General features: G+C 69.7%; 51 protein-coding genes and 2 tRNA genes (1 of these 53 running past the window's edge). 34 read left to right on the top strand and 19 right to left on the bottom strand.

All coding sequences use genetic code 11. The features are described from left to right. The 3 genes from LXT21_RS13990 to LXT21_RS14000 all read right to left on the bottom strand — a co-directional run bounded on the left by LXT21_RS13990 (position 1) and on the right by LXT21_RS14000 (position 1111). A complete protein-coding gene (locus LXT21_RS13990; RefSeq protein ID WP_254038647.1) occupies positions 1 to 867 on the bottom strand; it encodes an ATP-grasp domain-containing protein in 867 nt (288 codons plus the stop codon). Positions 868 to 953: 86 nt separating this feature from the next. Continuing rightward, a tRNA-Glu gene (locus tag LXT21_RS13995) sits at positions 954 to 1026 on the bottom strand. A 12-nt stretch (positions 1027 to 1038) separates the two neighbouring features. After that, positions 1039 to 1111 (bottom strand) — tRNA-Lys (locus LXT21_RS14000). 193 nt (positions 1112 to 1304) lie between these two features. On the opposite strand from LXT21_RS14000, the gene greB reads away from it, so the two are divergent. The 5 genes from greB (at position 1305) to LXT21_RS14025 (ending at position 5537) form a co-directional block, all read left to right on the top strand. Next, positions 1305 to 1844, top strand: a complete 540-nt coding sequence (gene greB / locus LXT21_RS14005) for a transcription elongation factor GreB (RefSeq protein ID WP_046714399.1) — start codon at positions 1305 to 1307, stop codon at positions 1842 to 1844. 12 nt (positions 1845 to 1856) lie between these two features. Then, positions 1857 to 2804 carry a deacetylase gene (locus LXT21_RS14010; protein ID WP_254038648.1) on the top strand — a complete coding sequence of 316 codons (948 nt, stop codon included), beginning with the start codon at positions 1857 to 1859 and terminating at the stop codon, positions 2802 to 2804. A gap of 222 nt (positions 2805 to 3026) precedes the next feature. Next, on the top strand, positions 3027 to 4346 hold the full coding sequence (locus LXT21_RS14015; protein ID WP_046714397.1) for a PhoH family protein: 1320 nt from the start codon (positions 3027 to 3029) through the stop codon (positions 4344 to 4346). Between the two features lie 33 nt (positions 4347 to 4379). Further along, positions 4380 to 4685: an HP0495 family protein gene (locus tag LXT21_RS14020; protein ID WP_254038649.1), complete on the top strand. Its 306-nt coding sequence runs from the start codon at positions 4380 to 4382 to the stop codon at positions 4683 to 4685. Between the two features lie 90 nt (positions 4686 to 4775). After that, positions 4776 to 5537 carry an SAM-dependent methyltransferase gene (locus tag LXT21_RS14025; protein WP_254038650.1) on the top strand — a complete coding sequence of 254 codons (762 nt, stop codon included), beginning with the start codon at positions 4776 to 4778 and terminating at the stop codon, positions 5535 to 5537. 164 nt (positions 5538 to 5701) lie between these two features. On the opposite strand, the gene LXT21_RS14030 is transcribed toward LXT21_RS14025, so the two are convergent. Continuing rightward, entirely contained in the window at positions 5702 to 6796 is a 1095-nt protein-coding gene (locus LXT21_RS14030) for a diacylglycerol/lipid kinase family protein (protein WP_254038651.1), read from the bottom strand. A 398-nt stretch (positions 6797 to 7194) separates the two neighbouring features. On the opposite strand from LXT21_RS14030, the gene dnaK reads away from it, so the two are divergent. The 6 genes from dnaK to LXT21_RS14060 all read left to right on the top strand — a co-directional run bounded on the left by dnaK (position 7195) and on the right by LXT21_RS14060 (position 16091). Continuing rightward, positions 7195 to 9093 carry a molecular chaperone DnaK gene (dnaK, locus tag LXT21_RS14035; RefSeq protein WP_254038652.1) on the top strand — a complete coding sequence of 633 codons (1899 nt, stop codon included), beginning with the start codon at positions 7195 to 7197 and terminating at the stop codon, positions 9091 to 9093. 230 nt (positions 9094 to 9323) lie between these two features. Next, positions 9324 to 10187 carry an SRPBCC family protein gene (locus LXT21_RS14040; protein WP_254038653.1) on the top strand — a complete coding sequence of 288 codons (864 nt, stop codon included), beginning with the start codon at positions 9324 to 9326 and terminating at the stop codon, positions 10185 to 10187. A 27-nt stretch (positions 10188 to 10214) separates the two neighbouring features. Further along, entirely contained in the window at positions 10215 to 10619 is a 405-nt protein-coding gene (locus LXT21_RS14045; RefSeq protein WP_254038654.1) for a thiol-disulfide oxidoreductase DCC family protein, read from the top strand. Positions 10620 to 10670: 51 nt separating this feature from the next. Continuing rightward, positions 10671 to 13202, top strand: a complete 2532-nt coding sequence (locus LXT21_RS14050; RefSeq protein WP_254038655.1) for an AAA family ATPase — start codon at positions 10671 to 10673, stop codon at positions 13200 to 13202. A gap of 40 nt (positions 13203 to 13242) precedes the next feature. Next, the gene (locus LXT21_RS14055; protein WP_254038656.1) at positions 13243 to 15519 is read left to right on the top strand and encodes a vWA domain-containing protein; all 2277 of its coding nucleotides are present in this window, start codon (positions 13243 to 13245) and stop codon (positions 15517 to 15519) included. A 14-nt stretch (positions 15520 to 15533) separates the two neighbouring features. Continuing rightward, positions 15534 to 16091 carry a hypothetical protein gene (locus LXT21_RS14060; protein WP_254038657.1) on the top strand — a complete coding sequence of 186 codons (558 nt, stop codon included), beginning with the start codon at positions 15534 to 15536 and terminating at the stop codon, positions 16089 to 16091. A gap of 4 nt (positions 16092 to 16095) precedes the next feature. Here the strand turns inward: LXT21_RS14060 and LXT21_RS14065 are convergent, their stop codons facing one another. Then, on the bottom strand, positions 16096 to 16977 hold the full coding sequence (locus LXT21_RS14065; RefSeq protein ID WP_141327973.1) for a DNA integrity scanning protein DisA nucleotide-binding domain protein: 882 nt from the start codon (positions 16975 to 16977) through the stop codon (positions 16096 to 16098). A 127-nt stretch (positions 16978 to 17104) separates the two neighbouring features. Here LXT21_RS14065 and LXT21_RS14070 point away from each other — a divergent pair, with 127 nt between their 5' ends. Continuing rightward, complete coding sequence (locus LXT21_RS14070) at positions 17105 to 17467, top strand: TraR/DksA family transcriptional regulator (protein ID WP_141327975.1); 363 nt, start codon at positions 17105 to 17107, stop codon at positions 17465 to 17467. Positions 17468 to 17544: 77 nt separating this feature from the next. Here the strand turns inward: LXT21_RS14070 and LXT21_RS14075 are convergent, their stop codons facing one another. Then, positions 17545 to 18312: an FHA domain-containing protein gene (locus LXT21_RS14075; RefSeq protein WP_254038658.1), complete on the bottom strand. Its 768-nt coding sequence runs from the start codon at positions 18310 to 18312 to the stop codon at positions 17545 to 17547. Positions 18313 to 18426: 114 nt separating this feature from the next. On the opposite strand from LXT21_RS14075, the gene LXT21_RS14080 reads away from it, so the two are divergent. After that, entirely contained in the window at positions 18427 to 20121 is a 1695-nt protein-coding gene (locus LXT21_RS14080) for a serine/threonine-protein kinase (protein WP_254038659.1), read from the top strand. A 715-nt stretch (positions 20122 to 20836) separates the two neighbouring features. Here the strand turns inward: LXT21_RS14080 and LXT21_RS14085 are convergent. Beyond that, positions 20837 to 21727 carry an FHA domain-containing protein gene (locus tag LXT21_RS14085; protein ID WP_254038660.1) on the bottom strand — a complete coding sequence of 297 codons (891 nt, stop codon included), beginning with the start codon at positions 21725 to 21727 and terminating at the stop codon, positions 20837 to 20839. Positions 21728 to 22157: 430 nt separating this feature from the next. On the opposite strand from LXT21_RS14085, the gene LXT21_RS14090 reads away from it, so the two are divergent. Further along, entirely contained in the window at positions 22158 to 24371 is a 2214-nt protein-coding gene (locus LXT21_RS14090) for a RelA/SpoT family protein (protein WP_254038661.1), read from the top strand. A 69-nt stretch (positions 24372 to 24440) separates the two neighbouring features. Further along, on the top strand, positions 24441 to 24836 hold the full coding sequence (locus tag LXT21_RS14095; RefSeq protein ID WP_254038662.1) for a RidA family protein: 396 nt from the start codon (positions 24441 to 24443) through the stop codon (positions 24834 to 24836). Positions 24837 to 24937: 101 nt separating this feature from the next. On the opposite strand, the gene LXT21_RS14100 is transcribed toward LXT21_RS14095, so the two are convergent. Next, positions 24938 to 26896 carry a DsbA family protein gene (locus tag LXT21_RS14100; RefSeq protein WP_254038663.1) on the bottom strand — a complete coding sequence of 653 codons (1959 nt, stop codon included), beginning with the start codon at positions 26894 to 26896 and terminating at the stop codon, positions 24938 to 24940. 205 nt (positions 26897 to 27101) lie between these two features. Between LXT21_RS14100 and LXT21_RS14105 the strand changes: the two genes are divergently transcribed. After that, the gene (locus tag LXT21_RS14105; protein WP_223747670.1) at positions 27102 to 27350 is read left to right on the top strand and encodes a sulfurtransferase TusA family protein; all 249 of its coding nucleotides are present in this window, start codon (positions 27102 to 27104) and stop codon (positions 27348 to 27350) included. 10 nt (positions 27351 to 27360) lie between these two features. On the opposite strand, the gene LXT21_RS14110 is transcribed toward LXT21_RS14105, so the two are convergent. Together LXT21_RS14110 and LXT21_RS14115 are read right to left on the bottom strand one after the other, a co-directional pair. Further along, complete coding sequence (locus tag LXT21_RS14110) at positions 27361 to 28269, bottom strand: ABC transporter ATP-binding protein (protein ID WP_254038664.1); 909 nt, start codon at positions 28267 to 28269, stop codon at positions 27361 to 27363. Continuing rightward, on the bottom strand, positions 28266 to 29180 hold the full coding sequence (locus LXT21_RS14115; protein ID WP_254038665.1) for an ABC transporter permease: 915 nt from the start codon (positions 29178 to 29180) through the stop codon (positions 28266 to 28268). The genes LXT21_RS14110 and LXT21_RS14115 overlap by 4 nt, the downstream gene beginning before the upstream one ends. A 154-nt stretch (positions 29181 to 29334) precedes the next feature. On the opposite strand from LXT21_RS14115, the gene LXT21_RS14120 reads away from it, so the two are divergent. Next, positions 29335 to 30810, top strand: a complete 1476-nt coding sequence (locus LXT21_RS14120) for a penicillin-binding transpeptidase domain-containing protein (RefSeq protein ID WP_254038666.1) — start codon at positions 29335 to 29337, stop codon at positions 30808 to 30810. A 105-nt stretch (positions 30811 to 30915) separates the two neighbouring features. Here the strand turns inward: LXT21_RS14120 and LXT21_RS14125 are convergent, their stop codons facing one another. Beyond that, entirely contained in the window at positions 30916 to 32073 is a 1158-nt protein-coding gene (locus tag LXT21_RS14125; RefSeq protein ID WP_254038667.1) for a DUF4388 domain-containing protein, read from the bottom strand. A gap of 21 nt (positions 32074 to 32094) precedes the next feature. Between LXT21_RS14125 and LXT21_RS14130 the strand changes: the two genes are divergently transcribed. The 8 genes from LXT21_RS14130 (at position 32095) to LXT21_RS14165 (ending at position 41768) form a co-directional block, all read left to right on the top strand. After that, complete coding sequence (locus LXT21_RS14130; RefSeq protein WP_254038668.1) at positions 32095 to 32373, top strand: glutaredoxin family protein; 279 nt, start codon at positions 32095 to 32097, stop codon at positions 32371 to 32373. A gap of 120 nt (positions 32374 to 32493) precedes the next feature. Continuing rightward, positions 32494 to 33447, top strand: coding sequence for a GGDEF domain-containing protein (locus LXT21_RS14135; protein WP_254038669.1), 954 nt, complete (start codon positions 32494 to 32496; stop codon positions 33445 to 33447). Positions 33448 to 33491: 44 nt separating this feature from the next. Further along, positions 33492 to 35144 (top strand): sigma-54-dependent transcriptional regulator, encoded by a 1653-nt coding sequence (locus LXT21_RS14140; RefSeq protein WP_254038670.1) that lies wholly within the window; start codon positions 33492 to 33494, stop codon positions 35142 to 35144. Positions 35145 to 35195: 51 nt separating this feature from the next. Then, complete coding sequence (locus LXT21_RS14145) at positions 35196 to 36509, top strand: GNAT family N-acetyltransferase (protein ID WP_254038671.1); 1314 nt, start codon at positions 35196 to 35198, stop codon at positions 36507 to 36509. Positions 36510 to 36676: 167 nt separating this feature from the next. Beyond that, positions 36677 to 37486 (top strand): ActD protein, encoded by an 810-nt coding sequence (locus tag LXT21_RS14150; protein WP_254039107.1) that lies wholly within the window; start codon positions 36677 to 36679, stop codon positions 37484 to 37486. After that, the gene (locus LXT21_RS14155; RefSeq protein ID WP_254038672.1) at positions 37486 to 39726 is read left to right on the top strand and encodes a caspase family protein; all 2241 of its coding nucleotides are present in this window, start codon (positions 37486 to 37488) and stop codon (positions 39724 to 39726) included. Before LXT21_RS14150 ends, LXT21_RS14155 begins: the two co-directional genes overlap by 1 nt. A 185-nt stretch (positions 39727 to 39911) precedes the next feature. Further along, a complete protein-coding gene (locus tag LXT21_RS14160) occupies positions 39912 to 40478 on the top strand; it encodes a tetratricopeptide repeat protein (RefSeq protein ID WP_254038673.1) in 567 nt (188 codons plus the stop codon). A 180-nt stretch (positions 40479 to 40658) separates the two neighbouring features. After that, on the top strand, positions 40659 to 41768 hold the full coding sequence (locus tag LXT21_RS14165; RefSeq protein ID WP_254038674.1) for a 3-deoxy-7-phosphoheptulonate synthase: 1110 nt from the start codon (positions 40659 to 40661) through the stop codon (positions 41766 to 41768). Between the two features lie 171 nt (positions 41769 to 41939). On the opposite strand, the gene pheA is transcribed toward LXT21_RS14165, so the two are convergent. From pheA to LXT21_RS14180, 3 genes are read right to left on the bottom strand one after another with little or no spacing between them, the layout of a single operon-like run. Continuing rightward, positions 41940 to 42770, bottom strand: coding sequence for a prephenate dehydratase (gene pheA, locus LXT21_RS14170; protein ID WP_254038675.1), 831 nt, complete (start codon positions 42768 to 42770; stop codon positions 41940 to 41942). Then, on the bottom strand, positions 42763 to 43902 hold the full coding sequence (locus LXT21_RS14175) for a bifunctional chorismate mutase/prephenate dehydratase (RefSeq protein WP_254038676.1): 1140 nt from the start codon (positions 43900 to 43902) through the stop codon (positions 42763 to 42765). The genes pheA and LXT21_RS14175 overlap by 8 nt, the downstream gene beginning before the upstream one ends. Then, positions 43899 to 44360, bottom strand: a complete 462-nt coding sequence (locus LXT21_RS14180; protein WP_254038677.1) for a GNAT family N-acetyltransferase — start codon at positions 44358 to 44360, stop codon at positions 43899 to 43901. Before LXT21_RS14180 ends, LXT21_RS14175 begins: the two co-directional genes overlap by 4 nt. A 72-nt stretch (positions 44361 to 44432) precedes the next feature. On the opposite strand from LXT21_RS14180, the gene LXT21_RS14185 reads away from it, so the two are divergent. From LXT21_RS14185 to LXT21_RS14200, 4 genes are all read left to right on the top strand, one after another. Continuing rightward, a complete protein-coding gene (locus tag LXT21_RS14185; protein WP_254038678.1) occupies positions 44433 to 44987 on the top strand; it encodes an RNA polymerase sigma factor in 555 nt (184 codons plus the stop codon). A gap of 11 nt (positions 44988 to 44998) precedes the next feature. Then, positions 44999 to 45583 carry a hypothetical protein gene (locus LXT21_RS14190; protein ID WP_254038679.1) on the top strand — a complete coding sequence of 195 codons (585 nt, stop codon included), beginning with the start codon at positions 44999 to 45001 and terminating at the stop codon, positions 45581 to 45583. Continuing rightward, positions 45580 to 46161 carry a periplasmic heavy metal sensor gene (locus LXT21_RS14195; RefSeq protein WP_254038680.1) on the top strand — a complete coding sequence of 194 codons (582 nt, stop codon included), beginning with the start codon at positions 45580 to 45582 and terminating at the stop codon, positions 46159 to 46161. The genes LXT21_RS14190 and LXT21_RS14195 overlap by 4 nt, the downstream gene beginning before the upstream one ends. A 75-nt stretch (positions 46162 to 46236) precedes the next feature. Next, on the top strand, positions 46237 to 47718 hold the full coding sequence (locus tag LXT21_RS14200) for an amino acid permease (protein ID WP_254038681.1): 1482 nt from the start codon (positions 46237 to 46239) through the stop codon (positions 47716 to 47718). Here the strand turns inward: LXT21_RS14200 and LXT21_RS14205 are convergent. Genes LXT21_RS14205 through LXT21_RS14220 form a run of 4 tightly spaced genes read right to left on the bottom strand, consistent with a single transcriptional unit; the run spans position 47681 to position 50596 of the window. Then, the gene (locus LXT21_RS14205; RefSeq protein ID WP_254038682.1) at positions 47681 to 48109 is read right to left on the bottom strand and encodes an EVE domain-containing protein; all 429 of its coding nucleotides are present in this window, start codon (positions 48107 to 48109) and stop codon (positions 47681 to 47683) included. The two genes, LXT21_RS14200 and LXT21_RS14205, sit on opposite strands and share 38 nt — an antisense overlap. Positions 48110 to 48155: 46 nt before the next feature. Beyond that, positions 48156 to 48710: a TetR/AcrR family transcriptional regulator gene (locus LXT21_RS14210; protein WP_254038683.1), complete on the bottom strand. Its 555-nt coding sequence runs from the start codon at positions 48708 to 48710 to the stop codon at positions 48156 to 48158. A 29-nt stretch (positions 48711 to 48739) separates the two neighbouring features. Beyond that, the gene (locus LXT21_RS14215; protein ID WP_254038684.1) at positions 48740 to 50080 is read right to left on the bottom strand and encodes a POTRA domain-containing protein; all 1341 of its coding nucleotides are present in this window, start codon (positions 50078 to 50080) and stop codon (positions 48740 to 48742) included. Positions 50081 to 50107: 27 nt separating this feature from the next. Then, positions 50108 to 50596, bottom strand: coding sequence for a MarR family winged helix-turn-helix transcriptional regulator (locus LXT21_RS14220; RefSeq protein WP_254038685.1), 489 nt, complete (start codon positions 50594 to 50596; stop codon positions 50108 to 50110). 193 nt (positions 50597 to 50789) lie between these two features. Between LXT21_RS14220 and LXT21_RS14225 the strand changes: the two genes are divergently transcribed. Beyond that, positions 50790 to 51584, top strand: a complete 795-nt coding sequence (locus LXT21_RS14225; RefSeq protein ID WP_254038686.1) for an SDR family NAD(P)-dependent oxidoreductase — start codon at positions 50790 to 50792, stop codon at positions 51582 to 51584. A gap of 113 nt (positions 51585 to 51697) precedes the next feature. Here the strand turns inward: LXT21_RS14225 and LXT21_RS14230 are convergent, their stop codons facing one another. Next, positions 51698 to 51895, bottom strand: coding sequence for a hypothetical protein (locus LXT21_RS14230; RefSeq protein WP_046714359.1), 198 nt, complete (start codon positions 51893 to 51895; stop codon positions 51698 to 51700). A 377-nt stretch (positions 51896 to 52272) separates the two neighbouring features. On the opposite strand from LXT21_RS14230, the gene LXT21_RS14235 reads away from it, so the two are divergent. The 4 genes from LXT21_RS14235 to LXT21_RS14250 form a co-directional block, all read left to right on the top strand. Then, the gene (locus tag LXT21_RS14235; RefSeq protein ID WP_254038687.1) at positions 52273 to 52845 is read left to right on the top strand and encodes a polysaccharide biosynthesis/export family protein; all 573 of its coding nucleotides are present in this window, start codon (positions 52273 to 52275) and stop codon (positions 52843 to 52845) included. 71 nt (positions 52846 to 52916) lie between these two features. Next, complete coding sequence (locus LXT21_RS14240; RefSeq protein WP_254038688.1) at positions 52917 to 54071, top strand: metallophosphoesterase family protein; 1155 nt, start codon at positions 52917 to 52919, stop codon at positions 54069 to 54071. A 33-nt stretch (positions 54072 to 54104) separates the two neighbouring features. Further along, positions 54105 to 55514, top strand: coding sequence for a GumC family protein (locus LXT21_RS14245; RefSeq protein ID WP_254038689.1), 1410 nt, complete (start codon positions 54105 to 54107; stop codon positions 55512 to 55514). Positions 55515 to 55541: 27 nt separating this feature from the next. Then, on the top strand, positions 55542 to 55864 hold the 5' portion of the coding sequence (locus tag LXT21_RS14250; RefSeq protein ID WP_254038690.1) for a CpsD/CapB family tyrosine-protein kinase. 418 nt of this gene lie beyond the right edge of the window; only the first 323 of its 741 coding nucleotides appear in the window; its start codon is at positions 55542 to 55544; its stop codon lies beyond the right edge, outside the window.

The raw sequence follows: 55864 nt of genomic DNA on the forward strand, positions 1-55864 counted from the left end.
TCAGGTCCCGAAGGCGCCTGTGATTGCCTCGATGAATGTCTCTGGCGGAGTGCTCTTCGGGCGATCGCTGACCTGTCCGTCTCCCAACTCGACGATGCGCCAGACTCCATCCGCGCGCAGCACGAGGTCGACCGTGACGAACGGCAAACCGAGTGCTGCCACGGTGGGGGCAACGGATTGGAGGTCAGCACCGGTTGGGAGGTCGCCGGGTGTATCGGGATGCGCGGTGACGAGGACGCACCGGCCCTGGACCCACCACGTCCTGGCCTCCGTGGTGGTGAACTGCTCGAAGGCTCGGGCGACGAGCCCGCCCGCGAAGTCCTCGCCGCGCAGCTCCAGGAACCTGCGGGCCACGGCTCGGGCCGCTGGAAGGTTGGCGACGTCTGGGATGTACGCGGCTTCTGCCCAGTGGTGCTTGAGCGACTTCACATGGTCGCGCAGCACGGCGGGACCCGAGCCCAGTCGCGAGCAACAGGCCTCGAATGCATCCAGGTCCGGCCCCTCGGTCCAGACAGAGCGTGGAGTGAGCGCACTCAATGCGTCGTACCAGCGAGGGAGCCAGTGGGCGTGCTCGAAGCTCGAAGGGGAGGTCAGCAGCGTCACCCCTCGTTGCGCAGTGGCGGCGGCGAAGCCGGTGTACTGCCGCACCGTGAGCATCCATCCGCGATACAGGGCGGGGTTCGTCTGTGCGCCTTCGTCAGAGAGAGGTATCCACCGCACGGCCTCTTCGGTGGCTCCGCTGCACAGCGCATCGTGATCCACGACGGCCACCGAGTGACCGGCGGCACGCGCGGCCATGGCTTCGGGCGCGAAGTGTTCGTCCACGAATCGAGGCGCAACCGGGTTCGACGGAAAGATGAAGAGCACGGCGAAAGATACCTGTCCGGAACCCTGTGGCCGCAAAAGCGAACGGGGTTGGACAGTGTGAACTGTCCAACCCCGTTCTTCTTCAGTGTCCCCGACGGGATTCGAACCCGTGTTACCGGCTTGAAAGGCCAGCGTCCTGGGCCTCTAGACGACGGGGACGTCGTCACTTCATGAGTCGCGGGGGGATCGAACCCCCGACCCTCGGCTTAAAAGGCCGGTGCTCTACCATCTGAGCTAGCGACTCGCACTATTCTTTTGTCCAAAATCCTCGGCCAGCCCTCCCGGGCCGCGGAGGCAGGCGCTTCCTACCAGCACTCCTGCGCGCTTTCCACTGGCGAGCGCACGTCCGGCTTCCTGACAGTGGCGCGCTCGTCACTTCGGGGACACCTGGCCCCTCGGCCCCCATCTCCGTCAGCCATCGGCGGTATACAAGCCCCATGTCCCAGGCCCTCCCCCCAGATGAACACGATGAGCTGGAGGCCGAGGACGGCGAGGAGAAGGCCCCGTTCCGTCGCTACCTCACCCGCTCGGGTGCCGAGCGGATGCACCGGGAGCTCATCCGCCTGCTCAACGAGGAGCGCCCCAAGGTCACCGCCGAGGTCTCCGCCGCCGCCGCCCAGGGCGACCGCTCCGAGAACGCCGAGTACATCTACGGCAAGAAGCGCCTGCGCGAAATCGACCGCCGCATCCGCTTCCTCCAGCGCCGCCTGGACACCGCCACCATCGTCACGCCTGCTGAACAGACCGACCGTGCACACGTCTACTTCGGCGCCACCGTCACCCTGGAGGACGAGGACGGCCAACGCACCACGTACCAGATTGTCGGGTCCGACGAGATCGACGCCGCCGGAGGCCGCATCAGCGTGGAGTCACCCATTGGACGCGCCCTCCTGCGCAAGGGCGTGGGCGACACCGTGGAGGTTCGCCGCCCCCGCGGTGAAATCGAGCTGTCCATCGTCGACATCCGCTACGACTGAGTGAGGACGCCCATGCCTCGGACGCTGCCCATCAACCCCCGCTTCCGCCGCATCTATCAGCACCTGAGCGGGGCGGACCTGGCCGCGCCCGAAGTCGAGGAACTCTCCCTCGAGGACCTCGGCCTGGGTGATACGCAGAAGGCCCGTGTCGGCCTGCTCTTTGGCACCTACAGCCACCCGGGCCTCGAGCGGGTCCTGCGCGCCTACGGCCTCATCCAACGCGCCGAGGAGCGCGTGGGCCCCGTCGAGCTGCGCGTCCAGGGAGAGGACCCCTTCCGCCCCCGCGTCATCCTCTGGAGCCGCCGCTTCTACGCCCCCGTTGCCGACCTCTCCCTGCGCATGGCCACCGGCGCCGAAGTGGGCCTGGGCGACGCGCTCGCCACCGCGCCGTTGCTCTACGTGGACGCGCTCCTGCTCCAGAACCCGGGGCGCCCCTTCGACTGGCACCGCCCTCCGCTGCCAGGACAGAGCCACCCCGGGCTCGCGCTCTCCGCGCAGCTGCTCGAAGTGCTCATGCTCATGGCCCGCCGCATCGGCGCGGAGGCGCTGGCCCTCACGCCCTCCACCTTCGCCGCCGCCAGCGTCTATGACCGGCGCTTCCTCTTCGTGGATGGCGCCGCCCAGGGCCGCTTCCTCGCCATGCGCGACGCGGGACGAGGGCGCCCTCGCTGGCTGCTCGCGTGGGCCGTGGAGCTGGGCTGCCTCCACGACGCCGAGGGCCAGCCGATTCCCTTCACCCCCATGCCCATGCTCGCGCCCTTGAGCCGCCGGTTGATCCGCACGTTCGACGCGAAGGGCTGGGCCGAGGCGCGCGAGCAGACCGGACGACAGCCGCTCACGCTCGACGAGGAGGCGCTCCAGCAGCGCTTCCCCTGGCAGCGCATGCCCCCGGGGCCTCCCCCCGAGCGACTGGCGGAGCTGCTCGGGTATGATCCGCTCGCCCCCGGGCTGGCCCACTGAGCCGTCCGCCCCCGGAGTGTCGGCCAGGTCACGGCCCCTCGCGGCGAACGCTTCACTGGGAGGACTGGTGCGGGGCGTGGGGTTTCGAACAGCCCGCAACGGTGCTCGAACACGGCTGCTTCCGTCGGAGCCGCTGCGTATATTGGAGTGGGCGTCAGGCACAGCCACGTCGCATGGTCACCAGCGGTCGCACCCGTACCCCTCAGGTCGCGCGAACCCACGATGCGAAAGAACTTCATCCTCGACACGAACGTCCTCCTGCATGATCCGCGCAGCATCTACGGCTTCGAGGACAACAACGTCATCATCCCCATCTACGTCATCGAGGAGATCGACCAGTTCAAGCGCGACCTCTCCGAGCTGGGCCGCAACGCCCGCCTCGTGGCCCGCTACCTGGACGGTTTCCGCGCGGAGGGCTCGCTGAAGGAGGGCGTGCCCTTGCCTCGGGGCGGCATGCTGCGGGTGTCCTTCACGGACCGTGAGCTGCCGCTGTCCATGGCGGACAGCAACCTGATGGACAACCGCATCCTCGCGGTGGCCATCGACCTGATGGAGCAGGAGCCGGACACCCAGGCCGTCTTCATCACCAAGGACACCAACCTGCGCATCCGCGCGGACGCCCTGGGCCTCATCGCCCAGGACTACGACACCGAGCGGGTCGAAATCACGGAGCTGTACACCGGCTTCACCGAGCGGCTGGTCCCCAAGGAGCTGGTGGACCAGATGTACAAGCCCGGCGCCGAGGTGGAGCTGCCGGACGTGGACACGCTCTTCCCCAACCAGCTCGTGCTGCTCAAGGATGAGACGAACCCGTCCCACACCGCCATGGGCCGGCTGCACGGGCTCAAGAACCGGCTGGTGCCGCTCCTGCGTCAGAGCAAGGAAGGCACCTGGGGCATCCGCCCGCGCAACATGGAGCAGGCCTTCTGCCTGGACCTGCTGCTCAACGACGACATCAAGCTGGTGACCATCGTCGGGAAGGCGGGCACGGGCAAGACGCTGCTGGCCATCGCCGCGGGCCTGCAGAAGGTGACCGAGGAGAACCTCTACCAGAAGCTCCTGGTGAGCCGGCCCATCTTCCCACTGGGGCGCGACATCGGCTACTTGCCCGGCAGCGTCGAGGAGAAGCTCAACCCCTGGATGCAGCCCATCTTCGACAACGTGGAGTTCCTGATGAACTTGAGCCGCGCGGACAAGAAGGCCGGCCGCGGCTACCACGAGCTGTTGGACCTGGGGCTGATGGAGATCGAGCCGCTCACGTACATCCGTGGCCGCAGCATCCCCAACCAGTTCATCATCGTGGACGAGGCACAGAACCTCACGCCCCACGAGGTGAAGACCATCATCACCCGCGTGGGTGACAACACGAAGATCATCCTCACGGGGGACCCGTTTCAGATCGACAACCCCTACGTGGATTCGACCAACAACGGCCTGGTGCACGTGGTCAATCGCTTCAAGAGCGAGAAGATCGCCGCGCACATCTCGATGGCCAAGGGTGAGCGCAGCGCCCTGGCCGAGCTCGCCGCCAACCTGCTCTAGGCACCTGGGGTGCCCAAGCGATAGAGACGTGTCATGACGAAGGACGGACCTGGAGACGCGCCCCCGGAGGAAGGGGAGAAGAAGCCCCTCATCGAGTACCCCTCGGTCTACACCTTCAAGGTGATGGGCAAGCAGGGCCCTGGCTTCGCGGAGCACGTCCGGGATTTGTTCCGCCGGGCCATGGGCACGGAGATCTCCCCGGACTCCATCCACGAGCAGCCCAGCAGCAAGGGCACCTATGTCTCGCTGAGCGTGTCGGTGTACCTGCTGTCGGAGGAGCAGCGGCGCGCCATCTACGAGCTGCTCCACAAGGACCCGCGCGTCATCTATCACCTGTGACACCGGGTTCCCCGGGTCGGGGCTCCCCTCGGGTGGGGCCCCCGCGTCCGTCTCTGGAAGTCCGGTCGGGGTTGGGTATATGAGGAGTCCATGAGCCCGGCAGAGCCCTTTCCGCTGTACCACCCCGCGGACGCCCGGCGCGCGTTCAGCTCGGACGACGTGACTCGGCGGTTCGCCAAGGTGGCCATGCTGGAGCCGGGCTCGCAGGTGCTGGTGCTCGGGTGCGGCCCGGATGCCAGCGCAGCCCTGGTCCTGGCCCGGGAGATGGGCTGCACCGTCATGGCCGGCGACACGGACGAGTCTCACGTCGCCTCCGCTCGGGAGCGGGTCCGCAACCAGGGCCTCGGCGATCGAATCGAGGTCCGGGGCGTGGCCCTGGATTCGCTCGGACTGCCGGACGGCGCCTTCGACGCCATCCTCATCCCTGGACGGGTGCTCTACACGCTGAAGGGGACGATGTCCGTCCTGCGCCCCCTGCTCGCCAAGCGCGGGCGTTTGGGCATGACCTTCCCCGCGAGGGTGGGGCGCGTGGTCCCCAAGGCCGCCGCCGAATTGTGGGAGCGCCGCCTGGGCGCGCCGCTGCTCCTGCCGCGCGAGCTGCTCATGTCGCTGGAGATGGGCGGGTTCGAGCCGGAGTCGGCCGAGACGCTGCACGACACGGAGCTCGACGACTATTACCGCGAGGTGGAGGCCAGCCTGCGTCCGACGTCGGGGCCCCAGGCCTCGTCGCTGCGCGAGGAGCTGGCGCTGCACCGCGAGAGCAACGGCAAGGCCAGCGTCAGCTACGCGTTCCTGGTGGGCCGCCGCAAGGAGCCGGGTGAGAAGCCCCCTGCCTCTCGCGACCGCGGCTGATTCACGTCACGACGCATGTCTAGGAGCGCCTCGGTTCGTCCGGGGCGCCTCGCTGCATGCTCTTCGCCTTGGCTGCGCCGCCCAGGACCCCGGGCGACGTGAAGGCGGTGGTGCCCCGGAGTCGCGCCCCTCGGAAGGGCGCGTTCGAGATGCCGACGCGACGCCTAGTTCAGCGCGCCGTTGAAGTCGACCAGCTCGATGGACTCGGGCGCGACGGACAGGTGGACCTGGTCGCGGTAGCCGGCCGCGTCGCCGCCGACCTGGAAGGGCATGGGGCGCGCGAAGCGGATGGTGGCCTCGCGGACGTGGAAGTCCTGCAGGCCCTCCGGGAACCAGCGGCCGGCCCACATGCGCGGCAGGTTCGCCAGCACCTGCGTGGGCGTCACCTGGCCCAGGCGCAGCTGCATGAAGCCGCGACGGCCGCACGAGAAGGGGAACATGCGCAGGCCATAGCCGTAGAAGGGCATGGTGCCCGCCGCCGCCATCATCAGCTTCCCTCGGAAGAGCACGTCGCCCGGCGCCACCGGCGCACCCATGGGCTGGCCATCCGGGCCCAGGCGGTAGGCCTCGCTGGACGGGCCGTTGACGACCTCGCACTCCACCCAGGTCGAGTGCGTCAGGTAGTGCGGCACCGTCTTGCAGGCCACGGCGGAGAAGTAGCCCCCGCTGCCCGTGAGCACGCTCTTGAAGAGCCCCTTGCCCAGGTTCTCCTTCACCCAGATGTAGTCGTTGAGCACCTTGCCATCCACGCCCAGACCGGCGAACGGCGCGCGCTGCCCGTCCACCATCAGCAGGTCCATGGGGCGGAAGCCGGGCACCTCGCCCGTGCGGGCGCGCAGCACGTCGTTCAGGATGCCGTCGCCCCGGGTGCCGGAGGCGTTGACGTGGTTGGCGATGCCGTTGCCCGTGCCGAGCTTGAGGATGCCGAAGCGGGGCACCGGCTGGCCGGCGAAGCGGCCTCGGGGGCCCACCTGCTGGAGGACCTCGTTCACGAAGCCCATGAACGTCCCGTCCCCGCCGCCGGTGAACACCATGGGGTAGCCCCGCTCGAGCACCGTCTGCGCGATGCGGCGCCCGTCCAGCTCCGAGCGCGACAGGAACAGGTCCTGCTCCGGCACCACGTGCGACAGGGACTTCACCACCCGCGCGTCCACCTTCCGGGCGTTGGCGTTGAGCAGCACCGCGACCTTGGGTTCGACGGAGACATCCGCCGAGGGGGCGCGGCGGAGGTCCGGAGAGCGCAGGGGCTGAACCAGCATGAGGACATGCTCCAGGGTAGGTGCGGGTGGGGGGACCCGACATCGACGCTGGCCGTACTGTGCACTTTCATTGCCAACCGGTGACGCGGGGCGTCAGCAGGCAGGCAAGCATGTCATTCCAGGGGGTTGCAACGTTGGTTGCTGTGCCAAAGGCTGGCCGGTTGCTACCTGGGGGTGACGGGGGTGTAGAGCGGGTTACGCACCCGTGGCGTGAAGGTGGCGATGGCGTGACGCGGCAAGCGGGCTCATGCGCACTGCGCTACGCACCCAGGAGCACCACCTTGAGGCGTGAGGAGCCGACACCACTGCCTGGTTTGACACCCGGGGGTGGGTGGTTACGTTGGGCGTACATCAGGAGCTTTTGAAGAAAACGCAGTCATTTCCGGAGGATACGAACCGTGGGCAAGATTATTGGGATCGACCTGGGCACCACGAACAGCGTGGTGGCGATCATGGAGGGTCGCGAGCCCAAGGTCATCGTCAACGAGGAAGGCAGCCGCATCACGCCCTCGGTGGTCGCGTTCACGAAGGATGGCGAGCGCCTGGTCGGCCAGGTGGCGAAGCGTCAGGCCATCACGAACCCCGAGCGCACCATCTACTCCATCAAGCGCTTCATGGGCCGCCGTGCGGACGAGGTCTCCGAGGAGGCCAAGCTGGTTCCGTACAAGGTCGCCCGTGGCCCCAATGGCGACGCGCGCGTGGACCTGGACGGCAAGCAGTTCAGCGCGCCGGAGATCAGCGCGCAGGTGCTGCTGAAGCTGAAGCGGGCCGCCGAGAACTACCTGGGTGAGAAGGTGACGGAGGCGGTCATCACCGTCCCGGCGTACTTCAACGACGCCCAGCGCCAGGCGACGAAGGACGCGGGTGAGATCGCGGGCCTCACGGTGCGGCGCATCGTGAACGAGCCGACGGCGGCGGCCCTGGCGTACGGCCTGGACAAGAAGAAGGACGAGAAGATCGCCGTCTACGACTTCGGCGGCGGCACGTTCGACGTCTCCATCCTGGAGGTGGGCGAGAGCGTCGTCGACGTGCTCGCGACCAACGGTGATACGCACCTGGGCGGTGACAACATCGACCTGCGGATCATGGATTGGCTCATCGCCGAGTTCAAGAAGGACACGGGCCTGGATGTCACCAAGGACAAGATGGTGCTCCAGCGTCTGAAGGAGGCGGCGGAGAAGGCGAAGATCGAGCTGTCGAGCGCGACGGAGACGGACATCAACCTGCCGTTCCTCACGGCGGACGCGTCCGGTCCCAAGCACCTGAACGTCAAGCTCACGCGCGCCAAGTTCGAGGCGATGATCGACGACCTCATCGAGCGCTCGCTGGAGCCGTGCCGCAAGTGCCTCAAGGACTCCGGCCTGGACCTGAAGGACCTCAACGAGGTCGTGCTCGTGGGTGGCACCACGCGCATCCCGAAGGTGCAGGAGGCGGTGAAGCGGCTGTTCGGCAAGGAGCCGAACCGCTCGGTGAACCCGGACGAGGTCGTGGCGGTGGGCGCCGCGGTGCAGGCGGGCGTGCTCTCCGGCGAGGTGAAGGACATCCTCCTGCTGGACGTGACGCCGCTGTCGCTGGGCGTGGAGACGCTGGGCGGGGTGATGACCAAGCTCATCGAGCGCAACACCACCATCCCCACGCGCAAGTCGGAGACGTTCTCCACGGCCGCGGATGGCCAGTCGCAGGTGGAGATCCACGTGCTCCAGGGTGAGCGCGAGATGGCGACGGACAACCGGAGCCTGGGCCGCTTCCACCTGACGGGCCTGCCCCCGGCGCCGCGTGGCGTGCCGCAGATCGAGGTGACGTTCGACCTGGACGCCAACGGCATCCTGAACGTCAGCGCGAAGGACAAGGCCACGGGCAAGGAGCAGAAGGTCACCATCACCCACTCCTCGGGTCTGGCGAAGGACGAGGTGGAGAAGATGGTCGCCGCGGCCCGCGAGAACGAGGCGGCCGACAAGGACCGTCGTGAGCTGGTGGAGCTGAAGAACCAGGCGGAGGCCCAGGCCTACGCGGCCGAGAAGCTCATCAAGGAGAACAAGGAGAAGCTCTCCGCGGATGTGGCGAAGAGCCTCGAGGACGCGGTGGCGGAGCTCAACAAGGTCCGCGAGGGCCAGGACAAGGACGCCATCAAGTCCGCGCTCGAGAAGCTCCAGGCCGCCAGCTACAAGGCCGCCGAGGAGATGTACAAGGCGACGGGTGGGGCGCCGGGCGGCGAGCCGCCTCCGGGTGCTGCTCCTGGCGCGCAGCCGGGCGCGAAGAAGGACGACGTGGTGGACGCCGAGTTCCGCCAGTCGTGACGCCAGGGTCGTGAGGCCCGTGCGTTGAGTCAGAAGGGCCGGTGCCTCCGCCACGCGGGGGGCCGGCCCTTTCTCATTGCGGGCTCGTGCCGCAGGGCTTTCCAGAACGACGGATGGGCGTGTGCGAAGCGGGACGCGGCGGTGGCGCAACCGGCCGAGGACACTGGGGGAAGGGTGGGTGAGGGGGCTGCAACGGGGGGCGGCTCCACGCAGTCGTGCGAGGTGTCCGCATGTCCCGAGTCCTGTCCCAGCAGTCGTCCGCCCTCCCGCTGAACATCGAGCCCGAGCCCGGGGCGCTCCCCGTCGACTCGCCGGTCTCACGGAAGGCGCAGGCCGCGTCTTCCAGGCAGGAGGCCAGCACGCTGGAGGTCTTCCGGGGCCCGGTCTCGGGCGGTGGCTCCCCGGTGGTGGGGCCCCGGTGCGGACCCATGACGGGGGCACCGAACGACTTCGACTTCGCGGTGGGGGGCGCTTTTCCTCCGCGCCCCACCGGCAACGTGCGTGAGCAGATGAAGCAGGGGGCGTTGACGGTCGCCCAGTCCGAGGCCGCCGCCGCGAGCCTGGTGATGGGGAGCGGGACGGTGGTGGACGCCTACGCGCGAGGACATCTGCGGCTGCTGGACCCGAGTCCTCCGCTCGAAGGGGCGCCCACCTCCCTGACGGACTACACCAGCGTCCTGCCGGGCGTGGCGCCGGAGGTGGCGTGGGACTACTTCGTGCGCAATCCCGGTCCTGTGTTCGAGTCGGCGGGCATCCGGTTCCAGCCGGCCACGGGCTCGCTGGCGGACGGGGCGAAGGTGTTCCTGGAGGAGAAGGGGCCGCCGCCCGTCTGGGCGCCGGTGACGTTCCGGCTCGAGCCGGAGAAGAACACCGTGCACATCACCACGCTGGACGGACATCCCCTGAGGGGGACGAACCGCTTCGCCTTCGAGGACGATGGGGCGGGTGGAACGCGACTGCGCCAGTACTCGGCCTTCCAGGGCAGTTCGCCCGCCACGTCGGTGGGCATGAAGCTGATGGACCCCATCGAGCGGCAGCATGACATCTGGCGCTCGGTGCATGCGCATCTGCATGACACGCTGGCCTCCCGCTGACATAGAACCAGGATGGAGGTGACACGGATGGTGCTGAGGACGACACCCCCGGGACATGATGTGATCCTCTATGACGGGCACTGCCGCATCTGCAGCGGCGCGGCCCGCGAGTTTCAGCGGCTGCTGGGCGGTCGGGGCACGGAGCTGCGCTCGTTCCGGGACGAGGGCGTGCTGGAGGCCTTTCCGGGCATCAGCGCGGAGCGGTGTGAGCTGGCCATGCAGTTGGTCCGCGCGGACGGGCGGGTGATGGAGGGCGCAGAGGCCATCGTCCGGGCGCTGGGCCGGCATCCCCTGGGGCGGCTGTTGTACGTCTATTACGTCCCCGGGCTGCGACAGCTGGTGGACGTCGTGTACCGAGCCATGGCGCGCTATCGGTTCCGGATTGCCGGGCGGACGTGCACGGATGGCGGCTGCGAGGTCCACTTCAAATAGACGGAGGGCGGCGGGTAGCATGGGGCCAACCCCGCTGCCTCCGGATAGTCCGTGCAATCACAGCCGACGACGTACCTCCAGGCCGCCCGGGCCTTTCGCCACTTCTTCAATGAGTTGCGGGACGTCTACCTGGAGCGGGAGACGCTCTTCACGCAGCTCGAGCTGGCGCTCCTGAGCCGGGAGCACGTGCTGGTGGTGGGGCCGCCGGGAACGGCGAAGAGCGCCATCGCCAGCGCGGTGCTGGGGCGCATCATCGACGAGAAGACGGGGCTGCCGTCGCTCTTCTCCAAGCAACTCGCGGAGTCCACCGTGCAGACGGACCTGCTGGGGCCGGTGGACTTCAAGGTCCTGACGGAGACGGGGCGCACGGAGTACCTCACCGACGAGGGCATGCTGGGCTCGCAGCACGCCTTCCTGGACGAGGTCTTCGACGGCCGGGACATGTTGCTGCGCTCCATCCTCAACGTGCTGTTCGAGCGCGAGCTCAAGCACGGGCGGCGGGTGACGGCGGGCCGCACCGAGTGCGTGGTGATGACGAGCAACCGGTACCTCTCGGAGGTGCTGGCGCGCTCGCCGGAGCTGCTCCTGGCCTTCGCGGACCGGCTGAGCTTCATCAGCTTCGTGCCCAAGTCCTTCGCCCGGAAGGAGAGCCGGGCGGCCATGCTCCAACGCTTCGAGCACGGCGCGCGAGCGGACCTGCGCGCGCCGCTCTCGCTGCAGCAGGTGGACCTGCTCCAGGACGCGGTGGCGCGTGTGCGGGTGCCCAGCGTGGTGATGGAGGGCGTGGAGCTCCTGACGGACGCGTTGGAGCGGGCGCTGACGTCGCACGTGTCCAAGCTGCCCGACTACGTGCCCACGAAGTACTTCTCCCAGCGCTCCGCGGTGAAGGCGCTGTGGGCGCTGAAGGCGGCCGTGGTCCGGGATCAGATCTACCGGCGGCCCGAGCGTCCGCTGGAGGCCTCCGTGGAGGACCTGGACGCGCTGCGCTGGTTCTTCCTGCTCGGAGGGCCGCCCTCGGCGGAGACGGACGCGCTGCTCAAGTCCGTGGTCGACCCGAGGGAGCGCGCGCAGCTCGAAATCGTCCGGCTGGAGCAGCGCACCTTCGACGAGGTCATCGCCCAGATTCGCCAGGAGCTGGGCGGCGGGCTGGAGCGCGAGGCCCAGGCGCTGGCGGCGGCGGACGAGGCCACCACGGTGGAAGCGCTGTCGCGCAACTGGCAGCCGGCCATCGCGTCCACCTCCGCGCGCAGCCTCATGGCCAAGCTGATGCCCGGGCCTCGCCACGTGCAGAACCGGGTGCCACTGCTGGCGGCCGCGCGCGCACTGGTGGCGGCGATGGACCAGCGGCTGGCGCGAGGCATGGCGGGGCAGGGCGAGGGGCGCGGCGGCCTGTCCCTGTTGACGTCGTTCCAGGACGTGCTGGAGCTGTGCCGCGTCCTCCCCGAGCTGAAGTCCGGGCTGACGCCCTTGAGCGAGGCCACCGCGCGCTTCCTCGAAGGGGCCCTGGAGATGATTGCCCTGACCGCGGAGAGCGCGGACTTCGAGGAGGGCCTCAAGCTGGAGGGACTCGTCGGGCTGGCGGACAACCTGGAGGAGGAGCTGTCACGGATGGCCGACCTGCTGGGCCTGCTGGCCGAGGGCGCCCCGGCGACGGTGGAGCGGCTTCGGAAGGTGGAGGTCGACGCGCGCAAGCGGGTGGTGGGCGCGCTGCGACGACGGGCTACCGTGGCCTTCCAGGGAACCTCGCCGCGAGGCCGCAAGGAGCCACTGGAGGCGCTGGCGGCGGACTCGCGCCGGCTGTCCCAGCTCGAGCAGTCCCTGATGGCCCTGGACCCCAGCCAGCGCAGCTTCAAAGAGGAGCTATTGCTGCCGCTGGGGCTCTCGTATGCGCGCGAGGTCCTGGCCTCCACGCCGTTCGAGCGCGTCGAGCAGTACGGCCGCGCCGTGCAGGCGGTGGTCGAGAACCTGCGGCGGGAGGGCCTCCCGGTGGACGTGGTGATGCGCGAGTGTCAGGGCATCCTGGACGGGCGGCTGCGGGAGCATGCCAAGGCACTCACTCGCGAGGTGGCGAGTCCTCCTCCCGCGGCGGCCTCGGTCATCAACGGCGATGCGTACGTCTTCTATCGCGGGGAGTTCTCCGCCAAGGCACCGGACGGGGAGCTGGCCGCGTTGCTGGGCCTGGACGGGCAGCTCGCCTTCACCCGTGGCGGTGGGGCATCGGCGTTCTTCTCGGAGGATGCGCGCGCGGCGGTGGCCCTCGCGGAGCTCGCCTTCCTCCAGTCGCGGGTGAAGTTCCTGCGCAGCTGGTTGACCCAGCTGCTGACGTCGCTGCCGGCGCCGGAGGCCTTGAAGGAGCGCAGCGAGGTGGAGCGCACCGTGGACCGACTGGTCCGCAGCCGCTTCCCGTTGCTGGCGCTGAAGGAAGGGGAGCTGGTGCGGCTCAAGGGCGTGCTGTCGCTGCTCGCGGGGCTGCCGGGCGAGGTGGGGGAGAACGCGCGTCGCCTGGGGACGTTGCTCCATGGCATCGAAGAGGACTTCGGGCGCTACAGCCGGCAGGTGCTGGAGCGCCGGACCGCGGCATGAGCGCACCCGGGCCGCATGACGCCGAGAGGCGGGGCTGAGCATGCTCTCGCGGCGGCTCACCGAGTTGCGAGCGCGGCTGGACGCGCTTCGTCAGCCTCCGCCTCCAGCGGGCGGGCCACGCTGGTGGTCCTTCGGGCGGAAGGTCAGTGGGCCCGGGGAGCTGTCGCTCCCGGTGCTCGAGGCGTTGGATCGCGAATTGGACCGCGTAGGCGTCCACACGTCGGCGGATGCCCATCTGCTCCATGCCCTGGGGGCCCGACGTGGGCGCGCGGGTGCGCTGTCCCAGGGCCTGCAGGCGCGCGCGGGACAGGCGCTCGGAGAGCTCGAGGAGTGTCTGGGGCGCGTGGAGCGCGCGTGGCGGGCGGGTGTGCTGCCCCCGGGGACCCTCTCCATCCTCGAGCGGGCCTTCGTCCGGCTCGCGCGCGCGGTGAAGGTGGCCGACCTCTTCCTCCGGCCCTACATGGAGGACCTCCCGGACGAGGAGTTCGTCGTCTACGAGCGCCCGGCGTCCGCGAGTCGACCCCAGCGGCCCCCGAGCAGCGCGCGGATGGCCGTGGCCGAGTACTTCGCGTCGCGGGCCCGGGAGAATGTCGCCGACGTGGTGCAGAAGCGCAGGGACCTGGACCTGGCCCACGAGATGTTGCTGCGACTGGGCGCGGACCATGACCGGGAGCGGGCGGTGCCCCTGCGTCGCGACGTGGCCGAGGCGCGCGAGCGCACGCGCGCGGTGCCCGCGGTTCGCTCGCTCGAGGAGCTGCTTCGTCACGTGCGGCATGCCGCGCGCCACGAGCCCCAGGTCGCCTATCGCTCGCTGCGTGGCCTCTACGAGCGGGCCTTGGAAGCAGGGGACATGGCGCTGGCCGCCGCGGCCCGCTCGGGCCTGGAGCCTTTGCTCCCCACGCGGACCCACCTGACGGTCATGGTGGAGAACTCGGAGCGGGACGCCCTGGCCGAATGGTTCGGCGAGGCGCCCCAGCCGTCGCGGCCCGAGGTCGATGCCCCCCGCCCGGATGAGCTGCTGGCCGACCTGGCCTTCTCGTTGCGCCCCGAGCAGCTCGCGACCTTCGAGCTGGCCGCGGGCTGTGCGCGGTACTTCGACGTGGAGGACGCGCTCTCGGAGGAGATCGTCCTGGCGGAGACGAAGACCGCCCGGCCGGTGGCGCGCCGCGTGCCCTATCCCACGCAGACGATGACCTTCGAGACGACGGGCGCCCTGCACGAGGTGAACAACTTCGTGCTGACGGACCCTCGCATGCTCCTGCGGGACCTCGCCGCCAACCGTCAGCTGGTGCGGGCGTACGTCGAGGACGCGCCTCCACCCCAGTCGAAGAAGGTGAAGCGCACCGCCGTGCGTGTCTACGTCTGCGACGCGTCCGGCTCCATGCATGGTGCCCGCGCGCGCTTCCGCGACGCCCTCATCATCGCCGAACTCAACAACTTGCGGGTCAAGGCCCGCAGGGGCGAGTCGTTCGACCCGCTCTACTTCAGCTTCTTCAACGACGTGCCCACGGAGCTGGCCCGCGTGGACACGGCCGTCGAGGCCACCCGGCAGATAGAGCGCCTCTTCCGCGACTCTCCCGCGGAGGGTCAGACGGACATCTCGCTCGCGTTGATGTCCGCGTTCGACTCCATCCGCGCCGCGCAGGGGCGGGACCCGTATCTGGCGCGCGCCACGGTGGTGCTCGTCACCGATGGTGAGGACCGCGTGGACCTGGACCTCATCCGCCGCACGCGCGCGCCCATGGGGGCGCTGGACATCGCCCTGAGCTTCATCTCCCTGGGCGAGGAGAACCCGGACCTGCGCTCGCTGGTGCGCGAGCAGCGGGCCTCGGGGGTGCGCGCCTTCTACCACCACCTCTCCGACGAGGAGATTCTCTGGGCCCGCACCGAGTTCGACACGCCCTGGCGCACGTTGCTGCCCCGCGACGTGCCGGCCACGCCGGATGCGCTGGAGCTGCTCGTGCCGCACCTGGAGGCGCTCGAGGCCGTGGCGAGCGGACGCGGCACGGGCACACCCGTCGCGGTGGAGGCCTCGTTCGAGGCGCTCTTCCCTGAATCGCCCCCCAGACCCGAGGGCGGACAGGTCCCCAGCGCGGACGTGGTGGGCCGGGTGGTGGACATCCTCGGCGCGCTGGTGGAGGCCACGTCCCTGGCGCCAGCGGACAAGCGGGCCACGGAGAGCGTCGTCCTCCTCCAGCACCTGCTCACGGTGTACGGGCTGACCCCCGCGCGCTACCTCGCGGCGCTGTCCGTCGGCGGACCCTCGGTGGAGGAGGCCCTGTCGCGAGTTCGGTTGTTGTGCCGCCCCTTCGGTTAGGCTTGTCGCACGCCATGTTCTTCGGCCTCTGGAAACGCAAGAAGGAGCGCTCCCGGCCAGTGGACCCGCTGGCCGCCTTCGACGAGCTGCTCGAGAACCTGGAGCGGCAGGCCTCCGAGCTGCGCAAGTCCGCGGCCACGCTGCTCGCCCTCAAGGGAGAGCTCACCCGCGCGGTGGAGCGCTACACGCGCCGCCTCGCGGAGCTGGACACACGCCGTGCCATCGCGGAGTCCCGCTCGGACGCCAAGGCGGTGGTCGTGTTGAAGAAGGACCGCGTCCAGGCCGAGGCACTCCTCGCCTCCACCCGCGAGTCGCTGGAGCGCGCGGAGTCCGACGGCGCGCTGCTCCTGGAGGCCGCCGCGGAGCTGGGGGAGCGGGTGGAGGAGCTGCGGCGTGAGCGGGAGAGCGCCTCCGCGCGACTCGTGATGGGCGGCATCGTCACCGACGCCTTGAAGGAGCGCGTGGCTCGCTTCGAACAGGCGCTGGTGGTGGACGCCGCGCGCGACGAGGTGGAGCGCGCGCACGCGCTGGCGGACGTCTACCGCGAGGAGCTTCGGGAGAGGCCGGACTGAGGCTTCAGGTCCGGCGTGCCGTCTGGTGCAGTTCGAGGACGATGTTGCCGCCCTTGAAGAGGCGCACCGCGCCGGACGTCTGGCTCACCACCAGCGCGATGCAGTGCGTGGTGGAGGTGATGCCCGCGGCGGCCGCGTGCCGGGCGCCCAGGCCGAGCGGAATCTTCACCGCCTCGTCCGCGGAGGACAGGTAGCGCCCCGCGGCCAGCACCACGCCGTCCTCGCGGATGACGAAGGCGCCGTCGAGCACGCTGAAGTTCTTGATGGCCTCGCGAATCTTCGGGTCCAGCACGTTCCGCTCCGCCTCGGAGAGGCCCTGGAACGGATTGATGGTCATCTGCCGGCTCTTCTCCAGCACCGTCGTGTGGTCGCCGATGGTGATGATGGTGCCGATGGGATGACCCTCGAAGCCCTCCTGGCCGATCTGGAGCGCCAGCTGGATGAGCGCGTCCACCACCTGGGAGTTGAACTCCTCGCCCAGCTTCACGCCCTCGATGGCGAGCCGGTCATCCAACGAGCCACCGATTCGCATCTGCATCAGCGTGTCGGGAGCGCGGCCCACGCGCCCCGTCATGCAGAGCACCAGGTCGCCCTCCTTGAAGGCCCCCTGGGAGAGCGCGGAGACGAGCGCCACCTTGACCCGCTCGGTGCGCGAGTAGTCGTAGGCGGGGATGACGAGCGCGCGGACCTTCTTCAGCTGGTGCTCCTGCGCCAGCTTGTCCAGCGTCACCGCGTACACGAGCTTCTTGCGAGCAGGCCTGCCGCGCAACTCCTCGGGAGGGATGGGCGTGTCGCAGATGTACAGGAAGTGATCGACGTCACTCTTCGCGGCCAGGGAGAGGGCCGAGCGCAGGAACTCCCGATCGAACTTCGTGTTCTCGCTCAAACGCCCCTCCCTTCACCCGCAGTCCGTGACCACGTCAGCTTGACACCGAAGGCTCCCTGAATAAAGCTTTCGGGCCCTTTTTTTGGGGGACAGGGCCCAAAAACCCTCGCGTACTGGAGCGAAGGCTGTGAACCAGAAAGATCTCAAGCGTTACAAGAAGATGCTCGAGGACAGCAAGGCGAGCCTGCTCGAGAGCGCCAAGAAGACCCTGGTGGAGGAGTCGAGCTTCGACACCGACGATCTCCCCGACGAGATCGACCTGGCCTCTTCCGAGTATGCGCAGTCGATGGTGTTCAGACTCCGCGACCGCGAGAAGTTCCTGCTGCAGAAGATTGATAAGGCGCTCGAGCGCATCGAAAACGGCTCGTTCGGCGTCTGCGAGCGTTGCGAGGAGGACATCTCCCCCAAGCGGTTGGAGGCGCGTCCGGTGACGACGCTCTGCATCCGCTGCAAGGAAGAGCAGGAGAAGAAGGAGAAGTCCTACGGCTGATGGCCGTGGGGGTCCTGGGGCCGCGCGGGAGGGAAATGTCCCGTGCGGCCCGGGGAGCCGGAAAAGAGGGTGGCGCTTCAGGCGAGCGGTGCCTGGATCTCCACCCTCAGCAGCTGCCGACCGATGAGGTAGTGGTCCCCGTTGTCGACGAAGGTGGGGCCGGCCAACCGCATGAAGGTGCCGTTGGACGAGCCCACGTCGCGCACGGACAGTCGATCTTGACGCACCTGAAGCACCGCGTGCCGGCCGGAGACGAAGCCGTCGGTGGGGAAGGTGAGGTCGCCCTGTTCGCGGCCCAGCAGGTTGTCGCCCTCGCGCAGCGGATAGGCCGCGCCGCGCAGGCCCCCCTCCAGCAACTGGATGAGGCGCAGGCGGTAGCCGGGATCCGGTGAGCCCCAGACCTGGGTGCCTCCCGGGCCGGGCGTCGCGGTGGGGATGGGCTCCAGCACCAGCCGTTGCCGACCCAGGCGCAGCTCGCCGCCGGGGGACAGCTCCCGCTCCTGGCGCAGGCGGACGAAGACGCCGTTGGCGCCTCCCACGTCCTCGACGGCCAGGCGCGAGCCGGAGAAGAAGAAGCGCATCTGGACGGGCATGATGAAGGGGTCATCCGGGAGCGGGATGTCCCCCTGCTGACCGCAGGTGAGGGTGTCACGCTGCATGCGGACGACGGACTCGGGGCCGCCGTCGGCCCGCACCACGCGGATGGAGACCTGGGGCCGCGAGGACAGGCTGGCCACGGCCATGACCATGGTGCCGGAGCGCAGCGGCGAGCCGCAGGCTCGGCAGACGGTGGCATCCCGGGGGTTCTCGGTGTCGCAGCGGGGGCAGTATTCCATCGCTTCCATGGGGCTGGGCGGGTTCTACCAGGGGTGGGGCGCGGTTGCTCGCATTGCGCGCGGCTTGCTCATCACCCGAGCGACGTGGTGAACTTCCAGCCCCACCCTTCGGGGACGTTTGACTTGCACTGCCCCTCCTGCGGCGCTGACGCCCAAGAATCCTCCCGTTTCTGCCCGGCCTGCGGCGCGACCCTCGTGCGCACGGCGGATGCTGACGACTACGTCGGCATGACGATTGCCCAGAAGTACCGGGTCGAGGCCCTCATCGGCGAGGGAGGCATGGGCAAGGTGTTCCGGGCCCGGCAGATCTCCCTCGACAAGGTGGTGGTGCTCAAGGTGCTGCGGCACACGCTGCTGTCGGACGAGCGCACCGTGGCGCGCTTCCAGCGCGAGGCCAAGGCGGCCAGCCGGCTCAACCACCGCAACTCCATCAGCGTGCTGGACTTCGGCCAGGCCGAGGACGGCGCGCTCTTCATCGCCATGGAGTACGTGGCGGGGCAGGACCTGCACCAGATTCTGAGCCGCGAGTGGCCGCTGGGCGAGGCGCGCGTGGTGCGCATCGTCAGCCAGGTGCTCGGCGCGCTGTCGGACGCCCACGGCGCGGGCGTCATCCACCGGGACTTGAAGCCCGAGAACATCATGGTGGAGCAGCGGCGCAACGAGCCGGACTTCGTCAAGGTGCTCGACTTCGGCATCGCGAAGATCACCGACTCCACGGACGACGGTCCGGCGCTCACGCGCGCGGGCTTCGTCTGCGGCACGCCCGAGTACATGTCGCCGGAGCAGGCGCGTGGGGCGCAGCTGGACCACCGCTCGGACCTGTACGCGGTGGGCGTCATCCTCTACCAGCTGATGACGGGGCTGTTGCCGTTCGAGTCCGACTCGGCGGTGGGCTTCGCCACCAAGCACCTCACCGAGGAGCCGCCGCCCCCGACCCGGCGACGGCCCGACGCGCGCATCTCCCCGGCGATGGAGCGGCTCATCCTGCGCACGCTCTCCAAGGACCCGGATGATCGCCCGGCCAACGCGGAGGCCTTCCGCGCGGAGCTGCTGGCGGTGGAGAAGGAGCGCCGTCGCGAGGCTGCGGGCTCACGGCGTCCCCAGCCCTCGGCCGTGCTGGCGCCGCTGCCGCGCAAGCCTGGTGGTCGCCCCGATGATGCCCGGGATGCCACGGCTCCCGGGTGGGGCAGTGAGATGACGGTGGAGGCCACCGTCCGCGCGCTTCCGGACGTGCTGTCGCCGCTGCCCTCGGGCGCCGACGTGATGCCCGCGACGCGGGAGAAGACGGACTCCGTCGTCCCCACCCAGCCCGGCGTCGGTGGTGGCGGACTGGCCTTCTTCTTCAAGTCGCTCACCGTGCTGCTGGTGTTGGGCGCGGGGCTCTTCTTCGCCTACTTCTATTACACGCAGGGCCCGGGCAAGGGCGGGGCCTCGCACTTCCCGATTCCCTCCAACGCTCCGGTTCCCGGCAGGACGGGGAGTGTCCTCCCCTCGGACGCGGACCAGCCGCTGTACGAGCGGATGATTCCGGCGGCCGATCGCAACGTGGATCTGTCCAGGAAGCACGCCCAGGACGGCGATCAATCCCTGGAGCGCGGGAAGCTCGACATGGCCGCCACGAGCTACCGGAACGCGTTCGAGGCGAACCCGGACCCGGAGCTGGCGCTGAAGCTGGGCGAGGTCTACTGGCAGCGGGACCAGATGGATGAGGCCCGTAACTGGTGGATGCGTCACCTGCGCGACGTGCGGGACTCGCGGGCCCGTGCGCTCATCGAGCAGCGGCTGGGCGGCAGCGTGGCCCGCCCGTCGGCTCCGTAGCGTCGCGGCGTCGGGTGGGGCTGCCCCACCCGTGCGGCTTCGACTCATTCCCACGCAGCAACGTGTCGCGCCTCTTCACCGGGCAGGTGTCACCCCGGCGAGGACAGGCTGATGCGGGTGGGGCTCGTCGCCCTGTCCCCGTGCCGCCCCATGAGATGCGGCCATGCGGCACCAGGCACTGACTCCCGTGCGGCACCGGCCCCACGAGTGTCGCGTCAGCAAGACAGGATGAGGCGGGCGGGTGCTCGTCGCCTTGGACCTGTGCCGCCTCGTGAAGGACTGTCACTCAGCGCCATGCACTGCTTTTCGCGAGGCGCTGGCCCCACGAGTGGCGCGCCGGCAAGGCCATGCAGAGGCGGTCGGATGCTCGCTGGCTTGGACCTGTCTTGCCTCGCCAGGCGCTGCCACGCAGCACCATGTCCTGCTTACCGTCCAGCGCTGGCCCCATGCGAGTCGCCAGCAACGCATGTTTCGCCGTGGACGCAGGCGTCGTGCGCACGTGCATGCTCGAGTGCGCGTCGCTTTCCCGTCATCGGCACGTGTCCGAAGGGAGCACCGCGAGGGCTCGGGATGGGCTTCGCGCGTTGTGCATGCTCGGGTGCGAGCCGCTCACAGCGGCTGTCCGCAGGCACCTGAACGGAGGTCGTCCGCGAGCCCTCGAACGGAGGCCGTCAGCACGTTTGGTCGCGCTTCGCGACAGCGTGCACCTGCTCGCTCAGGCGAGCGTCTCCACCTGCAGCACATGCTGGCCCAGGCGGACGCGGTCTCCGGGTCGCAGCGGGCGCTCCTCGCCGGGCGGGATTCGCACGTAGGTGCCCAGCCCTCCAGACAGGTCGCGCAGCAAGGCGCCCGTCGGAGTGGGGGACAGCTCGCAGTGCCGACCCGCGAGGCCCTCGTCGCCCGGGAAGCTCAAGTCGCAGTGGGCCTGTCCCAGCGTGAGCAGGGGGGCCGCCGTCACCACCGCGCGGCCACCTCGGCCACCCATGATGACCTCCTCGACGCCGTACACCGCCTGCCCGAGGGGCACGGGCGCGCCATACACGATGGGCCGACCCGCCACCGGTGCGACCGGCTCCAGCCGGCCCGTGAAGCGGAACAGCCGCTGGCCCGCGCTGAAGTGCGTGCGCGCGGTGATGGCCTCCGTGCCCGCCACCGTGACGTACACACCCGAGGCGCTGTTCTCGTCGCGCACGAAGAGCGCGCCGTCCTTCACCAGGAACGTCGCATGGAGCGGCGAGACGAACCCGTCATCGGGGAAGAGGATGGCGCCGCGCTGCCGGCCCACCACACAGCCCGTCACCGGCAGCTTGTATCTCTGCCCCCGCGTGGACCCGGCGATGACCGCCAGCCCGAAGCGAGAGGCCGCGGGAGGAGGGCGGGGCGCCGCCACGGCTGGGGCGGAGGTCCCGGTGCGCCCGGGCAACGCGGCGTCGGGCACCGGCGGCGGCGGCCGGGTGTTCGCCGGCCCCTGAGGCGCGGCCCGGGGCGCCAGCGACGGAGGCGCGTTGCCCGCGGGAGGCGCCGCCGGAGGCCGGGTGTTCGCGGGGCGCTCCACCATCAACCCGGCGGCGGCCGTGGGGGGCGGCGTCCGGGCGGACGGCCTCATCCCCGGCGGAATGGCGCTGGGCGGGGGTGGGGTGGTGGGAGGGCCCACTGGCTCGGAGCCCCGGGGCCCGGGGAAGGAGGCGACGGCCGCCGGGCGGCCCCCCTGGGGTGTCACGGCGGGCGGCGGGCGGCCCGTGGCGGCCGGCTTTGCCGCGGGGGCCTTGGCGGCGGGGGCCTCTCCCATGGCCTGGCCGCACAGCACACAGGTGGCCGAGCGCGGCGGATTGAACCCGTCACAGTTCGGGCAAACCACGGAGAGAGCCGACAACAAGAGCTGTGACATGGGCGGAAGCGAATCTACGAGCGCGTAAAACGTCGGGTCAACGAAAGCGAACGCGACGGGTGGGACAAAACCGGCAGAGAAATGTGACAGGCACTGTGGGGCAACGTTGCCCCCCCTCCGGCACGAAGTTACGATTCCCCCTGCTTCGATGATCCGCCTGAACGACATCCTCCAACGGGTTTCCTCGTACCACCCGGACCCGGACCTGGACATCATCAAGAAGGCCTACGTCTACTCGGCCAAGGTGCATCAGGGCCAACTGAGGAAGTCGGGAGAGCCCTATCTCGTCCACCCGCTGGAGGTCGCCGGCATCCTCGCCGACCTCAAGCTGGACGAGGCGTCCATCGTCACCGGGCTCCTCCACGACACCATCGAGGACACGCTCGCCACCGCCGAGGAGCTCACCGAGCTGTTCGGCGCCGAGGTGGCCCAGCTGGTGGACGGCGTCACCAAGCTGTCCAAGTTCTCCGCGTCCGCCAGCCTCTCCCAGGAGGAGAAGCAGGCGGAGAACTTCCGGAAGATGATCATCGCGATGGCGCAGGACATCCGCGTCATCCTCGTGAAGCTGGCCGACCGCACGCACAACATGCGGACGCTGGACCACATGAACGAGGAGAAGCAGGCGCGCATCGCCCAGGAGACGCTGGACATCTACGCGCCCCTGGCGAACCGGCTGGGCATCTCCTGGATCAAGACGGAGCTGGAGGACCTGAGCTTCCGCTACGTGAAGCCGCAGGAGTTCTTCGGGCTGCAGGAGAAGCTCAACAAGCGCAAGAAGGAGCGCGAGAAGTACATCGAGGACACCTGCGACCTGGTGCGCACCAAGCTGGCCGAGCGCAACTTGAAGGGCGACGTGAGCGGCCGCTTCAAGCACGTCTACAGCATCTACAAGAAGATCAAGGCGCAGGGCATCGACTTCGATCAAATCCACGACATCATCGCGTTCCGCATCATCTCGCCCACCGCGCCCGCCTGCTACGAGGCGCTGGGCCTGGTGCACGAGATGTGGAAGCCGGTGCCGGGGCGCTTCAAGGACTTCATCGCGATTCCCAAGCCGAACATGTACCAGTCACTGCACACCACGGTGATTGGCCCCCTGAGCGAGCGCGTGGAGGTGCAGATCCGCACCGCGGAGATGCACAAGATCGCCGAGGAGGGCATCGCGGCCCACTGGAAGTACAAGGAGGGCAAGGCGGTCATCTCCAAGGATGACGAGAAGTTCGCCTGGCTGCGCCAGCTCATGGAGTGGCAGCAGGACCTGAAGGACCCCAAGGAGTTCCTCGAGACGGTGAAGGTGGACCTCTTCACCGACGAGGTCTTCGTCTTCACGCCCAAGGGCGACGTGCGCTCGCTGCCTCGCGGTGCGACGCCGGTGGACTTCGCGTACGCCATCCACTCGGACGTGGGCAACCGGTGCGTGGGCGCCAAGGTGAACGGCAAAATCGTTCCCCTGCGCTACAAGCTGAAGAACGGCGACACGGTGGAGGTGCTCACCAGCCCGCAGCAGCACCCGTCCAAGGACTGGCTCACCTTCGTCAAGACCAGCCGCGCGCAGCAGCGCATCCGCGGCTTCATCAAGCAGCAGCAGCGCGAGAAGAGCCTCCAGCTGGGCCGCGAGCTGACGGACCGCGAGCTCAAGCGCTTCCAGCTCAACTTCAACCGCCTGCTGAAGAACGGCGAGGTGAAGCGGGTCGCCGAGGAGCTGGGCTTCCGCGTCGAGGACGACCTGCTGGTGGCCGTGGGCTACGGCAAGGTGACGCCGCAGCAGCTGGTGCAGCGCCTGGTGCCCGAGGAGAAGCGCAACGAGGCGGAGGCCACGCCGCGAGGAGAGTCCTCCGGCAACGGCGCGTCCTCGGGGGGCTCGTCCATGCTGCCCGGCCTGTCGCGCGTGACGGACCTGGCCAAGCGCCTGGTGGGCCGCAGCAACCGAAGCGGCGTGCAGATTGGCGGCGTGGATGACGTGCTGGTCCGCTTCGGACGGTGTTGCAACCCCGTCCCCGGCGACCCCATCGCCGGCTTCATCACCCGGGGGCGGGGCGTCACGGTGCATACGGTGGGGTGCGAGAAGGCGCTCGCGACGGACCCCGAGCGGCGCGTGGACGTGAGCTGGGATGTGCGCGGAGACTTCAAGCGCCCCGTCACCCTGCGCGTGCTCACCGCGGACCGCACGGGCCTGTTGGCCGACATCTCCAACATCTTCTCGAAGAAGGGCGTCAACATCTCCCAGGCCAACTGTCGGGCCACCGGGGATGACCGGGCCGTGAACACCTTCGAGGTCATCATCTCGGACCTGAAGCAGCTCACGGACCTGATGCGCACCATCGAGCGCTTGAGCGGTGTGTACTCCGTGGAGCGAATCTAAAGGGCCGCCATTCGTGGTAGAGCGCCCAGGAAAACCCGGCGGCCACCTCCGGCCGCCCGACTCCTCGAGGTGCGCTCCATGGCTCGACAGACCATCCACTCGGACCAGGCCCCCAAGGCCATCGGTCCGTACTCGCAAGCGGTGCAGGTGGACTCGGGGAAGATGACCTTCCTCTCCGGGCAGATTCCCCTGGACCCCGCCACCATGGAGATGGTGCCCGGGGACGTCGTCGCCCAGGCGGAGCGGGTGATGCTCAACCTCCAGGCGGTGCTCAAGGCGGCCGGGCTGGACTTCAGCCACGTGGTGCGCAGCACCATCTACCTCACGGACCTGGGTGACTTCGCCCGCGTCAACGAGGTCTACGGCCGCTACTTCACCGGCGCCCCTCCGGCCCGCGCCACCGTGCAGGTGGCGGCGCTGCCGCGCGGCTCCAAGGTGGAGATCGACGCCATCGCCGTGTCCTGAAGTCGCTCTCGGACGACGGGCTTCATCGCCGTGAAAGCAAGAGGCCGTCGGACCCAAGCGGTCCGACGGCCTCGAGTGCTTCAGGGCCAGTAAGGCGTGGACTACTTGCGGTCCGCCGCCACCGCGCCGGCCTTCTTCAGCTCCTCATCGATGACGCGCTTGAAGGCGTCGAACGGCTGGGCGCCCACGAGGGTGCGGCCGTTGATGAAGAACGTCGGGGTGCCGGTGGCGCCCAGACGGCTGGCGTCCGCGGCGTCCGCGTCGATCTGCTGGGCGAACTTGTTGCTGTCCAGGGCGGCCTTGAACTTCTCCACGTTCAGGCCCAGCTCCTGCGCGTACTTGTCCAGCGAGGCGCGATCCAACGCGCGCTGGTTGGCGAAGAGCTTGTCGTGCATCTCCCAGAACTTGCCCTGCTCGTGCGCGGCCAGCGCGGCGGCCGCGGCGGCCTTGGCGTTGGCGTGCATGGGCAGCGGCTGGTTGCGGAAGGCCACCTTCACCTTGCCCTGGTACTGCTCTTCGATCTGCTTGAGCGTGGGGACCACGCGGCTGCAGAAGGGGCACTCGAAGTCGGAGAAGAGGACGATGGTGACGGGCGCGTTCGCGGCGCCCTTCACCGGCGCGCCGCCGATGTCGACCTTCTGGACGGGCGGCTCGGCGGGAGCGCCGGGGGCGGGCGCGGCCGGGGCGTTGGCCACGTTGTCCGCGTTGAGCTTCGCGTAGAGCTCCTCGGGCTTGGTGCCGGAGGCCAGCAGCTTGTCGGCCTTGACGATCTCCTCGTCGATGAGGCGCTTGAAGGCGTCGAAGGGCTGCGCGCCCACGAGCTCGCGGCCGTTGACGAAGAACGTCGGGGTGCCGCTGGCGCCCACGGCGGTGCCGGCGTTGCTGTCCGCCTCCACCTTCGCGCGGAACTTGCCGGAGTCGAGCGCGGCCTTGAACTTGGCGACGTTCAGACCCAGCTCCTGCGCGTACTTCTCCAGGGAGGCGCGGTCCAGGGCCTTCTGATTGGCGAACAGCTTGTCGTGGTACTCCCAGAACCGGCCCTGCTCACGCGCGGCCTCGGAGGCCTCGGCGGCCGCCTTGGCGTTGGCGTGGAAGGACAGCGGCTGGTGACGGAACACCACGCGCACGTCCTTGGGGTAGTCCTTCTTGATCTGCGTCAGCGTCGGGACGGCGCGGCTGCAGAAGGGGCACTCGAAGTCGGACCACTCGACGATGGTCACCTTGGCGGTGGCCGGGCCGAACGCCGCGGCGTCGGCGGGCACGTCGATCTTCTTCACCGAGGGGGCCTGCTGCTGCTGCTGGGCCGCCTTGGGCGCGGCGCGCTCGGCGCCCTTCTCGATGGTCTTCGCGTAGACCTGGGCCGGGCGGACGCCGCCCTTCACCAGGGCCTCCGCCTTGGCGAGCTCCTCGTCGATGAGCCCCTTGAAGTTGTCGATGGGCTGCGCGCCGGAGAGGAAGCGGCCGTTGATGAAGAAGGCGGGGGTGCCGCTCGCGCCGAGCTGGCCGGCCAGCGTCTGGTCCTTCTGGATGACCTCGGACAGCGCGGGGCTGGCCATGTCGGCCTTCCACTTGTCCAGGTCCAGGCCGATCTCCTTGGCGAACTGCTCCAGGGACGCGTCATCCAGCTTCTTCTGGTTGGCGAAGAGCTTGCCGTGCATCTCCCAGTACTTGCCCTGCTCGCCAGCGGCCAGCGCCGCGAGGGACGCGGGCTTGGCGCGGGGGTGGAAGGAGAGCGGGTTCTGCTTCATCACCACGCGCAGCTTCTTGCCGTACTCCTCCTCGAGCTTCTCCACCGTGACGTTCGCACGGCTGCAGAAGGGGCACTCGTAATCCGAGAACTCGACCAACGTGACGAGGGCCTCGGGGTTGCCCCGGGTGGGGGAACCCTCGACGGGAACCTTGAACACGGTGGGGTCCACCGGACGGCGCGCGGGGTTGGCCTGTCCAGCTTGAGCGGCGGGCTTGGTCTCGGCCTTCGTGGGAGAGCCGCTGTAGACGCGGCCGCCGACGAAACCAAGCACCAGGCCGACCAGCAAGGCCACGATGATATTGGGCTTCATGGGTGGGTTCTGCTCCTTCGCCATAGGTCCGACTCCGGCCCCGAGCGTGGATGTACGAGAAAAGTCGAGAGGGCCGGGGTACTTAACAGAGGGATTTCCAGACACGCAAGCCGAGTGGAAGCCCTCTGGGCTCGCCACCAAGACCCCTCAGGGGCCCGAAAACTGGGCGGTTCTCGGAAAAATTCCGCACGCTCGGATCTCACCCATGGGAGACAGTTCTCGGATGGACAACAGCGTGCGCGTGGACACGTCCGGGAGGCCCTGTCCGGTGCCCATCCTGGAGATCGCCAAGGCGATGCGGCGGCTGCCCGTCGGCACGCTCGTGGAGCTGGTGTCCACGGACCGGGGCCTGGAGGCGGATCTGCCCGCCTGGTGCGAGGCCACGGGCCACGAACTCGTCCGCCTGGAGCGCAGGGAGACGAGCTACGTGGGCTGGGTCCGCAAGGTGGGTTGAAACCCGGTGGCTACAGCAACTGGAGGACGCGGTCTTCCAGGCGCCGGCCGCGGCTGACGCCGAGGATGAGCACGCCGCTCTGGAGGAGGTGGGCCACGACGCGGCTGATGACCTCCTCGGGGGGCACCTGACCGCCGAAGCGCACGACGAGCACGTGCTCGCCCTCCATGCGCGCGTCGGTGACGTGGGGGAGGGTGGTCAGCTCGGGCGGGATGACGGTGCCGCGGGCGATCTGCACGCGGAACTCGGCGCCCTGTCCGGTGAGCTCGGACATGGTGCCGTCCTGCGCCAGCGAGCCCTTGTCGAGGATGGCCGCCGCGTCGCACAGCTCCTCCAGCTCCTGGAGGTTGTGGCTGGAGACCACCACCGTCTGGCGGCCCTTCATGTCCTTGATGACCTGACGCACCTGCGCGGCGATGCGCGGATCCAACCCGGCGGTGGGCTCGTCGAGCAGCACCAGCGGGGGGGCTCCCATCAGCGCCTGCGCCATGGCGGTGCGCTTGGCCATGCCGTGGCTGAGCGCCTGCGTCTGGACGTTCCAGGCCTCCATCAGCCCGACCTTCTCGAGCGCCTCGCGGGCCTCGCGCTCGGGGGCGTCGAGGTCGGACAGCTTCGCCCAGTACATCAGGAGCGCGCCCACCTCCCAGCCGGGGGGCAGCACCGCGTCCTGGGGCAGGGCGCCCAAACGGCCCTTGAGGGCGCCGGGGGTGGTGGGGTCCACGTCCATGACCTTGAGCGTGCCCTCGGACGGATAGAGGTAGCCGCACATCATGGAGAAGGTGGTCGTCTTGCCGGCGCCGTTGGGGCCGATGAGGCCGTACACCGCGCCCTTGGGCACCGAGAAGCTGACGTTGTTGACCGCGACCTTGGGGCCGAAGCGCTTGGAGATGCCGAACAACTCGATGGCCAGGTCGCTCACAGGTCCCTCGCGCGCAGGGCCCCGTAGGCGCCCAGCAGGAAGATGGTCGCGAAGCTCGCGTAGGCCGCGCCGCTCACGCCGAACTCGGTGAACCTCGGGTGCAGCAGGTTCCCGGCGTAATACGAGGGCGAGAGGTAGCACAGGAACCGCAGCGCGCCCTCCTGCTGACCCGACGCCGCGTCCACCACGCTCGAGGCCCGGCCCACGGTGTCCATCAACCAGAAGACGAACAGGAGGATGAAGTTGAAGACCAGGCTCACCGCGGGGCTGCGGAAGAGGCTGGAGCACAGCGTGGTGAGCGCCACGTAGGACAGCGAGAAGACGATGGCGGCCATCCAGAACTTGAGCAGGTTGAGGCTCAGCGCGGCGAAGCCGAAGTCCGGGTTGGCGATGCGCGCGTAGATGAAGATGGCCAGGTCGATGATGAGCACCAGGCCCACCAGCAGCGCCGCCTGGGACAGGAACTTGCCCAGGAGCACCGAGGAGCGGCGGGCGCGCACCGTGAGGTAGCGCATGGAGCGCGGGCCCACTTCACCGCTGATCTGGTCGAACCCCATCAGCGCCACGTAGGCGGGCAGGAAGAAGAGGGTGACCTTGAAGACGAGCAGCACCTCGATGGGCACCTGCGCCAGGGCCTCCATCATCGCGGTGTCGTTGCTGGTGAGGAAGCCCAGCACGCCCTTGCGCATCTCCTCGGCGAAGCGCGCGGAGGTGTCCGCGTCCGCGCCTCCGGCCTCGGCGAGCTTCAGGTTCACCGCGGCGCGGACTTCCCGGGCGAGCCAGCCCACCACCAGCAGCACCAGCGCGGAGAACATGCTGTAGAGGCCGAGCAGCACCACCGCGCGCCCGCTGCGCACGGCCCGGCGCAGCTCCGCGCTCCAGATGACCAGGGTTTCTTTCAGTCCGTCCAAAGTGTGGGGGACCCTACTGGGGAGGTGCACACGCCGTCGCCTGGTTTTTGACGAGGGCGCCGTTCGGGCGGGCAGGGAAGCGTCCGTGGACAGCGGGCCGCCAGTCGCTAGGATTCGCCTGCCTCGCCCCCCTCCTCGCCCCCTCGCGCCGCACATGACGATTCGCCGACGACTCCTGTCCGCCGCCGCCCTGCTGCCGCTCTCCCTCCTGCTGGGAGCGAACGAGTCCCCGTCCGGGAGCGCTCCGGCCGTGGGCTCGGAGGACGCGGGTGTCGTGGCTTCCTCCCCGGATGCCGGGGGCGTGGCGGTGGCGCTTTCGGGCGGCGAGGACGCGGGCCCGGGAGCCCATGCGGGCGGAGGCGGTCCGCTGGAGGCCCAAGCAATTCCGGGACAAGACGGCGACTCGGAGGCGGTGGCGGCGGCCGCGGTGCAGGGTGGGGCGGACGGTGGACTGGCCACGCTGGTGACGGTGCCCGGTTTGGTGCCGCCCTCGCCGGTGCCCTCGCGGCTGACGGCGCCCCCCATCACGACGCTGCGGACGATGGCGAAGTCCCAGGACCTGCTGGCGCGCGCGAAGCTGCAGGGCGAGCGGCTGGTGGTGAAGGAGAAGAACGGTGAGGAGAAGGTGCTCACCGTGGACCCGGTGCTCCAGGCGCAGCTGACGAAGATCCTCCGCGACTACGAGGTGCCGTACGGCGCGGCCGTGGTGCTGGAGCCGTCGACGGGGCGGGTGCTGGCGCTCGCGGAGCACTCGGCGGCGCAGCCGGAGCTGCGGGGGCTGCCGTTCCGCGCGGTGTTCCCCGCGGCGAGCATCTTCAAGATCGTCACGGGCAGCGCGCTGCTCGAGGCCGGTGTCTCGCCGGAGAGCGAGGAGTGCTTCCACGGCGGCAAGCGGCGGCTGACGGAGCGCCACCTGGAGGACAGCGAGCGCGACGGGGCCTGCTACTCCCTGGCGATGGCGATGGGCAAGAGCGCCAACGTCATCTTCGCCAAGCTCACGCAGAAGCACCTCACCGCGGAGGTGCTGCGCCACATGGCCGCGCGCTTCCGCTTCAACCGCGCCATCGACTTCGTGGTGCCCACGGACGTGTCGCTCGCGGCGGTGCCGGAGGAGGGCTTCGCGCTGGCGAACACGGGGGCGGGCTTCGGGGATGTCTACCTCTCGCCGCTGCATGGCGCGCTGGTGGCGTCGGTGGCCGCGAACGATGGAATGTGGGTGAACCCGGTGTTGGTGGAGCCCCCGCCCCAGCCGGGTGTGTTGCTGCCTCCCGAGGAAGGGGAGCGCGTGCTGACGTCCGAGGCGGCGAAGGCGCTGACCGACATGCTGGAGACGACCGTCACGCACGGCACCGCGCGCGGCGTGTTCCGTGAGCGGCACTTCCGCGTGGACAACGCGGTGGGCAAGACGGGCACGCTCGCGGACCGCAACCCCTTCCGGGACTACTCGTGGTTCGTCGGCTTCGCGCCTCGGGACAACCCGCGCGTCGCGGTGGCCGCGCTCGTGGTCAATGACCCGAAGTGGCGCATCCGTGGCACGTGGCTCGGACGCGAGGCCATCCGGCTCGGGCTCGAGCGTGCGCCCGCCATCGTCGAAGTGACGGCGCCCGCGTCCACCGCGGGCAAGCACTGAGCGCGAGGCGCTCGTGGGCTCATGCCGGTTTGAATGGCTCGCGACGCGGCGCATGCCCGCGAGCACTGAGGGTGACTCGCCCCTGCCGTGAGGGCGCCTCGTGGCCTACCGGGGGGTGAGCTTCACCAGCCCCATGTCCACGAAGCCGTGGATGAACCTCAGCGCGTCGAGCTCCTGCAGCGGTGACACGTGGACGATGGCGGCCACATCCCGGCGCCCGTCGATGCGCGACAGCAGGTAGCGCTCCGGCGCGGTGAGCTGGAGCGTCTTGAGGTTCGCGGGCGCCACCAGCAGCGCCGGCACCTTCGCCGAGTCCATCAGCTCCCGGCGCAGCTCCGCCAACAGCTTCTCCTGCGCCGACTTCACCAGCGCCGAGGAGCGGGGCGACGGCGACATCTCATGCGCCTGCCGCGCGAGCGCCTCGCCATCCCGGACATTGCCCGCGTCCAGGAACAGCTGCGCGGCCTGCAGCACCTCGTCCGAGGACGACTCCGCGCCGATGACGCCGCCCTCCTGCTTCTCCTCCTCCACCACCGCGGCCGTGACGGGGACAGGCGCCTCTTCCGACACCTTCACCGCGTCCAGCCGATAGAGCGCGTACAGCCGCTGGTACAGGAAGAAGTCCGTGGCGTGCAGCGCCCGCGCCATCCCGTCGATGCTCAGCCCGTCATGGATGAGCTGGATGATGCGCTCGTCCATGCTGCCGGGCTTGCGCTCGGGCAGCTTGCGCTCGTCCACCGCCAGGCGCGTGCCGCCCGTGGGGAACACCGCGCGGATGGCCTCCCACGCCGTCTCCCGGAACTCGCCCTCGCGGTGGATGTCCACCAGGTCCACTTCCACGTCCAGCCCGGCGATGTCCGGCGCCGTGTCCGAGGCCTCGAAGGTGAACTCCCCCTCCTGCCAATGGAAGGCGTCCAACATCATCTCCCGGAACTTGTGGCTCAGCGTCGAGCGCGCCATCGCCTCCGGCACCACCCCCGACGTCGCCAGCACCTTGCCCAGGAACACCCGCGTCTGGGCTTGCGTGGCGAAGGCCTTCTCGAGCTGGGCTTCCGTCAGGTGCCCCATGTTGATGAGGAATTGACCGAAGAACTCCCGAGGCTGGTTGGAGCTGGCGCAAACGACCTGCCCGTCGCGCAGGACCCATTGCTTGCGCACGTCCCCGCGCTCCACCTTGAGCGAGCCCGTGGCCCGTCGGTTCCCGAGGTAGACGACGAGGTCCTTGAGGGGCATCGTCGAGAAGTCACCAGTCAGGCCGCGCATCGGCCGCCCATCCTGCACGCCATGAGAGTCGAGATCTACTCGAAACCCAAATGCTCGCTCTGCGACAAGGCAGCCGACGTCGTGGAGGCCGTCCGCGCTCGCATCCCCTTCGAGCTGCGGCTCATCTCCATCCTGGAGTCCCCGGACCTGTTCGAGCGGTGGCGCTACGACATCCCGGTGATCGTCATTGAAGGGGTGCCCGCCTTCAAATACCGCGTCACGGAGGCCGAGCTGGAGGCCCGGCTGCGTGAAGTCCAAGGTGGCATGTCCATTGCTAAAACCGATGCCCAGGATGGGTAGCCGAATGCCCTTCCCCAGGAAATCCGGGGGGATGAAGAGGTCAGGGAAGGGCTGGAGACTGTAATTCCGGGCACGCGCCGGGGGAGCGGTGGAGAAAATTCTGGTGGGGAGGCGGATGTGGTGAGCGTTCGACGCAAGCGGGTGGGGAAGGCGGGACAGCCGCCCACCGTGCTGCTCATCGAGCCGAGGGCGGACGACCTGGAGCGGACCCGGATGCTCCTCGGGGAGGCCGGCTTCAGGGTGGTTCCCGTCACTCGCTTCGACGCGGCGGTGCCGCTGTTCGAGGTCATCCAACCCGACGCGGTGATTCTGGCGGTGCAGGCGCCCGACTTCAGCGCCGTGCAGGTGGCCCGGCGGCTGCGGCAGCTCAGCCGAGGCACCGTGCCCCTGCTGTACATGGTGGACCCCCAGGACGCGGGGGCCTACCAGCACTGCCTGGAGAAGGGACAGTGCGTGGACGTGGTGCCGCGCGGGGGCAGCGGGGCGGAGCTGGCGGTGAAGCTGCACGCGCAGCTGCGGCTGAAGGCCGCGGTGCTGCGGGCCGCGGCGGGTGAGGAAGAGGACACGGCGCTGGCGCTGCATGACCCGGTGACGGGCGTCTACAACCGGCCCTTCCTGCTGTCGCTGATGGGGTTGGAGATGCGCCGGTGCGAGCGGTACGGCGGGACGTTCTCCGTGGTGGCGGCGGAGGTGGGGGGCTGGAGCGCGCTTCGCAAGGAGTACGGGCGGGGCATGGCGGAGCGTCTGTTGGTGTACAGCGCGGTGGTGCTGGGGCAGACGGTTCGCGAGGCGGACGCGGTGGCCCGGGTGGGCGACAGCCAGTTCGCGCTGATGTTGCCGGGCACGCCCGCGGAGGCGGTGCCGGTGTTGTTGTCGCGGGTGGCCGCGAGGTTCGAGGCGGCCCGCTTCCAGGTGGATGGTCGGGTGGTGCGCACCACGTTGGAGCTGGGGGCGGTGAGCTTCCCGGACACCGTGGGGACGCCGATGCAGCTCTTGGGCGCTGCGCAGCAGGAGATGCGGCGCACGCGTGAATTTCGTCGAGGGGCCGGGTCGATGACCCGGCTCTCGGTGTGAGGATGGGCGGAGGTTCGATGCAGAGGGCGAGCGGAGGCGAGGGGATGGATCGGATCGCGGTGCTGGTGGTGGATGACGAGGAGTCGGTTCGCACCTTCCTGTCCGAGTTGCTTGGCAGCGCGGGCTATCAGGTGCGCTGTGCGTCCAGTGGCGCGCAGGCGCTGGAGATGCTCGCGGGGGGCTCGTTCGACGCGGTGTTGTTGGACGTCGTCATGCCGGAGATGAGCGGCCTGGAGGTGCTGCGTCGCTACCGGGGGCAGGGGGGCAATGCCCCCGTCGTCGTCCTCAGCGGCCTGACGGGCGCGGATGACGCGGTGCGGGCCATGAAGATGGGCGCCAGCGACTACCTGTCCAAGCCGTTGGGCAATGACGAGCTGCAGGACGCGCTGGCTCGCGCGCTGGGGACCCGTGCCCCGGAGCGTCAACCGGTGGTCCAGGGCGTCGCGCCCCGGCCGGTGGTGGACACGGGGGCGGATGCGCGGGTGCTCATCTCCACGTCGCCGTCCATGCGTCGCGCGCGCGCTCTGGTGGAGCGCATCGCGAACGAGAATGTTCCGGTGCTGCTCCTGGGCGAGTCCGGCACGGGCAAGGAGGTCATCGCGCGCGAAATCCATTCGCGCAGCCAGCGCCGTGGCCGTCCGTTCATCAAGGTGAACTGCGCGGCGCTGCCGGGTGAGCTCCTGGAGAGCGAGCTGTTCGGCCACGAGCGCGGCGCCTTCACGGGCGCCACGGCGGAGAAGCCCGGCAAGTTCGAGCTGGCCGACCAGGGCACCATCTTCCTGGACGAGATTGGCGAGATGGCCATCCGGCTGCAGGCCAAGCTGCTCCAGGTGCTGCAGGACGAGGAGTTCTTCCGCGTCGGTGGCAAGAAGAGCGTGCGCGTGGACAGCCGCGTGGTGGTGGCCACCAACCGCGACCTCGAGAAGGAGATTGCCCTGGGCAACTTCCGCGAGGACCTCTACTACCGCCTCAACGTCGTGGCCATCCGGCTGCCGCCCCTGCGCGAGCGGCGCGAGGACGTGATGCCGCTGACGGACCACTTCCTCAAGAAGTACGGCCGTCAGTACATCTCCGGCGTCAACGAGCTGCCCACCGAGGTGCTCCAGGCCTTCGCGGACTACGACTGGCCGGGCAACGTGCGCGAGCTGGAGAACATGGTCCGCCGGCTGTGCGTGCTGAAGGACCCGACGCTGGTGCTCGACGAGCTCCACGGCGAGGGCCGCGCTCCCGCGAGCGCCCCGTCGCTGCCCACCGCGTACGCTGGCGACGACAGCGTCTACGGTGGACGGGGCATGGAGGAGCCCATGCGCGCGCCGCAGGCCGCGTCCGTCCAGGTGCTGGAGATGCCCTCGCGCAACGTGGCCGGCGCCACGGCCCTGTCCCATATGCAGTCGCATGCGCCGGCGCCCGTGGTGCACGAGCCGCTCAACTCGGTGATTCCGGCGCCGCGCTACGTCAACCCGTTCGACGTGCCCCAGCCTCCGCCTCCGCCCCCGCCGACGGGCGAGCTGTCGCTGAAGGACATCGGCAAGCGCGCGGCGATGCTGGCCGAGCGCGAGGCCATCCTGGCGATGCTCCAGCGCACCGCGTGGAACAAGCGGCGCGCGGCCGGCAAGCTGCGCATCAGCTACAAGGCGCTGCTCTACAAGATCAAGGAGTGCGGAATCATCGACCCGCGCTCCAGCGCGGAGCTGTAGTCGACAGTTCCCGCCTTGCGTTCGCCCCCCGCTCCCGTTATCGCGGGGGGCATGACGCCACCACTCGTCCTCCTGGGCTCTGGATACACGCTGACCCGGCTCGCAGTCGGCCAGGCCCAGGCGGGACGCGAGGTGCTCGCGACCACGCGAGACCCCGCCCGCCGCGAGGAGCTCCAGCGCGCGGGCGTCCGCGTCGCCTCGCTGGAGGACGCGCTCCTCCAGACGAAGGGCGCGCACGGGGTCGTCTCGATTCCGCCCGAGGCCGGGCTCGACGTGGCCCTGGCCCAGGCGCTGGCGGCCCAGCCTCCCGCGCGGCTGATGTACCTGTCCTCCACGGGCGTCTACGGCGGCGCGCGCGGCGTGGTGGACGAGGACACGCCGGTGGACGTCACCTGGCCCGCGTCGCTGCCGCGCCTGGAGGCCGAGTCTCGCTACCTGCCGCTCGGCGCGATGGTGCTGCGCATCGCCGGCATCTACGGCCCGGGGCGCGGCGCGCACTCGCGGCTGCTCTCCGGCAACCTCCGGCTCCCGGACAAGGGCGGGCGCATCTCCCGCATCCACGTCGACGACCTGGGCGCGGCCATCCTCGCGGTGCTCGAGCGCGGCACGCCAGGGGCGCTCTACTGCGCGGCGGATGACCGGGCCGCGCCGCTGGAGGAGACCGTCACCTGGCTGTCGCACCGGCTGGGCATGAGGCCTCCGCCCCGCGTGCCCCTGGAGACGCTGCACGAGTCGCTCCGGGGCGACCGGGCCATCTCCAACGAGCGGCTCAAGGAGCTGGGCTGGACGCCGCGCTACCCGGACTTCGTCCAGGGCTTCACCGCGGTGCTCCAGGAGGAGGGGCGCTCGAGCGGGGAGGGTGACGTCGCCATCCGCCCCATCTTCCCCTCGGAGGTGGAGGACTTCTTCGCCCTGCGGCTGCGCGCGCTGAAGGAGCACCCGGAGTCGTTCGGCGCCTCGTTCGAGGAGGATTCGCAGCTCTCGCTCGAGGTGATGCGCGCGAAGCTGGAGCCGAGCGACTCGCAGCGCGTGCTCGGCGCCTACGACGGGACGAAGCTGGTGGGCATGGTGGGCGTGCGCCGGGAGCCGCGACACAAGAGCGCGCACAAGGCCTTCGTCTGGGGCATGTACGTCTCGGGTGAGGCGCAGTCGCGCGGGCTGGGACGCAGGCTGCTCCAGGCCGCCATCGCCGAGGGGCGCAAGCTGCCCGGCGTCGAGCAGCTCCTGCTCGCCGTCGTCGCCGGCAACACCTCCGCCCACGAGCTGTACCGCTCCGTCGGCTTCCAGACCTACGGCGTCGAGCCCCGGGCCTTGAAGATCGCCGGCGCCTACGTGGACGAGGAGCTGATGGTCCTCACCTTCTAGCCTTCGCCCCAGTGGCCGCCCACATCCGCGCACCTGCGCCAGTCGCGGCCGGGGCGTGTCCTCACGGGCGGGTGACAGTTCCCGGACATGGCGGTGTTCCAGTGGGTGGAGGGCGCGGCGGAAGCCTGGAGACGGGGCTTGTGGACCGCGCTGGAGGCTTCGTGAGCATGGCCCTGTGCACCCCTGACTGGCTGCTGGAGCGGATTGCCCTGGGCGAGCTGTCCCCGGACGCGCTCGCCGACGCTCGCGCCCGGCTGGAGCGCGAGCCCCACGGGACGGCCCGGCTGGCGCGACTGGAGGCGGACTCGGCCCAGACGCTGGCCCGCCATCCCCCCGAGGGCTTCGCCCGGGAAGTCGGCCGCCGCGCCCGCACCGCGGACGTCCAGCGCGAGCACGCGGCGCGCTACCCGGGCTGGCATGGGCTGTCCATGGGGCTGCCCGTGGCGGCGTCGCTGGTGCTGCTCATGCTGTCGGCCCAGCCTGAACGGGGGGGCGAGCCCCCGGCGCTGATGCCCGCGAGGGTGGAGCTGCTGGAGGAGACGGTCGGCATCAAGGGCGACGCGCGGCTCCTGGTGTACCGGCAGCACGACGGCGCCACGGAGCTGCTCCCGGACCGCACGCGCGCCCGGCGTGGGGACCTGCTCCAGCTGAGCTACCTCGCCGGTGGGCGGCGCTACGGGACGGTGGTGTCCGTGGATGGCCGGGGCGCGGTGACGCTGCACCACCCCACCACGCTGGTGGGGAGCACCCGGCTCCAGAAGGGGGACGCGGTGTCGCTCGCGCACTCGTACGAGCTCGACGACGCCCCCGCCTTCGAGCGCTTCTTCTTCGTCACCTCGGATTCACCCATCGATGTGGGCCTCGTGCTGGAGTCCGCGCGGCAGCTCGCACGTCAGCCCACCGAGGCGAGCACCCGGCCGCTCCCGCTTCCGGGTACCCTGGCCCAGACATCCTTCACGTTGGAGAAGGTGCCGTGATGGCGCGGTCACTCCTGTTCCTGTCCCTGTTGCTTCCCACCCTGGCCACGGCGGCCCCTGCCGGTACCCCTTCCTCCAACCCTGTCGCCGTGCGCCGGTTCGCGCTGCTCGTGGGCGTCAACGACGGCGGCCCCGGCCGCGCGAAGCTGCGCTACGCCGTCACCGACGCGAACGCCTTCGGCCAGGTGCTCGAGGAGCTCGGCGGCGTGCAGCGGCAGGACCGGATGATGCTGCTCGAAGGCGACCGCAAGGCGCTGGAGAGCGCGCTGGCCCGCTTCAAGGCGATGGTCGCCGCGGGCAAGACGCCGGGCGGGCGCACCGAGGCGCTCATCTACTACTCCGGCCACTCCGACGAGGAGGGGCTGCTTTTGCACCAGGACCGCTTCGGCTACCGCGAGCTGCGGCAGGCGCTGGAGCAGCTGCCCGCGGACGTGCGCATCGCCATCCTGGACTCGTGCGCCTCCGGCACGCTGGCGCGCTCGAAGGGCGGTGTGCGCCGTCCCGCGTTCCTGGTGGACACGTCCACGGCCGTGCGGGGCCACGCCATCCTGACCTCCTCTTCCGAGGACGAGGTGTCGCAGGAGTCGGACCGCATCGGCGGCTCGTTCTTCACGCACAACCTGGTGTCGGGGCTGCGCGGCGCGGCGGACGCCACGGGGGATGGCCGCGTCACGCTGCACGAGGCCTACCAGTTCGCCTTCCACGAGACGCTCGCGCGCACGGAGCGCACCCGCGCGGGCGCGCAGCATCCGGCCTATGACATCGAGCTGGCCGGCACGGGCGAGCTGGTGATGACGGACCTGCGCTCCACCTCCGCGGTGCTCGTCATGGACGAGAACGTGGAGGGGCGCCTGTTCATCCGCGACGAGCCCGGGCGCCTGGTGGTGGAGCTCAACAAGCTGGCGGGCCGCTCCACAGAACTGGGCCTGCAGCCGGGCCGCTACACGGTGACGCGCGAGTCGCGCGGCGCCAGCTCCCAGGCGGTGCTCACGGTGGGCGACGCCGGGCGCACCGTGCTGGCCCACACGGCCTTCGTGGCGATGCAGGGCGAGATGACGGCGATGCGCGGAGGCGGCGCGCCGATGGCCAGCGCGCAGGGGCCGATGGTCGAGCCCGTGGCGCGCCGAAACTACCGCTTCATCAACCTGGGCCTGGCCCCGAAGCTCCAGACGAACGACTTGTGGAGCGGCGAGGGGGAGATGGGCAACTCGCTCTCCGTCTCGCTGGGCGTGGCGACCATGGGACGGCTGGATGGCTTCGCGATGGCGCTGGGGGCGAACCTGAGCTCAGGCGAGCTCCACGGCGTGCAGACGGCCCTCGGCGGCAACGTGGTGCGCGACATCATGGAGGGCGCGCAGCTCTCCGTGGGCGGCAACTGGGTCAGTGGCAAGGCGGAGGGTCTGCAGGCCTCGGTGGGCCTCAACATGGCGAGCCAGGGTGGGCGCCTGGGTCAGCTCTCCGTGGGCGCCAACGTGTCGCGCGCGTCCCTGCAGGGGGTGCAGATGGCGGTGGGCAGCAGCTGGGTGAACGGCGACATGGACGGCTTCCAGGCCGCGGTGGGCCTGAGCTGGGTCTCCGGCGCGATGCGGGGCGTGCAGATGTCCGTGGGCACCAGCCGGGTCAGCTCCATCCAGGGTGCGCAGGTGTCGCTGCTCAACGTGGGGGGCGACGTGAGGGGCGCGCAGGTGGGCCTGGTCAACATCGCGGGGAAGATGAACGGCCTGCAGCTGGGCATCATCAACGTGGCCAACAACCTGGAGTCCGGTGTGCCGGTGGGCCTGCTCAACATCGTGCGCAACGGCCAGTTCCACGTGGAGGCCTACGGCAACGACTTCAACTACGCCAACCTCGCGCTCAAGGTGGGCAGCCGCTACCTCTACACGACGCTGGTGGTGGGCATGGGCGCGGTGCCGGACCACCGGGGCCCCAGCCACTGGACGACGGGCGTGGGCCTGGGCGGCCACGTGCCGCTGACCGAGCGCCTGTACTTCGACGTGGACGTGGTGTCGAACACCCTCCACGAGTGGGGCGGAGCGCTCGCGGACAACCGGATGCTGCACCAGGGGCGGCTGATGGTGGGCTACGCGTTCGCCCCGCGCTTCGCCGTCTTCGCGGGCCCGACGTTCAACGTCCTGCACGCCACCGACGGCGAGCCGGTGACGGCGCTCAGCCGGTTCTCCAAGTCGTCGGACCGCGACGTCCTGATGTGGACCGGTGTCCAGGCGGGTCTGCGTCTCTGAACCGCGGGTCCAGGGGGGCCACTCACGGGGTCCGGGCCCCGGGGGCCCCCCGAGCGCAGCGGATGGCTCCCATCAGTCGGACGAAGCCGAGACGACCTGGAACGGCTTTCCACTCGGTGCTCCACGGTGCGAGGCTGGATGAACGGCCATTGGCATGGCCGGGCAATCCTTGCCCTGGGGGCACGATGTCCAAGTTGCTGTTCGCGGCGTTCAACGAGGGCTCCAGCCTCTCGATGTCTGGCCACCACGAGGCCGCGATCTCCGCCTTCGACAAGGTCCTCGCCGTGGACCCGAAGCACTTCCCGGCCCTGACGGGGCGGGGTTCGTCCCTGGCGCAGCTCGGCCGCGCGGAAGAGGCCCTGCGCTGCTTCGAGCGCGCCATCGAGGTGGACCCGTCCGCCGCGGACCCTCATCGCCAGGCCGCCCTGTGTCAGCTCGAGCTCGGAGAGCCCGAGGCCGCCGCCCAGCTGATGGGCCGCGCCACCCAGCTCAACCCGGAGCCCCGCTACCGCGAGGCCGCCGCCATCGAGGTCTACGAGCTGGGCAACGCGCTGCTCACCCGTGGCTCCCGGCGTCCCGACAAGGCGCGGTACCGGTTGGCCCGCTACACCTTCGAACTCGCCCTGGAGTTGTCTCCCGCGTACGTCGAGGCCGCCAAGGCCCTGGCCGACGTCTGGGAGAACCTGGGAGATACCACCCAGCGGGACCATTACGCGCAGATGGCCTTGCGGCTGCGGCCCGCGAGCAACTGAAGCAGGCGGCGGGGCAGGGGGCCGCGTGCCCCGAGGCGTCCGCCCCGCCGGGGTGGGCCGCTCTTGCTGCCTCTCGCCCGGGTGTGGACGCATCCGCGCGTTCCCGATGTTACAAGTCGCGCGACCCGGTCCGCGCCCACTCAAAGACCTACAAGACAGAGTTGTCTGGAGATTCCGAAGATGATCGTCATGCTCGAGCCGGACTCACCCGAGTCCGTGGTGTCCGCCGTCCTCCAAACCGCCGCCCAGTACAAGGGGGTGACGCCGCGTCCTCACGTCATCGAGGGCGCGGAGTTCACGGTGACGGAGGTGTACCTGCTGGGCTCCACGGCCCAGGTGCCGACGGAGGTCTTCGAGCAGATTCCGGGCGTGCGGCAGGTGGTGCGCGTGTCGCAGAAGTACCGCGTCATCGGCCGGCACAAGGGCCAGCGCACGTCGACGGGCTTCGAGTACAACGGCGTGACGTTCGATGAGCGCTCGGTGCAGCTGTTCGCGGGCCTGTGCGCGGTGGACACGAAGGAGAACGTGGAGACGATGATGGCGGCGCTCGCGCGCCACGACATCCGCACCACGCGCATGGGGGCGTACAAGCCGCGCACCAACCCGTACGAGTTCCAGGGCCTGGGCGCCGCGTGCCTGCCGTGGGTGTTCGAGTCCGCGGGGAAGCACGGCATCAAGGTGGTCGCGATGGAGGTGACGCATCCGCGCCACATCGACGAGATTCGCGACGCGCTGGAGCGCTCGGGCAACGCCACGGGGGCCATGCTCCAGGTGGGCACGCGCAACGCGCAGAACTTCGAGCTGCTCAAGTCCATCGGTCAGCAGCGCGTGTTCCCGGTGCTCTTCAAGCGCGGCATGGGCATCACGTTGGAGGAGTCCCTCAACGCGTGCGAGTACATCGCGAGCGAGGGCAACCCGAAGATTGTCTTCTGCCTGCGCGGCGTGAAGACGCACCTGGGCGACCCGCACCGCAACATGGTGGACTTCGCGCACGTGCCCGTGGTGCGGCGGCTCACGCGCATGCCCGTGTGCGTGGACCCGTCGCACGCCATCGGCCGCGCGGACCTGCCGCCGGACGGTCTGCCGGACATCTTCCACGCGATTGGACAGGGGCTCATCGCGGGCGCGTCCATGGTGCTGGTGGACTTCCACCCGCAGCCCGAGGCCGCGCTGTGCGACGGCCCGCAGGCGCTGCGCATGGAGCAGCTCGGCGCGCTCCAGCGCTACACGCAGATCATCCGCGAGGCGTACCAGTCCGCCGTGAAGAACGGCGATGGACTGACGGCCTGATGAAGCACCGCGCGGCGTGGCGCTCGACTCAGGCCACGCCGTGGCTGCCGCTCATCCGCGAGGCGTACCAGGTCCGCCGCGAAGCATCGCGATGGGCTGATGACGCCCGCGCGGCGAGGTGCTCGGCGCGGGTCACGCAGTCTCTGGCGGGCGCCAGCGCGCCGCTTCGACTCAGGCGGCTCCGTAGCTGCCGAGCACGCGCAGCGTGATGCACGCCGCCTGGGCCGCCTGCACCGCCTCGCGCACGCGCGCCTCCTCCAGCGCCCCTTCTACGTCGAGGCACCAGACGTACTCCCACGCGCGGCGCTGGGGACGCGACTCCAGTCGGGACACGTCCAGCCCGCGCGCGGAGAACGCGCCCAGCACGCGGTACAGCGCGCCGGGCTCGTTCGGCACCGTGAGGGCGAGCGCCGTCTTGCGCCGCTTCCACGAATATTCGGGATCCTGGCCCAGCGTGATGAAGCGCGTGTAGTTGTCCGACGAGTCCTCCACGCCATCCTCGAGCACCACCAGCCCATACAGCTCCGCCGCCAGGCTGCTGGCGATGGCCGCCGTGCGCGGGAGCGCCTCGCGCGAGAGTCTGCGCGCCGCGATGGCGGTGTTCATCTCGGGCACGGGCCGCAGCCCTCGTCGCCGCAGATAACCCGCGCACTGCGCCAGCGCCTGGGGATGCGACAGCACCTGCTCCACGTCCTTCAGCGCGAGCCCTGGAGGCGCGACGAGACAGTGGTGGATGCGCAGCGACAGCTCGCCGGAGATGGGCAGGTCATGCTCCAGCAGCAGGTCCACGTTCTCCGCCACGGGCCCGCCCAGCGAGCTCTCCACCGGAATCACGCCGCTGTCCACGTGGCCCTCTGCCACGGCCTCGAACACGGCGCGGAAGGTGGGGTAGGGGACCGCCTCGACGTCCGGTCCATACAACACGCGCAGGGCCTCTTCCCCGTACGCGCCCGCCTCTCCTTGGAACGCGACACGAACCTCGAAAGTCGACAACTCATCCATGGCTTCCCTCGGCCCGGGCATACGTGCCCAGCACGCGCAGGAAGGAGGTCAGCGGCCGGATGTCCTCCAGCGCGGCCGTCAGCGGCGCGGAGGCCGCGTGGCCCTCCACGTCGACATAGAACCGGTACTGCCACGGCCGACCCGGAATGGGACGCGACTCCAACTTGCTCAGGTTCACCCCACGCAGCGTGAGGCGCTGGAGCATCTCGCCCAGCGTGCCGGGCTTGTGTTCGAGCACCATCAGCAGTGACGTCTTGCACGGCACGCCCGGGGCCAGCGGCGTGGGCTCGCGGCCCACCTCCACGAAGCGCGTGTAGTCGAACTCCGGCTGGAGCTCGCGCGCCAGGACCTCCAGGCCGAAGCGCTGCGCGGCCGTCTCACTGGCGATGGCGGCCACCGTGGCATCATTGCGCTCACGCACCTTCTGCGCCGCGCCACCCGTATCCGCATCCGGCACCGCCCGCACCCAGGGCAGCTTCTCGCGCAAGTACGCCTCACACTGCGCCAGCGCCTGCGGATGCGAGATGACCTCGCGCAGCGCCTCCAGCTTCGCGCCCGGCAGCCCCAGCAGCCGGTGGTCCACCTGGCTCACCAGCTCCGCGGTGATGACCACGCCGCCCTCGGCGAGCAAGTCGTACGTCTCATTCATGCTGCCGGCGGTGGTGTTCTCGATGGGCATCAGCGCCAGGTCCTGCTCGCCGCGCCGCACCGCCTCCACCACCTCGCGCGCATGGTCGAACCCGGTGAGCAGCACCCCTCCGGAGCGGCCCGTGTAGCGCCTGCGCGCGGCCAGGTGGCTGTAGGAGCCCTCGATGCCTGGATAGCCCACGCGCAGCGGCGTGGTGTCCAACCGCGTGACGAGCGCCTGCTGCCGCGCCACCGACATGTCGATGACCAGCCGCCAGATGCGCTCCGTCTCGTGCGGGTCCAACCCGTGCTCGGACGCGCGCGCGCGGATGCGGCGCAGGAGCAGGTCCTCGCGACGTTGATCTCGAAACGGCGCCGCGGTGGCCAGCTTGGAGCGCGCCACGTCGTCCGCCAGGTCCATGCGACGGCGGAGCGCGTCGAGAATCTCCTCGTCCAGGTTCTCGATGGCGATGCGCAGCGCGTCCAGGTCCGGCGAGGTGCTCATCGCGCCGGCTCCCTCAGCTCGCGGGACATGAGGTGATGAGGCCCGATGCCGGGCATCTCGAACTGCTCTCCATGCGCGGTGAAGCCGAGCGAGCGATAGAAGCCCGAGGCGGTCGACCGCGCGTTGCACCACACCTGCGTGCCCCTCTGCGTCACGGCGTGCTCCATACACGCCTTCAACAGGGCCGCGCCCAGGCCCTGTCCCTGGCGTCCGTGCTCCACGGCCATGCCCCGCAGGCGCCACGCGGTGATGGCCTTCAGCGCGTAAGGTGGCGGCTCCCGATAGATGGAGGCCACCCCGAGCAGGCGGCCGTCCGAGTACAGGCCCAGGTGCACGGTGTCCGGGTCGTCATCTCCAGGATAGACAACGGCCTCGGGAGGCTGGTGGGGGCGAAGCACGGCGCGGCGCAGGCCACGGGTCTCCGCGGCGGGAATCCGTCGGATTTCGGAGGAGCTCACGCTGTCGAGTATGCCGTTTTCCGACCTCATGCGTCCTCATTCCGTGAAGGCAGTCGAGGAGGTCTTTCCACCGTGAAGGGTACCGCCATCCTAGAGGAGCCCGGAACTCCAGCGCGCACCACCGTCGCGCTCGGGTTCGAGTCGCTCCTGGAGGCGGAGCAGGCCGGTTTGCTGCGCCTGGCCCGGCGGTTGGTCTGGGACGCGGAGGAGGCGAGGGACGTGGTGCAGGCAACCCTGGCTGATGCCTACGAGAAGCGCCACGGCTTGAAGGACCCGAAGGCGGGGCCCGCGTGGCTGCGGCGCATCCTGGTGTCCCGCGCGATGAGCCACCTGCGCAGGCGGCGCGTGTGGAACGTGCTGCGTGAGGCGTTGGACGGGGGCACGCCCCTGGAGCTGTCACCGGAGGAGCGCTTCGTCGGCGCCGAGCGCTGGCGGGCCCTGGGCAGAGCGGTGCGTGCGCTCCCGTCGCAGCAGGCCACGGCCTTCAGCCTGCGCTACCTGGAGGGACTCGAGTTGGACGCTGTCGCGGAGGACATGGGCATCGAGCGGGGCACCGTCCGCATCCACCTGTATCGCGCGCTCAAGAAGCTCAAGGCCGAGCGGGCCCTCGAAGGAGAAACGCCATGAGATGCCACGACGTGGCCCCCCTCCTCCTGGAGTGCTCGCCCCCTTGGACGCCCGACGTGCGTGCCCACCTGGAGGGCTGCGAGGAGTGCCGGACGCTCGCGGCCGTGCATGCCTCGGCGTCGCGGTTGCGGCTGCCGGTGACGCCGCCCCTGACGCCGGTGACGCATGAGGCCGTGCTGGGCGAGGTGCGCCGCCGCAAGGTGCGTCGCCGGGTCATCGCGGGCGTGGTGGCGTCGTGCTGTGTCCTCGGCCTGACGTGGCTGACGCGGCCCGCGCCGCCGGTGCCCCACGTGTCGGAGGACGCGTACGTCCAGGAGCATGACACCGCGCCACGGCCCGAGCTGGAGCTGCGCCGCGCGGACACGGAGGACGAGGTGTCTCCGGAGGCCCTGGCGCAGGGGGCTCGCGCCTCGCTGACCGACCTCTTCACGGAGGTCCGTGGCTACACGCGGCGCGACGCCGTGTACCGCGATGACCTCTACCGACCTTTCGGGGCGATGGCCGCCTGGCTTCGCCCCCCGGATTCCCGCGCGCTGGAAGCACCGCCGTTCCGTACGGCGATTCACCCCATCACTTACCAGGAGTCGATGCCATGAAGCTTCGCATGTCCATGTGGTTGGCCGCGGCGGCGTTGAGCCCGCTGCTCGCGGCTTTGCCCGCACAGGCCCAACCCGAACCCGAGAACGTCGTCGTCCACCGCGCGGGCCCCGGAGCGTTGCACGTCATGGGGCCCGCGGACAGCGCGCTCCCGCTGGGCCCGCTCCCTCCCGCCGCGCACGGCATCCCTCCGCAGGTGGTGGAGAAGCTGGGCATCCCCCGGGAGGTGGCCAAGCAGATTCAAGAGCTGACGTTCGACGCGAACGAGGCCGTCATCCCGCTGGAGGCGGACCTCAAGCGCGCGCAGCTCCAGCTCGAGCGCCAGCTGCGCGCGGACTCCACCGATGAGAACGCGGTGCTCAAGCAGGTGGAGGAGGTGGGCCGCGCGGAGACGGCGGTGCGCAAGAACCGTCTGTCGTTGATGGTCCGCATCAAGCGACTGTTGGGTCCCGAGCTGTGGCGCAAGGTGGAGGCGGAGATGGGCACGATGCGCATCCAGAAGCGCATCGAGATCCGCAAGGGCATCCCGGACGAGGACGGCCCCGGTCCCGGCGGTCCTGGCCCGCGCAAGCCGTAGCGTTCCGGACAGACGCGGGCTCTTTCGGTGGACCCCTCCAGGGAAGGACGAGGGGGCCCGCGTATCCTGGGAGGCATGGCCCACCTTCCGGATTCGGAGCGTCAGCTCGAGGAGGATGCCGCCCAGCTCCAGCGGCTGGGGTACGCGCAGGAGCTCTTGCGCGGCATGGGTGGCTTCTCCAACTTCGCCGTCTCCTTCTCCATCATCTCCATCCTCACCGGCGCCGTGACGCTGTATGGCCATGGGCTGCGCTTCGGCGGACCGATGGTGATGGGCGTGGGCTGGCCGCTGGTGGCGGTGATGACGCTCACGGTGGCGGCGAGCCTGGCGCAGCTCGCGTCGTCGTTCCCCACCGCGGGCGCGCTGTACCACTGGGCCGCCATGCTCGGCGGCCCTCGGGTGGGCTTCTTCACCGCGTGGCTGAACACCCTCGGACAGTTCGCGATTACCGCGGGCATCGACTACGGGCTCGCGGAGTTCCTCGCGGACATGCTCGGCTGGCCTCGTGAGCGCATGTCCGTGCTGCCGTTGTATGCGGGCATCCTCCTGTCCCACGCGGTGCTCAACCACGTGGGCGTGCGCGTCGTCGCGTGGCTCAACGACTTCTCCGCCTGGTACCACGTGGGCGGGGTGGCGGTGCTCATCGGCGCGCTCGCGCTGTTCGCGCCCAAGCAGGACGCGGCCTTCCTGATGACGCGCTTCAGCTCGGAGACGCCGCTGTATGCCTATGGCTTCCTCATCGGCCTGCTCCAGGCGCAGTGGACCTTCACCGGCTATGACGCCAGCGCGCATGTCTCCGAGGAGACGAAGGACCCCACGCGCAATGCCCCGTGGGGCATCTTCCTGTCCGTGGCCGTCAGCGCCGTCGCGGGCTACCTCCTGCTGGGCGCGGTGACGCTGGCCATCCAGGACCTGCCGAGCACCGCCGCCGCCGCCAACCCGTTCCTCCACGTGCTGACGCAGGGCCTGGGCCCCGCGCTGGGCGGCGCGCTGGTGTGGGTGGCCATCGGCGCCATGTGGTTCTGCGGACTGTCCTCGGTGACGTCCAACTCGCGCATGCTGTTCGCCTTCGCGCGCGACAATGGATTGCCCGCGTCGAGGTGGCTCGCGAGCGTGTCGCCGCGCTTCCGCAGTCCCGCGGTGGCCGTCTGGGTCTCGGTGGCGGGGAGCGGCCTCGTCGCGCTGTGGAGCGAGGCGTACGCGGCCATGGTGGCGCTGAGCACGCTGGCGCTCTACGCGTCCTATGCCTTGCCCGTGTGGGTGGGCTTCCGGGCGCGCCGCTCCGGGACGTGGTCGCACCGCGGGCCGTGGGACTTGGGGCGCGCGTCGTCGTGGGTCAACGCGGTGGCGCTGGCGTGGTGCGGGGTGGTGATGGTGCTGTTCGTGCTGCCGCCCAACCAGCTCGCCGGCTACACGTTCGCCGGCGCGCTGGGACTGTTGGGCCTGTACTGGGCGCTGGTGCAGCGGCACAGCTTCACGGGGCCGAAGGTGACGCTGCTCCGCCCACCGGAGGCCGCGGCTACTTCGGCAGCGCCGTCTTCCCCATCTTCAGGATGAGCTTGAAGTGCTCGGCGGTGACGGGGGCCACGCTGAGCCGGCTGCGGGTGATGAGCGGGAAGTCCTTCAGCGCGGCGGTGGCCTTGACGGTGGCCAGCTCCACGGGTGCCTTGACGGGGATGACGGCGGCCACCTTCACGGAGGCCCAGTCCTCACCCGGGGCGGTGGAGTCCTCGGTCGCCAGCGTGAGCACCTGCGCCACGCCCACCACGGCCTTGCCCTCGTTGGAGTGGTAGTAGAGGCACAGGTCCCCGGGCTTCATCGCCCGCAGGTTGTTGCGGGCCTCGAAGCTGCGGATGCCCGTCCACTCCGTCTGCTTGTCCTTCTCGAGCTGCGCGTACGGGTACACCGTCGGCTCGCTCTTGATGAGCCAGTACTGGGTCTTCGACATGGCGGCGCACCATAGAGCACGTCCGCGTCGCCGCGCGCGGTGTTCCTCAGTGCAGCAGGTCGGAGACCGGCCGCCCGGGCCCGGAGGCCGTCAGGCACTGGGCGGCCCACGTCAGCCGCTCCACCTCCCGGAGGCTCGCGAGCATGGCGGCCGCCACGTTCCGGGGACTCTGGAAGTGGAAGTCTCCCCGGCGCGTGCCCTCCGTGAAGACGGACTCCAGCAGGGCGAGCTCCCGCGCGCGCAGGTCCGTGACGTACAGGTCGATGAGCGGGAGGATGTCGAGCAGGGCGTCGAAGGAGACGTTCAGCTCCCGGATGATGCGCTCGGTCTGCTCCTGGCGGACCTCCACGAAGGTGCGCACCTGCTGCTCGGGGGAGGGCGCGCGGGCGACGGCGCGCTCCAGCTCTTCCATGGCGGGCACGCCGTGCTGCCGCACCACCTCGATGAACAGCGCCTCCTTGGTGGAGAAGTGGCGGGAGACCTGTCCGTGCTCCAGGCCCGCGCGCCGCGCGATGTCCTCCAGCGAGACCCGGGTGAAGCCGAGCTGGGCGAAGTGCTGCGTGGCGGCGGTGAGGATGGCGGCGCGGTGATGCGTGCTCAAAAGGGACCTCGCGGTCTGGGGGACGACGGCTACATGGAGAGGCCCGCGGCGAAGCTGACGACGAGCTCTCGAGTCTGGGGGGCCCGCGTTACATCCAGGCCCAGGGCGGGGACGGCGACACTGCGGAGGTACATGCGAAGCCCGGCCCCGGGGGCGACGTAGCGCGTGACTGTATTGCTCCACTCCACGTGACCGGCGTCGATGAAGGCATGCGCGGTGAAGGTCGCCAGGCTGGGACTCCAGAGGGGGACCTGGTACTCGAGCGTGGCGATGGCGGCCCGCTCCGCCCAGAGCGTGGCCAGCGTGAAGCCGCGCGTGCCCGTGCGCTGCCCCAGCAGCACCGCGTCCAGGGTGGAATCTCCCTCCACGGCATCGAGTGTGCCCGACAGGGTGAGCGCATGGTTCCCGAACAACGCATGGGTGTAGGCGGCCGTGAGGGTCGCCTGTCGGTAGTCCCGGGAACCGCTCCCCAGGTCGAACCCCTGACGCAGGTTCAGACGCGCGAACAGACCTTCGTTGAAGAAAAAGTGGAAGTCCTGTCCCAGATACTCCGCCACGACGCTGACGCCCTGGGCGTGGCTTCGTTCAGGAGCGGGCGCGTCCTCGTTCGCGCGGAGCGGCCGGTTGAAGATACCGAACAGTCCCGCGCCCACGTTGAGCTCGGGCGTGAGCTGGTGGCCGAGCACGCCGGACACGTCCAGGCGCCGGTCCGTGTACTCGTCGACGACGATGTCGCGCACGCGCCGCTCGCGGTCCAGCTTGGCGTACTGCCCGAAGAGCGTGCCTGTCCACCTGCTGCCGCGGATGCTCGGGTCTTTGTACAGGGAGAAGACGTTGCCGCCGCGGTTGCCCGCCATCGCTCCGAGGACGAAGAGCTTGTGCAGGCCGAAGACGTTGCTCTCCAGGAGGAACAACCCCGCCTGCCACTGGCCATTGCTGGAGGTGAACATGGGGATGGGCAGCAGCGTCCAGCGCTCCTCCACCTTGATTCGCAGCGCCACGCCGTCGCCCTCCTGACGCGTGCTCACCTCGACGTGCTCGAAGAGCTTCAGGTTGAGCAGCCGTCGCTTCAGCTCCTCCGTCGCGCCGGTGGTGAGCAGTTCCCCACGTTGGGTGCGCAGCGCGCGCAGGATGACGACCTCCTTCGTGCGCTCGTTGCCTTCGATGTCGATGCGCTCGATGCGCCCGGTCAGCTCGGGCTCGGGCTCGGGCGGCACCTCGGGGGCGGCGACGGCGCGGGACAGCTCCGTCGTGGGCTCGTCCGGGGGTGGCTCCTGGGCGCGTGCGTCCGATGGCATCAGCGCGGTGTTGAGCGCGAGCACCAGCCACGCCGGTGGATAGGTGCACACGCAGGATGAGAAGGGCCTCATGCGAGACTCCTGGTGACGGTCATCGCGTCACTCGGGGGAGACGCGAACGGTGTCGTGGAGCCGGTCCATGAGTCGGAAGACGGTCTCCAGGTCTTCAGGGGTCAGTGTGGCGAAGAAGCCCGCGAGGGCCGTTTCGATGCGCTCGCGGATGCCGCCATAGATGGACTGGCCTTCCCGCGTGAGGGCGTTGACCACGGTGCGCCGGTCCGAGGGATGACGCTTGCGCTCGACGAGCCCCCGGGCCTCGAGCCGGTCCACCACGCCGGTGATGCTCTTGTCGTGGATGTCCGCCAGGCGCGAGAGGGTGCGCGTGTTCAGCGGCCCTTCGTGACCCAACCAGATGATGACGTGGCTCTGGGGCGAGCTCAGGTCGTGCGCGTCGCAGAACTGGCTGACGGGGTTGCGCAGCACGGAGCGGTCCCGGTTGAAGTCCAGCAGCTTTCCGAAGAACCGCGCGCCCTGCTCGCGCAGCACCCGCGAGCCGTCGACGGAGGTCTTCGTCGCCTTCTTCCGCATCGAGTCGCACGCGCTCCCGCCAGACGCTCCCGTGAGGGCGTCATGCCCCGGAGAGATACACCACGTTGCCGATATTCCGCAATGTGGAATATCCGCGTTGCGTCGGGATGGGCGTGGGGAGGGGGCGTGAAGCGGGCTGGCGAGGTACGACGGCGCGCGTTACCTGTGGCCGCGCATTCTCACGAGGGAACGAATGGACCTGGACTTGAAGGACAAGGTGGCGTTGGTGACCGGCTCCACGGCGGGCATCGGCCTGGCAATCGTGGAGGCGCTCGCGCGCGAGGGAGCGGAGGTCATCGTCAATGGCCGCACCCAGGCGCGCGTGGACGCGGCCATCGCCGAGGTGCGCCGCAAGCAGCCGGACGCGCGCCTGCGCGGCGTCGCGGTGGACCTGGGCACCGCCGAGGGCGCCGGCCGCTTCCTCCAGCAGGTGCCCCACGTGGACATCCTGGTCAACAACCTGGGCATCTTCGAGCCCAGGCCCTTCGAGGACATCACCGACGAGGAGTGGCTGCGCATCTTCGACGTCAACGTGATGAGCGGCGTGCGCCTGAGCCGCCACTACCTCAAGGGCATGCGCCAGAAGGACTGGGGCCGCATCGTCTTCATCTCCAGTGAGTCCGGCGTGCAGATTCCGGTGGAGATGATTCACTACGGTGTGACGAAGACGGCCCAGATTGCGCTCGCGCGCGGCATCGCCGAGGGCCTGGCGGGCACGCAAATCACCGCCAACTCCATCCTCCCGGGCCCCACGCGCTCCGAAGGCGTGGAGGTGTTCCTGGGGGACCTGTCCCGGCAGCAGGGCGTGGACGTGGCCACGGTGGAGCGGGAGTTCTTCAAGAGCGCCCGGCCCTCGTCGCTGCTCCAGCGCTTCGCCACCCCGGAGGAGGTCGCCGCGCTGGTGGCCTTCGTGTGCAGCCCCAAGGCCTCCGCCATCAACGGCGCCGCGCTGCGCGTGGACGGCGGCGTGGTGCGCGCCGTCCCCTGAAGTCGTCGCGTGGACGACATCCAGCCACCCTCGAGTCCCGGGCGAGGCTGAAAATAAGAAGGCCCGGTGTCCCATGGGGCACCGGGCCTTTTTACTGTCACGGCTTTGGAGCGTCAGGCCTGGTTGGCCATGCCGCGCGCCGTTTCCTCTCCAGGCTTGCCGCTCAACAGCGCGCTGCTCGCGTACAGGGCCAGGCCCACGACACCCAGCGCCGCGGCCTCCGTCTGCGCCATGAAGGCCACGCCCATCCACGCCATCACACCGGTTCCCATCGCGAACGCCGCCGCCACCGCCCCCGCTGCCTTCCTCATCCGCTGGCTCCCTGTCTGCTGGGCCCCCTGGCCCGTTGTGGAAACAAAACTCCTTCGCCCGAACAGACTTCAATCCGCGTGCCGAGCACCCACCGTGCGGATTGAGAACCCACATGCCCCGCGGTGGGAAATCGTCTTCCATCAACAGGGCCCGGACTGTCGAAAGCACCAGACTCCTACCCTGTCGGATGCCAGTAATTCTTCCCGACCCGCGCGACGCCACAACGTGGGCAGTTTCGTAACCCACGGCGATCCATGGGCTTTCCCTCCCAGGGCTCAGTGGCACACCCGCTGCTATGGCAACCGCGCCGAGAGCGATGGTCACCGCGAGGTGCGGGACCTCGGAAGACATCCGCAGCGAGACGAGGGAGAGGACGATGGGCAAGACGAGCGCGGGGTTCTGGACGGTGTTGGGGGTGATGCTGCTGGGCGGGTGCGCGCACCAGCCGGCGGTGAAGGTGGACAACTCCGAGCAGCCCTACCGCATCGGCCGTGAGGACGTGTTGGACATCGCGGTGTGGCGGGACGCGGAGCTGAGCCGCACGATTCCCGTCCGCCCGGATGGCTTCATCTCCATGCCGATGGTGGGCGAGGTGCAGGCCGCGGGCAAGACGCCCACGGAGCTGGCCGAGTCGCTGAAGCAGGGCTTCCAGTCGTATGTGCAGGAGCCGCGCGTGACGGTGATTGTCCGCGAGGTCAACAGCAGCCGCGTGTTCGTCACCGGTGAAGTCACGCACCCGGGCGCCTATCCGCTGCGCGGCCGCGTGTCGCTCATCCAGGCGATTGCCCTGGCGGGCGGCTTCACGGACTTCGCCAACTCGGACGGCATCGTGGTCATCCGCAGCGACGGCAACGGCGGGCAGATTCCGGTGCGCTACAGCGACCTCATCTCGCCTGACGGGGGCCAGGACGTGATGCTGCGTCCGGGCGACACCATCGTCGTGCCGTGAAGAGTCAACGAGGGCAGTCGGGTGGTGGTGGGTCCATGGGTCGAGGGTGGCGTAGGCGAGGGAGGACGACGGTGAAGGGCGACTGGAAGAAGTGGTTGCTGACAGGCCTGATGCTCACCGCGCCGGCGGCTTCCGCGGCGACCGTGTGGGAGCCCCGGCTGCGCATCTCCGCCGAGGAGCGCTACGACGACGATTTGCGCCTGGGCGGCCCGGATGCGACGGGCGGCCAGCTGATGACGAAGCTGTCGCCGCGCGTGGGAGTGCAGGGGCGCGACGCACGGCTGGACCTCAACAGCTTCTATGCCGCGGACGTGCTGATGCGGCATGGCTCGGGCAAGGTGACGCTGGACCACCGGGGTGGGCTGGAGTTGCGCCACCTGCTGACGCGCAGGCTGCGGGTGGACTCCAACGTGCGCGTCTTCCGCGTCACGGACCCCATGTCCCTGCCGCGTGACGGCCTGGCGCGCTCCACGTCGCCAACGTTCTACACCCAGGCCCGCGTGGGCCTGACGGGCCGCGCCACGGACCGCATGGACGTGCGCGTGGGCTACGGGCTGGAGGCGGTGCGCATCCTCGAGGATGGCCAGAAGGCGGGCTATGCGCATACGCCGTCGCTGGAGCTGATGTACCGCACCACGCGCCGGCTCACCCTGGGCATGGAGTACCGCTACCAGGGTTTCCTGTATGACAATGAATTGTCCCAGTCGCATGGCGTGGCGGGAACGCTGCGCTACCGGCTGACCCGTCCGACGACGTTCATCGCCCGGGCGGGCCCGGTGCGCTACCTGGCGCCGACGGGGCAGGAGGGCGGCTGGGTGCCTCGCGTCAACCTGGAGCTGGCGCGCGAGGGCGAGCTGTTCGACTTGGGAGTCGCCGTGGGACACGACCTGGTGGGCGCGAGCGGCTTCGCGAACGCCCTGTGGGCGGACTACGCGTCGGTGTCGCTGGCGCGCAGGTTCAACCACCAGTTCTCGGCGTTCGGCGCGGCCAGCTTCTTCCGCAACGGGCGGGCGCCCGGGCGGGACTGGTCGACGTTCAGCAGCACCCCCCTGGTGTCGCAGGGGTACGCAGTTGGAGGCGGAGTGGAGTACCGCTTCGGTCGCCAGGTGGCGGCGCAGGGGGCGGTGGATCGGATTGCCCAGGTGGGCGTGGCGGACTCGGCGGGCGTGGCGGGCGATCTGACGCGCAACGTCTTCGCGGTCCGTCTCATCGTGACGGCGTGGTGACAACACGTGAGTGGGTTGGAGGAGGAGCGAGTCATGGAGCGTGGGATGACGGCGGACCAGCTGCTGGCCTCACTGTGGCGCCGCAAGGCGTTGGTGGGAGCCATCGCGGCAGTGGTTTTCGCGGTGGGCGCGGCCATCGTGTTGACCCGGCCGAGCATGTACGAGGCGTCGGTGGTGGTTCGCGTGGAGCCGCAGCGGCCCGGTGAAGAGATGGTGCAGCGCACCGTGAGCGAGCTCATCGAGCAGCGGTTGCTCACCGTTCGACAGGAGCTGCTGGCACGGCCCGTGCTCCAGAAGGCCATCGAGGAGATGAACCTCTACCCGGACATCGTGTCCGAGAAGGGCATGGAGGCGGCCGTCGCGCAGATGCGCAAGGATTTGACGGTGCGCGTGGAGGGGGAGACGGCGTTCGAGCTCACCTATGCGAACCGCGACCCGCAGGTGGCGTCGCAGGTGGCCAACCGGCTGCCCACCATCTTTTCGGAAGAGACGCTGAAGCTGCGCCAGGCGCAGGCGGCGCGCGCCACGGACCTCTTCAACGACGAGATGGTGCAGATGGGCAAGGCGGTGTCCAGCTGGGAGCACAAGATTGCCCAGTTCAAGGTGTCGCACCTGGGGGAGCTGCCCGAGCAGATGGAGATGAACATGCGCGGGCTCGAGCGGGTGTCGCACGAGCTGCAGACCAAGTCGGAGGAGCTGCGCGTGGCGGAGGCGCGTCGCTCGGACCTGGCCCGGGCTCGCAACGCGGTGGACAGCGAGGCGGGGCGGCTGGAGGCGGCGGAGAGCGGGCTGACGCGAGCCCTGGTCAACGCGCGCACCACGTGGACGGAGGACCACCCTGAAATCAAGCGCATGTCGTCGGAGCTCGCCGGCATGACGGAGCGCCGCAAGGACGCCGAGGGCCGGCTGTGGGCCGAGCGCGCCGAGCGCACCCGGGTGGCCAGCCTCATCGGCAACATCCAGAAGGAGATTGTCGACCTGCAGGCGAAGGCGGAGGGCTACCAGGCGCGGCTGAACAACACGCCGAAGTGGGCGCACGAGCTGGCGGTGATGAACCGCGACTACGAAATCGCGCGCACCAAGTACCAGAGCGTGGTGAGCCGCAAGGTGGAGGCGGAGATTGCCCAGGAGCTGGAGGCCAAGAGCGCCAAGAGCCTGTTCAACGTCATCTCCCCGGCGGGGGTGCCGGTGACGCCGGCCCGTCCGGACAAGATGGCGGGGATGGTGATGGTGCTGCTGGTGGCGCTGGGCCTGGGCGTGCTGGCGGGGGCGGTGTTGGAGATGCGGGATGACAGCCTGCGCGACGGGACGGAGGTGCGCCAGCGCCTGACCCTGCCGGTGCTGGCGGTGGTGCCGGACATGCAAGGCAAGACGGAGCGTCGGGTGCTGATGCCTTCGTCGGGGTCGCGCAACAACGTGTCGAACCCCACCTCGTTGAACTGACACCCACGGAAAGGACGGAAGACGGACATGGACCAGACGATGGAGCGGGCGGGAAACTTCCTCCCCCGGGTGGATGACAACGCGGCGAATCCGAACGCGGTGGACCGGCGAGTGGTGACGCTCACGGCGCCGGCCTCGGCGGCGGCGGAGCAGTACCGCAGCCTGTACTACCGGTTGGAGCGGATGCGGGAGCTGCGGCCGATGAAGGTCGTGGCGCTCACCTCGGCGATGCCGGGTGAGGGCAAGACGGTGACCAGCGTCAACCTGGCGATGGCGGCCGCCCGGGCGAACCCGGAACGGCGCATCCTCCTGGTGGACGCGGACCTGCGGCGCGGCGGGGTGGCGAACAC

Origin of the sequence: Myxococcus guangdongensis (assembly GCF_024198255.1) — a bacterium.
GTDB classification, from domain to species: domain Bacteria; phylum Myxococcota; class Myxococcia; order Myxococcales; family Myxococcaceae; genus Myxococcus; species Myxococcus guangdongensis.

What these genes read in the sequence shown, in the direction of transcription:
- LXT21_RS14220 (WP_254038685.1), bottom strand. Translation starts at nt 50,596, where the DNA reads ATGCGGAAGAAGGCGACGAAGACCTCCGTCGACGGCTCGCGGGTGCTG.
- LXT21_RS14060 (WP_254038657.1), top strand. Translation starts at nt 15,534, where the DNA reads ATGTTCTTCGGCCTCTGGAAACGCAAGAAGGAGCGCTCCCGGCCAGTG.
- LXT21_RS14245 (WP_254038689.1), top strand. Translation starts at nt 54,105, where the DNA reads ATGGAGCGTGGGATGACGGCGGACCAGCTGCTGGCCTCACTGTGGCGC.
- greB (WP_046714399.1), top strand. Translation starts at nt 1,305, where the DNA reads ATGTCCCAGGCCCTCCCCCCAGATGAACACGATGAGCTGGAGGCCGAG.
- pheA (WP_254038675.1), bottom strand. Translation starts at nt 42,770, where the DNA reads ATGGATGAGTTGTCGACTTTCGAGGTTCGTGTCGCGTTCCAAGGAGAG.
- LXT21_RS14090 (WP_254038661.1), top strand. Translation starts at nt 22,158, where the DNA reads ATGATCCGCCTGAACGACATCCTCCAACGGGTTTCCTCGTACCACCCG.
- LXT21_RS14085 (WP_254038660.1), bottom strand. Translation starts at nt 21,727, where the DNA reads ATGAGGCCGTCCGCCCGGACGCCGCCCCCCACGGCCGCCGCCGGGTTG.
- LXT21_RS14105 (WP_223747670.1), top strand. Translation starts at nt 27,102, where the DNA reads ATGGGAGACAGTTCTCGGATGGACAACAGCGTGCGCGTGGACACGTCC.
- LXT21_RS14145 (WP_254038671.1), top strand. Translation starts at nt 35,196, where the DNA reads ATGACGCCACCACTCGTCCTCCTGGGCTCTGGATACACGCTGACCCGG.
- LXT21_RS14100 (WP_254038663.1), bottom strand. Translation starts at nt 26,896, where the DNA reads ATGAAGCCCAATATCATCGTGGCCTTGCTGGTCGGCCTGGTGCTTGGT.
- LXT21_RS14015 (WP_046714397.1), top strand. Translation starts at nt 3,027, where the DNA reads ATGCGAAAGAACTTCATCCTCGACACGAACGTCCTCCTGCATGATCCG.
- LXT21_RS14025 (WP_254038650.1), top strand. Translation starts at nt 4,776, where the DNA reads ATGAGCCCGGCAGAGCCCTTTCCGCTGTACCACCCCGCGGACGCCCGG.
- LXT21_RS14175 (WP_254038676.1), bottom strand. Translation starts at nt 43,902, where the DNA reads ATGAGCACCTCGCCGGACCTGGACGCGCTGCGCATCGCCATCGAGAAC.
- LXT21_RS14235 (WP_254038687.1), top strand. Translation starts at nt 52,273, where the DNA reads ATGGGCAAGACGAGCGCGGGGTTCTGGACGGTGTTGGGGGTGATGCTG.
- LXT21_RS14125 (WP_254038667.1), bottom strand. Translation starts at nt 32,073, where the DNA reads ATGCGCGGCCTGACTGGTGACTTCTCGACGATGCCCCTCAAGGACCTC.
- LXT21_RS14215 (WP_254038684.1), bottom strand. Translation starts at nt 50,080, where the DNA reads ATGAGGCCCTTCTCATCCTGCGTGTGCACCTATCCACCGGCGTGGCTG.
- LXT21_RS14075 (WP_254038658.1), bottom strand. Translation starts at nt 18,312, where the DNA reads ATGGAAGCGATGGAATACTGCCCCCGCTGCGACACCGAGAACCCCCGG.
- LXT21_RS14010 (WP_254038648.1), top strand. Translation starts at nt 1,857, where the DNA reads ATGCCTCGGACGCTGCCCATCAACCCCCGCTTCCGCCGCATCTATCAG.
- LXT21_RS14205 (WP_254038682.1), bottom strand. Translation starts at nt 48,109, where the DNA reads ATGTCGAAGACCCAGTACTGGCTCATCAAGAGCGAGCCGACGGTGTAC.
- LXT21_RS14045 (WP_254038654.1), top strand. Translation starts at nt 10,215, where the DNA reads ATGGTGCTGAGGACGACACCCCCGGGACATGATGTGATCCTCTATGAC.
- LXT21_RS14130 (WP_254038668.1), top strand. Translation starts at nt 32,095, where the DNA reads ATGAGAGTCGAGATCTACTCGAAACCCAAATGCTCGCTCTGCGACAAG.
- LXT21_RS14195 (WP_254038680.1), top strand. Translation starts at nt 45,580, where the DNA reads ATGAAGCTTCGCATGTCCATGTGGTTGGCCGCGGCGGCGTTGAGCCCG.
- LXT21_RS14160 (WP_254038673.1), top strand. Translation starts at nt 39,912, where the DNA reads ATGTCCAAGTTGCTGTTCGCGGCGTTCAACGAGGGCTCCAGCCTCTCG.
- LXT21_RS14055 (WP_254038656.1), top strand. Translation starts at nt 13,243, where the DNA reads ATGCTCTCGCGGCGGCTCACCGAGTTGCGAGCGCGGCTGGACGCGCTT.
- LXT21_RS14165 (WP_254038674.1), top strand. Translation starts at nt 40,659, where the DNA reads ATGATCGTCATGCTCGAGCCGGACTCACCCGAGTCCGTGGTGTCCGCC.
- LXT21_RS14030 (WP_254038651.1), bottom strand. Translation starts at nt 6,796, where the DNA reads ATGCTGGTTCAGCCCCTGCGCTCTCCGGACCTCCGCCGCGCCCCCTCG.
- LXT21_RS14200 (WP_254038681.1), top strand. Translation starts at nt 46,237, where the DNA reads ATGGCCCACCTTCCGGATTCGGAGCGTCAGCTCGAGGAGGATGCCGCC.
- LXT21_RS14155 (WP_254038672.1), top strand. Translation starts at nt 37,486, where the DNA reads ATGGCGCGGTCACTCCTGTTCCTGTCCCTGTTGCTTCCCACCCTGGCC.
- LXT21_RS14225 (WP_254038686.1), top strand. Translation starts at nt 50,790, where the DNA reads ATGGACCTGGACTTGAAGGACAAGGTGGCGTTGGTGACCGGCTCCACG.
- LXT21_RS14040 (WP_254038653.1), top strand. Translation starts at nt 9,324, where the DNA reads ATGTCCCGAGTCCTGTCCCAGCAGTCGTCCGCCCTCCCGCTGAACATC.
- LXT21_RS14230 (WP_046714359.1), bottom strand. Translation starts at nt 51,895, where the DNA reads ATGAGGAAGGCAGCGGGGGCGGTGGCGGCGGCGTTCGCGATGGGAACC.
- LXT21_RS14150 (WP_254039107.1), top strand. Translation starts at nt 36,677, where the DNA reads ATGGCCCTGTGCACCCCTGACTGGCTGCTGGAGCGGATTGCCCTGGGC.
- LXT21_RS14020 (WP_254038649.1), top strand. Translation starts at nt 4,380, where the DNA reads ATGACGAAGGACGGACCTGGAGACGCGCCCCCGGAGGAAGGGGAGAAG.
- LXT21_RS14120 (WP_254038666.1), top strand. Translation starts at nt 29,335, where the DNA reads ATGACGATTCGCCGACGACTCCTGTCCGCCGCCGCCCTGCTGCCGCTC.
- LXT21_RS14140 (WP_254038670.1), top strand. Translation starts at nt 33,492, where the DNA reads ATGGATCGGATCGCGGTGCTGGTGGTGGATGACGAGGAGTCGGTTCGC.